This window comes from Bradyrhizobium cenepequi (assembly GCF_020329485.1).
GTDB classification, from domain to species: Bacteria; Pseudomonadota; Alphaproteobacteria; order Rhizobiales; family Xanthobacteraceae; genus Bradyrhizobium; species Bradyrhizobium cenepequi.
The window spans coordinates 1-57,671 of the sequence record NZ_JAGKJI010000024.1 but is presented as its reverse complement, the minus strand read 5'-3'; the positions used below and the strand labels follow the sequence as shown (position 1 = coordinate 57,671).

At 62.9% G+C, this 57,671-nt stretch carries 45 protein-coding genes and 1 pseudogene; 17 read left to right on the top strand and 29 right to left on the bottom strand.

Annotated elements, in window-relative coordinates; translation table 11 throughout:
- Positions 1–52 precede the first annotated feature (52 nt).
- A complete protein-coding gene (locus tag J6497_RS23610; RefSeq protein WP_225706678.1) occupies positions 53–727 on the top strand; it encodes a DUF2147 domain-containing protein in 675 nt (224 codons plus the stop codon).
- On the opposite strand, the gene hpnN is transcribed toward J6497_RS23610, so the two are convergent.
- Positions 668–3,286 carry a hopanoid transporter HpnN gene (hpnN, locus tag J6497_RS23605; RefSeq protein ID WP_225706677.1) on the bottom strand — a complete coding sequence of 873 codons (2,619 nt, stop codon included), beginning with the start codon at positions 3,284–3,286 and terminating at the stop codon, positions 668–670. The two genes, J6497_RS23610 and hpnN, sit on opposite strands and share 60 nt — an antisense overlap.
- Positions 3,287–3,722: 436 nt before the next feature.
- On the opposite strand from hpnN, the gene ispH reads away from it, so the two are divergent.
- Positions 3,723–4,649, top strand: a complete 927-nt coding sequence (gene ispH, locus J6497_RS23600; protein WP_225706676.1) for a 4-hydroxy-3-methylbut-2-enyl diphosphate reductase — start codon at positions 3,723–3,725, stop codon at positions 4,647–4,649.
- A gap of 39 nt (positions 4,650–4,688) precedes the next feature.
- Positions 4,689–5,849, top strand: coding sequence for an adenosyl-hopene transferase HpnH (hpnH, locus tag J6497_RS23595; RefSeq protein ID WP_225706675.1), 1,161 nt, complete (start codon positions 4,689–4,691; stop codon positions 5,847–5,849).
- Between the two features lie 240 nt (positions 5,850–6,089).
- Here the strand turns inward: hpnH and J6497_RS23590 are convergent, their stop codons facing one another.
- From J6497_RS23590 to J6497_RS23565, 6 genes are all read right to left on the bottom strand, one after another.
- Positions 6,090–6,842: a phosphorylase gene (locus J6497_RS23590; protein ID WP_225706674.1), complete on the bottom strand. Its 753-nt coding sequence runs from the start codon at positions 6,840–6,842 to the stop codon at positions 6,090–6,092.
- Entirely contained in the window at positions 6,839–8,800 is a 1,962-nt protein-coding gene (shc, locus tag J6497_RS23585; RefSeq protein WP_225706673.1) for a squalene--hopene cyclase, read from the bottom strand. Before shc ends, J6497_RS23590 begins: the two co-directional genes overlap by 4 nt.
- A 53-nt stretch (positions 8,801–8,853) precedes the next feature.
- Positions 8,854–10,113, bottom strand: coding sequence for a hydroxysqualene dehydroxylase HpnE (gene hpnE, locus J6497_RS23580; RefSeq protein ID WP_225706672.1), 1,260 nt, complete (start codon positions 10,111–10,113; stop codon positions 8,854–8,856).
- A 6-nt stretch (positions 10,114–10,119) separates the two neighbouring features.
- Positions 10,120–10,959, bottom strand: coding sequence for a presqualene diphosphate synthase HpnD (hpnD, locus tag J6497_RS23575; RefSeq protein ID WP_225706671.1), 840 nt, complete (start codon positions 10,957–10,959; stop codon positions 10,120–10,122).
- Positions 10,956–11,834 (bottom strand): squalene synthase HpnC, encoded by an 879-nt coding sequence (hpnC, locus tag J6497_RS23570; protein WP_225706670.1) that lies wholly within the window; start codon positions 11,832–11,834, stop codon positions 10,956–10,958. The genes hpnD and hpnC overlap by 4 nt, the downstream gene beginning before the upstream one ends.
- Before the next feature lie 195 nt (positions 11,835–12,029).
- Entirely contained in the window at positions 12,030–12,269 is a 240-nt protein-coding gene (locus J6497_RS23565) for a cysteine rich repeat-containing protein (RefSeq protein ID WP_225706669.1), read from the bottom strand.
- Between the two features lie 429 nt (positions 12,270–12,698).
- Here J6497_RS23565 and J6497_RS23560 point away from each other — a divergent pair, with 429 nt between their 5' ends.
- The gene (locus J6497_RS23560; protein WP_225706792.1) at positions 12,699–13,202 is read left to right on the top strand and encodes a hypothetical protein; all 504 of its coding nucleotides are present in this window, start codon (positions 12,699–12,701) and stop codon (positions 13,200–13,202) included.
- Between the two features lie 53 nt (positions 13,203–13,255).
- Here J6497_RS23560 and J6497_RS23555 read toward each other — a convergent pair whose 3' ends face one another.
- Both J6497_RS23555 and J6497_RS23550 read right to left on the bottom strand, forming a co-directional pair.
- The gene (locus J6497_RS23555; RefSeq protein WP_225706668.1) at positions 13,256–13,903 is read right to left on the bottom strand and encodes a DapH/DapD/GlmU-related protein; all 648 of its coding nucleotides are present in this window, start codon (positions 13,901–13,903) and stop codon (positions 13,256–13,258) included.
- 45 nt (positions 13,904–13,948) lie between these two features.
- Positions 13,949–14,836 (bottom strand): LysR family transcriptional regulator, encoded by an 888-nt coding sequence (locus tag J6497_RS23550; protein WP_225706667.1) that lies wholly within the window; start codon positions 14,834–14,836, stop codon positions 13,949–13,951.
- Between the two features lie 136 nt (positions 14,837–14,972).
- Between J6497_RS23550 and J6497_RS23545 the strand changes: the two genes are divergently transcribed.
- The 7 genes from J6497_RS23545 (at position 14,973) to J6497_RS23515 (ending at position 22,212) form a co-directional block, all read left to right on the top strand.
- Positions 14,973–16,112, top strand: a complete 1,140-nt coding sequence (locus J6497_RS23545) for a cobalamin-independent methionine synthase II family protein (RefSeq protein ID WP_225706666.1) — start codon at positions 14,973–14,975, stop codon at positions 16,110–16,112.
- Positions 16,113–16,274: 162 nt separating this feature from the next.
- Entirely contained in the window at positions 16,275–17,426 is a 1,152-nt protein-coding gene (locus tag J6497_RS23540; protein ID WP_225706665.1) for an ABC transporter ATP-binding protein, read from the top strand.
- Positions 17,419–18,360 carry a carbohydrate ABC transporter permease gene (locus J6497_RS23535; RefSeq protein ID WP_225706664.1) on the top strand — a complete coding sequence of 314 codons (942 nt, stop codon included), beginning with the start codon at positions 17,419–17,421 and terminating at the stop codon, positions 18,358–18,360. Before J6497_RS23540 ends, J6497_RS23535 begins: the two co-directional genes overlap by 8 nt.
- Positions 18,357–19,193 carry a carbohydrate ABC transporter permease gene (locus tag J6497_RS23530; RefSeq protein WP_225706663.1) on the top strand — a complete coding sequence of 279 codons (837 nt, stop codon included), beginning with the start codon at positions 18,357–18,359 and terminating at the stop codon, positions 19,191–19,193. The genes J6497_RS23535 and J6497_RS23530 overlap by 4 nt, the downstream gene beginning before the upstream one ends.
- Before the next feature lie 29 nt (positions 19,194–19,222).
- Positions 19,223–20,503, top strand: coding sequence for an ABC transporter substrate-binding protein (locus J6497_RS23525; protein ID WP_225706662.1), 1,281 nt, complete (start codon positions 19,223–19,225; stop codon positions 20,501–20,503).
- A gap of 63 nt (positions 20,504–20,566) precedes the next feature.
- The gene (locus J6497_RS23520; RefSeq protein WP_225706661.1) at positions 20,567–21,391 is read left to right on the top strand and encodes a phosphodiesterase; all 825 of its coding nucleotides are present in this window, start codon (positions 20,567–20,569) and stop codon (positions 21,389–21,391) included.
- Positions 21,388–22,212: a phosphodiesterase gene (locus tag J6497_RS23515; protein ID WP_225706660.1), complete on the top strand. Its 825-nt coding sequence runs from the start codon at positions 21,388–21,390 to the stop codon at positions 22,210–22,212. Before J6497_RS23520 ends, J6497_RS23515 begins: the two co-directional genes overlap by 4 nt.
- Before the next feature lie 141 nt (positions 22,213–22,353).
- Here J6497_RS23515 and J6497_RS23510 read toward each other — a convergent pair whose 3' ends face one another.
- Positions 22,354–22,806: a universal stress protein gene (locus J6497_RS23510; RefSeq protein WP_225706659.1), complete on the bottom strand. Its 453-nt coding sequence runs from the start codon at positions 22,804–22,806 to the stop codon at positions 22,354–22,356.
- Between the two features lie 370 nt (positions 22,807–23,176).
- Between J6497_RS23510 and J6497_RS42050 the strand changes: the two are divergent.
- Positions 23,177–23,434 (top strand): annotated as a pseudogene (locus J6497_RS42050) (hypothetical protein); the annotation flags it as partial.
- A 755-nt stretch (positions 23,435–24,189) separates the two neighbouring features.
- Here the strand turns inward: J6497_RS42050 and J6497_RS23500 are convergent.
- Both J6497_RS23500 and J6497_RS23495 read right to left on the bottom strand, forming a co-directional pair.
- Positions 24,190–25,350 carry an oxidoreductase gene (locus tag J6497_RS23500; RefSeq protein ID WP_225706658.1) on the bottom strand — a complete coding sequence of 387 codons (1,161 nt, stop codon included), beginning with the start codon at positions 25,348–25,350 and terminating at the stop codon, positions 24,190–24,192.
- Position 25,351: 1 nt separating this feature from the next.
- A complete protein-coding gene (locus J6497_RS23495; protein ID WP_225706657.1) occupies positions 25,352–25,747 on the bottom strand; it encodes a RidA family protein in 396 nt (131 codons plus the stop codon).
- A gap of 121 nt (positions 25,748–25,868) precedes the next feature.
- Between J6497_RS23495 and J6497_RS23490 the strand changes: the two genes are divergently transcribed.
- Entirely contained in the window at positions 25,869–26,753 is an 885-nt protein-coding gene (locus J6497_RS23490; protein ID WP_225706656.1) for a LysR substrate-binding domain-containing protein, read from the top strand.
- Positions 26,754–27,204: 451 nt separating this feature from the next.
- On the opposite strand, the gene J6497_RS23485 is transcribed toward J6497_RS23490, so the two are convergent.
- The 4 genes from J6497_RS23485 to J6497_RS23470 all read right to left on the bottom strand — a co-directional run bounded on the left by J6497_RS23485 (position 27,205) and on the right by J6497_RS23470 (position 33,795).
- Positions 27,205–29,592, bottom strand: coding sequence for an efflux RND transporter permease subunit (locus J6497_RS23485; protein WP_225706655.1), 2,388 nt, complete (start codon positions 29,590–29,592; stop codon positions 27,205–27,207).
- A gap of 318 nt (positions 29,593–29,910) precedes the next feature.
- Positions 29,911–30,675 (bottom strand): ethanolamine ammonia-lyase subunit EutC, encoded by a 765-nt coding sequence (gene eutC / locus J6497_RS23480; RefSeq protein WP_225706654.1) that lies wholly within the window; start codon positions 30,673–30,675, stop codon positions 29,911–29,913.
- Positions 30,676–30,681: 6 nt separating this feature from the next.
- A complete protein-coding gene (locus J6497_RS23475; RefSeq protein ID WP_225706653.1) occupies positions 30,682–32,268 on the bottom strand; it encodes a B12-binding domain-containing radical SAM protein in 1,587 nt (528 codons plus the stop codon).
- A 144-nt stretch (positions 32,269–32,412) separates the two neighbouring features.
- A complete protein-coding gene (locus tag J6497_RS23470) occupies positions 32,413–33,795 on the bottom strand; it encodes an ethanolamine ammonia-lyase subunit EutB (RefSeq protein WP_225706652.1) in 1,383 nt (460 codons plus the stop codon).
- Between the two features lie 204 nt (positions 33,796–33,999).
- On the opposite strand from J6497_RS23470, the gene J6497_RS23465 reads away from it, so the two are divergent.
- Positions 34,000–35,748, top strand: coding sequence for a methyl-accepting chemotaxis protein (locus J6497_RS23465; RefSeq protein WP_225706651.1), 1,749 nt, complete (start codon positions 34,000–34,002; stop codon positions 35,746–35,748).
- Here J6497_RS23465 and J6497_RS23460 read toward each other — a convergent pair whose 3' ends face one another.
- Both J6497_RS23460 and J6497_RS23455 read right to left on the bottom strand, forming a co-directional pair.
- Positions 35,749–37,017 (bottom strand): sensor histidine kinase, encoded by a 1,269-nt coding sequence (locus J6497_RS23460; RefSeq protein ID WP_225706650.1) that lies wholly within the window; start codon positions 37,015–37,017, stop codon positions 35,749–35,751.
- A 123-nt stretch (positions 37,018–37,140) separates the two neighbouring features.
- Complete coding sequence (locus J6497_RS23455) at positions 37,141–38,130, bottom strand: formylglycine-generating enzyme family protein (RefSeq protein ID WP_225706649.1); 990 nt, start codon at positions 38,128–38,130, stop codon at positions 37,141–37,143.
- 451 nt (positions 38,131–38,581) lie between these two features.
- Between J6497_RS23455 and J6497_RS23450 the strand changes: the two genes are divergently transcribed.
- Entirely contained in the window at positions 38,582–39,571 is a 990-nt protein-coding gene (locus tag J6497_RS23450; RefSeq protein ID WP_225706648.1) for a helix-turn-helix domain-containing protein, read from the top strand.
- Positions 39,572–39,589: 18 nt separating this feature from the next.
- On the opposite strand, the gene J6497_RS23445 is transcribed toward J6497_RS23450, so the two are convergent.
- The 11 genes from J6497_RS23445 to hpaR form a co-directional block, all read right to left on the bottom strand.
- Positions 39,590–40,468, bottom strand: coding sequence for a transglutaminase family protein (locus J6497_RS23445; protein ID WP_225706647.1), 879 nt, complete (start codon positions 40,466–40,468; stop codon positions 39,590–39,592).
- Complete coding sequence (locus tag J6497_RS23440; protein ID WP_225706646.1) at positions 40,465–42,987, bottom strand: circularly permuted type 2 ATP-grasp protein; 2,523 nt, start codon at positions 42,985–42,987, stop codon at positions 40,465–40,467. Before J6497_RS23440 ends, J6497_RS23445 begins: the two co-directional genes overlap by 4 nt.
- 28 nt (positions 42,988–43,015) lie before the next feature.
- A complete protein-coding gene (locus tag J6497_RS23435) occupies positions 43,016–46,279 on the bottom strand; it encodes a transglutaminase family protein (RefSeq protein ID WP_225706645.1) in 3,264 nt (1,087 codons plus the stop codon).
- A gap of 192 nt (positions 46,280–46,471) precedes the next feature.
- Positions 46,472–47,995 carry a D-arabinonate dehydratase gene (locus tag J6497_RS23430; RefSeq protein ID WP_225706644.1) on the bottom strand — a complete coding sequence of 508 codons (1,524 nt, stop codon included), beginning with the start codon at positions 47,993–47,995 and terminating at the stop codon, positions 46,472–46,474.
- A 101-nt stretch (positions 47,996–48,096) separates the two neighbouring features.
- Positions 48,097–48,876 carry an HpcH/HpaI aldolase family protein gene (locus J6497_RS23425; protein ID WP_225706643.1) on the bottom strand — a complete coding sequence of 260 codons (780 nt, stop codon included), beginning with the start codon at positions 48,874–48,876 and terminating at the stop codon, positions 48,097–48,099.
- Positions 48,877–49,002: 126 nt separating this feature from the next.
- On the bottom strand, positions 49,003–50,088 hold the full coding sequence (locus J6497_RS23420; protein WP_225706642.1) for a malate/lactate/ureidoglycolate dehydrogenase: 1,086 nt from the start codon (positions 50,086–50,088) through the stop codon (positions 49,003–49,005).
- A 70-nt stretch (positions 50,089–50,158) separates the two neighbouring features.
- Positions 50,159–50,887, bottom strand: a complete 729-nt coding sequence (locus J6497_RS23415) for an ABC transporter ATP-binding protein (RefSeq protein ID WP_225706641.1) — start codon at positions 50,885–50,887, stop codon at positions 50,159–50,161.
- Positions 50,887–52,665: a branched-chain amino acid ABC transporter ATP-binding protein/permease gene (locus J6497_RS23410; RefSeq protein WP_225706640.1), complete on the bottom strand. Its 1,779-nt coding sequence runs from the start codon at positions 52,663–52,665 to the stop codon at positions 50,887–50,889. The genes J6497_RS23415 and J6497_RS23410 overlap by 1 nt, the downstream gene beginning before the upstream one ends.
- The gene (locus J6497_RS23405; RefSeq protein WP_225706639.1) at positions 52,662–53,537 is read right to left on the bottom strand and encodes a branched-chain amino acid ABC transporter permease; all 876 of its coding nucleotides are present in this window, start codon (positions 53,535–53,537) and stop codon (positions 52,662–52,664) included. Before J6497_RS23405 ends, J6497_RS23410 begins: the two co-directional genes overlap by 4 nt.
- 84 nt (positions 53,538–53,621) lie before the next feature.
- Entirely contained in the window at positions 53,622–54,767 is a 1,146-nt protein-coding gene (locus J6497_RS23400; protein ID WP_225706638.1) for an ABC transporter substrate-binding protein, read from the bottom strand.
- A gap of 297 nt (positions 54,768–55,064) precedes the next feature.
- A complete protein-coding gene (gene hpaR / locus J6497_RS23395) occupies positions 55,065–55,601 on the bottom strand; it encodes a homoprotocatechuate degradation operon regulator HpaR (RefSeq protein WP_225706637.1) in 537 nt (178 codons plus the stop codon).
- Between the two features lie 92 nt (positions 55,602–55,693).
- Between hpaR and J6497_RS23390 the strand changes: the two genes are divergently transcribed.
- Positions 55,694–56,092 carry a 5-carboxymethyl-2-hydroxymuconate Delta-isomerase gene (locus J6497_RS23390; protein ID WP_225706636.1) on the top strand — a complete coding sequence of 133 codons (399 nt, stop codon included), beginning with the start codon at positions 55,694–55,696 and terminating at the stop codon, positions 56,090–56,092.
- Positions 56,085–57,626 carry a 5-carboxymethyl-2-hydroxymuconate semialdehyde dehydrogenase gene (hpaE, locus tag J6497_RS23385; RefSeq protein ID WP_225706635.1) on the top strand — a complete coding sequence of 514 codons (1,542 nt, stop codon included), beginning with the start codon at positions 56,085–56,087 and terminating at the stop codon, positions 57,624–57,626. Before J6497_RS23390 ends, hpaE begins: the two co-directional genes overlap by 8 nt.
- Positions 57,627–57,671: the final 45 nt, after the last annotated feature.

Here is a 57,671-nt window from a genome sequence, read left to right as displayed (position 1 = left end):
GTGGCGTTTTGCCCCCAAGCTTTGACTCTTCTACTTAAGCACAGGTAAGACAATGTTGCACTGCCCACCCAAGCTCGCGCGCACCATAGCATATTCGGGATTCGTTTTGGCGAGCGCATTGGTCCCTGCTTTGGCTGCGGACCCGACCGGCGACTGGCGGGTGGCTGACGGTGTCGCCCATGTCAGGATCGCACAATGCAACGGCAACATGTGGGGCGCAGTTGCCTGGGAGAAGACGCCCGGCGGCAAGGACAAGCATAATCCGGACCCCGCAAAGCAAAGCCGGCCCACGCTCGGCATGCCGATCCTGATCGACATGAAGAAGAAGGCGGGCACGGATGCGTGGGAGGGCCAAGTCTATAATGCCAAGGACGGTCAGCTCTACAGCTCTACGATCAAGCCAATTGGCTCTGACAAGCTCGAGATTCAAGGCTGCGTGCTGGGCTTTCTCTGCGACGGCGAGACCTGGACCCGCGTTGGGCCTCCGATTCCCGCCAGCGCCACCAACAGCATGGCCAAGGGCACAGCGCCCAAAGGTGCACCGCCGTCCACGTCGCAGGCGGCCCCTCAAACCCCCAAGACCACGGGCTCGGCGAGCCCTGCTCCTGCCGCACCAGCCCCATCATCCAAACAACAGAGCGGCCAGAAGCAGGCAGCTACCAGCCAATCAGGTGACGTCGTCGGCGATATCTGTCTCCTTCCGGACGTCGCGCGGTTTACCCATTAGCGCCGGCTGAAAGAGCAGCACCGCGGCGAGAGTGGTGATCAGCGACAGCGCGAGCAGTTTGCCCATGCTCGCGGTCCCCGGATGACTTGAGAGCCACAGGCTGCCGAATGCGGTCCCCGTGGTCAACGCGCTGAAAAAGATCGCCCGCGTCAGGCTTGACTGCAGCAGATTCGTTCTGCCCTGGCGCCAGGCAACGACATAGTAGATCTTGAAAGCGACGCCGACGCCGAGCAGCAGCGGGAATGCGACGATATTGGCGAAGTTGAGCGGCAGCCCGATCAGGACGCAAATCTCCAGCGTCACGGCGCCGGCGACCAAGAGCGGCACGATCGTGAGCAACACGTCGGTAACGCGTCGCAAGGTCAGCCAGAGCAAGAAGCTGATCACAATCAGCGCCCAGATGCCGGCATGGATGAAGGCCTTCACCACCGTGTCGCCGGACTTCAGGATCGACACCGGGCCGCCGATCGCGGTCGGCTCGGCCGCCAGCACGGCGGCCGCGAACTTGCGCAGCGTGTCGTTGTCGTTCGGATCGCCCTTCGGCAGGACTTCGACCCGCATCAGCCCGTCCTTCGCCTTCCATTGACGTACCAGCTCCTCCGGCAGCGACTGCAGCGTGACGGTCTGGGCCTGCAGCATGTTCCTGAGCTGCTCGAACACCACCTTCAGCGGTGAAACGAACACGTCCTGCGCCTTGTCGCGCGTCGCCTGATTCGAATCGGCAAGCTTGGTCAGCGCATCGGCGAGCCGGCGTGCGGCCACCGCGCCGGCATTCTTGGCGTCGCCCGCCGTCTTGCGGAGATTGTCGGCTGAGCTCTTCAGGGATTCGACATTCTCCTGGTCGCTCGGCGGCGCATCGATCGAATCAGGATTGAGCGCCGGATTGAGCATCTTTGCCGCCTGCGCGATTAGCTTCAGCTTGGCCGGCTGATCGGCCGGCACGAAGCTGTCGAGCGCGCGGACGCTCAACACTTCCGGCAGCTTTTCCAGCCTCTCCTCGATCTTCCTGGCGTCGGCTTCCGAACGCGTCATCACGTTGATGGCGTTGGCGCCGGTGTTCGGGTCGCGCCTCAGATCGAGGAACGTCGCGATCGATTCGACCTTCGAGTTGCGCAGATTGATCGGGTTGAAGTCGAACTTCATGTAGTAAAGCAGCGGCAGGCCGGCGATCACGAGCGCGAGCGTGCCGACGATGATGACGACGCGATGCTTCTCCAGGAAGTGATCGACGGGCGCGAGGAACGCGTAGCCGACCGGCTCCCTCTCGCCGGGCGGATTGAGCAGGTCGAGGAGCGCCGGCAGCGTGGTGATGCTGCTGAGGAACGCGATGAGCATGCCGGCGCCGGCGATCTTGCCGAGCTCGGAAATGCCCTTGTAGTCGGTCGGCAGGAAGCACAGGAAGCCCGCCGCGGTCGCCATCGCCGCAAGCGAGAGCGGCACCGCCGAGCGCCGCGCCGCGTTCTCCAGCGCCAGCATCAGGTTGTCGTTCTTGAAGCGCTCGGAACGGTAGCGGACGCTGAACTGGATGCCGAAATCGACCCCCAGGCCGACGAACAGCACCGCGAAGGCGATCGACAACAGGTTGAGCGAGCCGACCATCATCAGGCCGACGGCGGTGGTGATCGAAAGCCCGATGAACAGGTTCACGAACACGGCGAAGATGATCTTGGCCGAATGCAGCGCAAGCCACAGGATCACCAGCACGATCAGCACGGTGCCGATGCCGTTGACGACGGCGCCGTCCTGGACGGTGGAATATTCCTCGTTGGCGATCGGCACCGGTCCGGTAAGGCGGACGCGGGCACCATATTCGCTGTCGAATTTCAGGTCGGCGGCCGCCTGCCTAATCGCATCGGTGGCGGCCTTGCCGGGCTCCAGCGCCTGATAGTCGAGCACCGGCTTGAACTCGATGAAGGCGCGCTTGTCCGAATCGATCAGCGGCTTGTCGCTGGTGAGCTCGCGCCAGGAGAAGGTCGGACTGGCCTTGTTGTTGAGGACATCCTCCACCGTCTGCGAGATCAGGTTGAAGGGACGCGCGGCGTTTTCGATCTTGGCCTGCCCCCGCTTGATGCCGGCAAGACCGGTCTCCAGCGCGCCGGTGAGGCCGCGGATCGAGGGGTCGCCCGCCATGATCTCGACCAGGGGCGCGGCGGATTCGAGCTCCCCGGTGACCTGGGCGACCTCCTCGGTCGGCAGGAACAGAAGCCCGTTCTTCTCGAAAAATTCGCCGGAGCCGAGCGGAGTGACCGATTCGAAATGCTTGGTGTCACCGGTGAGCTTGTCGGCCAGCGCCCTGGTGGCAAGGCCCGTGAGTTCCGGCGTCGGCGCCTCCACCACGGCAAGAATCAGGCGCTCGCGGTCGAAGGCTTCCTCGAACTGGATGTCGCGCTGGCGCCAGTCGAGGTTGGGCGAGATCAGGGTGTTGATGTCGGTATTGATGGCGAAGTTGCCGGCCGCGTAATAGCCCGCCGCCACCGCGAGAATCAGCGAGAGGACGACAACAGGGATGGCAAACCGCGTGCACGACTTAACAATCGAGACAACAATACGTGTCAGCACTTCATTTCTTTCTGATCTTCCAGGAAGCACGCCGGAAACGCCCGCTATCTAGCGGAGTTCCCGGGGCCGATCTAATGTTGTTTTGACCGCCCGGCCGCTGGTTCACGAGGAAGCGTCGAAACTGGCCAGAACGGCGTTGGGCGCGGTATATCCCGCCCCGCCGGGCAATAAAGTGACGAACAAGTGAGATGGGGTGGGCATTAATGCCGCAGTTTTAGGTATTTTATTACCTCGTGATAGGTAATCATTCCGTAATCCGGCTTTTCTAGACGCTCATTTTTTGACACAAAGCGCTCTTCTTCCGTGCGCTTGGGGGCGACTTAAGTGCAGGAACTGGCGGTGTGGATATTGCAGCAGGCCGGACGTGCCGGCTGCAGGACGTCCGACCGCACGGGTTTTCGGATGAGAGTGGTGCAATTTGCTTAACAGACGTCCTATGGAGGTTTTTCTAGCGCAGCCGCGCGGCTTTTGCGCGGGCGTGGTGCGCGCCATCGAGATCGTCGAGCGTGCACTCGAGAAGTACGGCCCGCCCGTCTATGTGCGACATGAGATCGTGCATAACAAATACGTCGTCGAAAGCCTGAAGAGCAAGGGCGCGATCTTCGTCGAGGACCTTTCCGAGGTTCCGGCGAACGCGGTCACCGTGTTCAGCGCCCATGGTGTGGCGCGCAGCGTCGAGGAAGAGGCGGCCGCGCGTGGCCTGCCGGTGCTGAACGCCACCTGTCCGCTCGTCACCAAGGTCCACAATCAGGGCAAGCGCTACATGTCGAAGGGCCGGTCATTGATCCTGATCGGGCACGCCGGCCACCCAGAGGTAGAGGGAACCATGGGCCAGGTTCCAGGTCCAGTGCTCCTGGTCCAGAGCGTCGATGACGTCAACGCCCTGACGCTGCCGGCCGATGCGCCGGTCGCCTACATCACCCAGACCACACTGAGCGTGGATGACACACGCGACATCATTCTGGCGCTCCAGGCCCGTTTTACAGACATTCAAGGCCCCGATACCCGGGATATCTGCTATGCGACACAGAACCGCCAATCTGCGGTAAGGGATTTGAGCAAATTGGTGGATGTCATCCTGGTGGTGGGGGCCGCCAACAGTTCCAATTCCAATCGATTGCGCGAGATCGGCACCGAGGCCGGCGTCGCCAGTTACCTCATTGCCGATGGCAGCGAACTCAACCCGGAATGGCTGAAGAATGCAAAGGCCGTCGGCATCACAGCGGGTGCCTCGGCGCCCGAAGTACTGGTCGACGACGTGATCGAGGCGTTGCGGCGCATCGGACCGCTCAAGGTGTCGGTCCTGTCGGGCCGGGAAGAGAACATCGAATTCCGCCTGCCGGCCGAACTGACCGCGGGCTGACCAAACCTTCGTCGTAAGAGTCGAGAGAGAAAGCTTGTAATGGCAATACCCTTCTTCAAGGAACTGCGCATCGGCGGCTATCTGCTCAAGCAGAGGATGCTCGGCCGCAAGCGCTATCCGCTCGTGCTGATGCTGGAGCCGCTGTTTCGCTGCAATCTCGCCTGCGCCGGCTGCGGCAAGATCGACTATCCTGATGCGATCCTCAATCGTCGCATGACCGCCCAGGAATGCTGGGACGCGGCCGACGAGTGCGGCGCGCCGATGGTCGCAATTCCAGGCGGTGAGCCGCTGATCCACAAGGAGATTGGCGAGATCGTGCGCGGGCTGGTCGAACGCAAGAAGTTCGTCTCGCTCTGCACCAACGCGCTCTTGCTGGAAAAGAAGCTCGACCTGTTCGAGCCGTCGCCGTACCTGTTCTTCTCGGTGCATCTCGACGGCCTGAAGGATCACCACGACAAGTCGGTGTCGCAGAAGGGCGTATTCGACCGCGCCGTGTCCGCGATCAAGGCAGCCAAGGCGCGCGGCTTCACCGTCAACGTCAACGCCACCATCTTCGACAACCACCCGGCCGAGGAGATCGCAAAATTCCTCGACTTCTGCGTTGAGCTCGGCGTCGGCGTGTCGATGTCGCCAGGCTACGCCTATGAGCGCGCGCCGGACCAGGAGCATTTTCTCAACCGCACCAAGACCAAGAAGCTGTTCCGCGACGTCTTTGCGCTCGGCAAGGGCAAGAAGTGGAATTTCATGCATTCCGGCCTGTTCCTCGACTTCCTGGCCGGCAACCAGGAATACGAGTGCACGCCCTGGGGCATGCCGGCGCGCAACATCTTCGGCTGGCAGAAGCCCTGCTATCTGCTCGGCGAAGGCTACGCCAAGACCTTCAAGGAGCTGATGGAGACCACGGACTGGGATTCCTACGGCACCGGCAAGTATGAGAAGTGTGCCGACTGCATGGCGCATTGCGGCTACGAGCCGACCGCGGCGATCGCGGCGCTCAACAATCCGCTGAAGGCCATGTGGGTGTCGATGCGCGGCATCCGCACCAAGGGCCCGATGGCCCCCGAGATCGATCTCACCAAGCAGCGCCCGGCGCAGTACATCTTCTCGGAGCAGGTCCAGAAGAAGCTCTCGGAGATCCGCCGCGACGAAGCGGTCGCCGCCCAGCAGAAGGCCGCCCAGAAAGCCTCGACCGCCGCGTAAGACGCGAGCGATGTCGGATAAGCAAAAGGCCCGACCGTCGATGACGGTCGGGCCTTTTGCTTTTTACCTCTCCCGCTTGCGGGGGAGGTCGGCGCGAAGCGCCGGGTGGGGGCTCTCTCCCCACGATCGGACGGCACGATTCGCGGAGATACCCCCACCCCAGCCCTCCCCCGCAAGCGGGAGAGGGAGCGCAGCTTCATCGCGGCTGTATCTCAACCTAATCGGCTCATGCTCTCGCGGTCATGCCGCTGAGCGAATCATTGGCTCCGCGGGGACGAGGCTCTCACCGCCCAGCAGGAAGCCGCGGCAACCGCGCAGGGAGCGCAGCGCGCGGTTGAAGTCGATTCCAGTCGAGACCAGCGAGCGCAGCGTCAGCGGATTGCGCGCCACGCCGCGCAAGACCTTGCGCAGGTCGATATCGCCGTTCGGCTTGACCGCGGTCTTCGCCAATTCCGGCAGCGCGCGGTGGGCGGGATCGCTGATCACCCGCAGCGCCGCGAACGGAATGCCCGCCCTGGCCGCATAAGCCGCTGCGATGTGGCTCTCCATGTCGACGGCGGAAGCACCGGTTTCCGAGCGTAGCGCCGCCTTGCAGGCCCTGGCTGCAATCACCTGTTCAACGCCCGCAAGCCCGCCTCTGACGATCTTGCGGCGCCTCAGCGTGGCGCTGGCAACCATCTCCTCGTTCAGGGCCATGTCGGCCAGGAATCGGGTGTCGCCAGAAAGCACCTCCGTCGCCACCACGACGTCACCCGATCGCAACGCCGGGTCGAGCCCGCCGGCCACGCCGAACGAGATCACGCCGCGGAACGATGACGAATCGAGTGTCGCCAATAGCGCGCGAAGCTGCTGCGGATCGCTGGAACTACAAATGACGATCATGCCCGGCCCGGCTGCGATGCGAGCCTCTTGCACTAATCCCGTCACAATCAAGACCGGCCGCGGATCCAGCATTTTCCCCACAGTCGCGGCGGCCCCCGCCCCCAGATTCACATTCCGACCCCTACCACCCTGCTGTTCGTGTTTCGCAAATTCCGATACCGCGCTAGCGCCCAGAGCGGGAAGAACTTGGAGTAGCCATGATAACGCAAGTAAAACACACGCGGAAAGCCCGTAGCCGTGAAGCGCTGCTCCTCCCAGAGTCCTTTTTCCGTCTGTGTGGTTTTTAGGTACTCAATCCCCCGTTGAACCGCGGGGTTTTCGACCTCTCCGGCCGCCATGAGCGCAAGCAAAGCCCATGCCGTTTGCGAGGAAGTGGACGGCGCGACCTCATAGCCCCGATAGTCGAGCCGATAGCTGACGGCATCCTCGCCCCAGCCGCCGTCCTGATTCTGGATCGACACCAGCCAATCGACTGCCTTTCGAATCATCGGATCCTGATGGTCGATGCGGACGGCGTTGAGCGCGCACAGCACCGACCAGGTGCCGTAGATGTAGTTCAGCCCCCAGCGGCCATACCAGGAACCTTCGGCAAGCTGGGTAAGGCGCAGATAGGCAACGCCATCGGCGACCGCCTTGCTGGTCCTTTCGGTCTCGCCGAGCTGCGCCAGCATCGAGACGCAGCGCGCCGTGACATCCTCGGTCGGCGGATCGAGCAGCGCGCCATGGTCGGAGAACGGGATGTTGTTGAGGTAGTATTCGAGGTTGTTGACATCGAAGGCGGCCCAGCCGCCGTCGCGGCTCTGCAGCCCCTCGATCCATTCGCGACCGCGGGCAATCGCCGCATCGTACTCCTTGGTGCTGCTATAGCGGCGCGCCCGGTCCATCGCCATGACCACCACGGCGGTGTCATCGAGATCAGGATAATGGTCGTTGTTGTACTGGAACGCCCAGCCGCCCGGCCGGACGTTGGGCGCCTTCACCGCCCAGTCGCCCTTGAGATCGAGCACTTGCCGCGGCGTCAACCAGTCGAGCCCCTGCTTCGCCTTGGCAAGGGTGTCCTCGCTGCCGGCCTCCTGCAGCGCATGGCAGGCTAGCGCAGTGTCCCACACCGGCGATACGCAGGGCTGGCAATAGGCCTCGTGCTCGCGAATCACCAAGAGCTTCTCGAGGCCGCGCCGCGTGGTGGCACGCGGCGGATAGTTCTCGTCCTTGCCGAGCGCGTCATACATCATCACGATGTTGGCCATCGGCGGATAGATTGCGCCCATGCCGTCCTCGCCGTTCAACCGCTCTTCGGTGAAGGCGAGCGCGGCATCGATCGCGCGCTGGCGCAGCCTTTTCGTAAATAGCGGCTCGACCACGCGCAGCACGCTGTCGAGCCCGCGGAAGAGCAGGAACCAGCCCCAGCTCTGATGCGGCGCTTTCGGGGGCATGCCGACCGATTTGGGATCCTGCAGGAACAGTTCGTCGACGCCGACGCCCTTTGGGTTCTTCGCCCGCGGCTTCAGCGCGGCCAACACCATTAGCGGTACCATCGTGGTGCGCGCCCAGTAGGAAATCTTGTTGATGTGGAACGGCGACCACATCGGCAGCAGCATGATCTCGACCGGCAGCACCGGCGTCGCGCGCCAGGTCACGACGCCAAACAGTGCCAGCAGGAAGCGGGTGAAGACGTTGGCGGTCGCGGCTCCGCCACGCGAACGGATCGCCTCGCGCGCTTTCGCCATATGCGGCGCATCGACGGAATCGCCGATCATCTTCAGCGCGAAATAGGCCTTCACGCTCGCACTCATGTCGAACGGACCGTCATGCACCAGCGGCCAGCCGTGATGGGCGCCCTGCACGCGGCGGAGATAGTTGGCGATCTTCGCCTCCAGCACGCTGTCGACGGGCTCGCCGAGATAGTGGCACAGCAGCACATATTCCGCCGGGATCGTGCTGTCGGCCTCGAGTTCGAACACCCAATGTCCGTCGGATTGCCGATGGCCAAGCAGCGCCTCGGTCGCCGCGGAGATGCTCTTCTCCAGCGCGACCGGATCGATGGTGGCGGTATCGTTGACGGAATCCATTTTGTTCGATTTCTCCTTCTCTCGAGGACGCTTCTACCGCTTGCAGGGGTATGTCAGTGCCTCGCCAGGATCAGATCGGCGGCACGGTCGCCGGACCGAACCGACCCCTCTATCGTTGCCGGCAACCCCGTATCAGTCCAATCGCCGGCGAGAAACAGGTTTTTATAGGCCGTTACCGCGCCGGGCCGCAGGGCGTGCTGTTCCGGCGTGGCCTCGAAAGTAGCACGGCGCTCGCGCACGATCTGCCAAGGGGGCAATGGAGGGGACAATTCGCCGGAAACGCCGGCGGCCTTGCAGACATCGCGCCAGATCGCCTGCGCCAGTTCCTCGCGCGGCATGTCGACCAGACGATCACCATTGCTGATGGTGACCGAGAGCCGCTGCGGGAACGCGAACAACCACTCCACGAGGCCGCCGATGACGCCGAGGATCGGCGCGGCATTGGGCGGCGGATCAAAGCGGAAATGCGCGTTCACGATGGCGCGGAATTTGGTCGGCGTCTTCAGGCCCGGCACCAGCGAGGCCGCCGCGCGCGGCGGGACCGCGAGCACCACGGCGTCAGTGGGCGCAAGATCGATCATGTCGTCGCCGAATTTCAGCTCGCTGACATGATCCGACACCGTGCCGAACTGGCGCAGCTCGTGGCTGAAGCGCACGCTCGAGCCCCTCTCCTGCAGCAGCTTCACCGCGGGCTCGATCAAGACCGAGCTCAAACCGTCGCGTGCAATCAGCGGACGGCAGGCTTCGCCGCCGGCAAGCAGCGTCTCGCGTACGATCGCACCGGCTAGTCCCGCCGAGCCCTCAGGCGGGTCGACATTGAGCGCGGCGAGCAACAGCGGCTGCACCAGACGATCGTACAGCGTGCCTTTGCAGGTGATGGTATCGCCGACCCGCTTGTCGGTGCCGGCCCAAGCGAGCGGCGCCAGCGCGAGGTAGTCGCCCAGGCCCGTATCGGGGACGCGGCGCGCCTCGTCGAACACCCAGAGCGGCAAACGGGAAGAGCCGAGATCGAGCTCCCAGCGCTTGCCGGCTGCGAGATCGACAAAGGGAAACTTCGCCCGTTCCGGCCCGACCAACCCGGCCTCGGTGCCGATCGATCTGGCATAGGCCAGCGCATGGCGGTTGCCGGACAAGAGCAGGTGATTGCCGTTGTCGATGGTGAGATCGGTCGCGGCGTCGAAATAGGAACGGCAGCGGCCGCCGGCCTGCTGCGTCGCCTCGTGGACGTGCACCGTGTAGTTCGCGTTGGACAGGCGAATGGCCGCCGAGAGGCCGGAAATGCCGGCGCCGATGATATGAACGGTCTTTTGCATCAGATCTCAGATGAACGCGTAACGAAGAAGGATACCGATCTTTTGCCATTTGCCGACGCGAACGGGCTCGCGCGGCGCTGCAAAGCCGCGGACGATCAGGAGATCAAGGATTGCGCGATAGTATTTCGACATGATCCGCGGCGCGCGGACCGCGCGCCGGGAGTTGCGCTTCATGATTTCATCCGCCTGCTCGAAATGCTTTTTCGCCCGCTCGGCGAGCGGCAGGCACACCTTCGGCAAGTTGCGCTCGGCGATCACCCGCTGGGGATCGTCAGATGTAATGGCGGCGTGCAACAGCATCTCGCGCGGCAGATAAAGCCGGCCGAGACCGGCATCCTCATCGACGTCGCGCAGGATGTTGGTGAGCTGCAGCGCGCGGCCGAGATGATGCGCAAGCAGGACGCCGTCCTCCTCGGGCAGGCCGAACACCCGCACCGAGAGCCGCCCGACAGCGCTCGCCACGCGATCGCAATAGAGATCGAGCGTCGCCATGTCGGGCGCGCGGATGTCCTGCGGCACATCCATCTCCATGCCGTCGACGATGGCGAGAAAATCCTCCCGCTTCAGGCCGAAGGTCTTGACCGAGGCGGCATAGTCCTTGAGCCGCGGCGGCGGATTGCCCTGGTACAGCGCATCAATGTCGTCGCGCCATTGCTGCAGCGCCGCCAGCCGCTCCTCGCGTGGGCCGTCGGAATCGGCGATGTCATCGACCTGCCGGCAAAAGCTGTAGATCTGGAACATCGCCTCGCGCTGCACGCGCGGCAGGATGCGCATCGCGGCGTAGAACGAACTGCCGGACGCGGTGGTGCTGTAGTCTGCGTTGGCCGCCGCCGTCTCAACGCTCATGCGCCGGTCGCCGTTTTTGACACGGGCCGGCGCCCGATGGCGCGGCGGGCCAATTCGCCGGCGACGCCACTGAGGCTGTGACCAAGCAGTTCGAGAGGGCTCAAATGCACCCGCTCGCTTAGGGGATCGCGCACCTTCAGCATGTTCACGATCTTGTCGGCGAACGCCTGGATCACCGATATCTCCAGGCCCAACCGCAAATCCTTCACCTCGGCGGCAAGCGACTTGCTCTCGGCAAGCAGCGTCTCGGTGCGCACCGCCAGCGCTTGCAGGCATTGCAACAGCGGCGGTGGAGACTTCGCCTCCCCGAGCATTTCGACGGTAGCGCCGGATGCGGCCAGCGCATCGCGCGGGAGGTAGACGCGGTTGAGATTCCTGTAGTCCTTGGCGCAATCCTGCAGGTGGTTGTTGATCTGCAAGCCCGCGCACAGCGCGTCGGACGCGGCCCAGGTGGACGTGCTCTCGCCGTGGACATCGAGCATGAAGCGGCCGACCGGCATCGCCGAATAGCGGCAGTAATGGATCACCTCGTCCCAGTTCTCGTACCGCAGCTTTGTCACGTCCATGCGGAACGCGATCAGCACGTCGAGCGCGTGGCGCGGTGGCATCGCGCGCTCGGCGAGCGCACGCCGCAGATTGACGGCTTCCTTTTGGGTATCGCCTTCACCCAGCAATTCCTTCTCGAGCAGGTCGAGATAGCGGAGCTTTTCGTCGGCCGGCAGCGTGGCATGGTCGGCGATGTCGTCGGCGGTGCGGACGAAATTGTAGAAGGCAAGAATCAGGGCGCGGTGACGCGGATGAATGATCCACGACGCGACCGGAAAATTCTCGTCGCGGTGGGTCTTTCCGGATCGCAGTTCGCTCGCGCTTGTCATCAGGAACCGGCCACATTCGCCCTGGCTAAGGCGCATGCGCCCGAAGTTGCGCGCATGCGGTGGATTGCGTGCCCCATATAGGGGAATACGCGACCAAAACCAATGCTGTATGGGCAACACACGCAGCCCCTGTGCCCGATATCACACAGTGGGCACAGGCTCTGTCGCGGCAATTTTCGAGTGCAAGACGCGGTGTTACTGCCCGTGGCTCTTCAATACCTGGTCGCAGGCCGCGCTGATCTTGGTGCGGTGCTCCTTCAGGCAGGCGAGGATGGTGAAATCGCCCTGGTCGATCACCGCGCGGCAGTGCTTCTGAACGTCGCGGGTGCAGGCCTTTTGTTCCTCCGGCGTGCCGCTGCGCGATTGCTGCTGGGCGAAGGCGTCAGATGAAAGGGGGATCGACAACAACACGAGGGCCAATAGAACTTTACGCATCGTATTCCTTCATTTTCGACAGCAAGAAATCCTGTTCCGGAAGTTGCGTTTCGGCAGGGCCGGCACGGATTTGTTGGGATTTGCGCCGCCGCGTAGCAAAGCGACGAACAAAGGACAAGCACCGTCAAATGCGGCCAAATTTGCGGCGCTGTAAAGCGGTCATCTAATAGGTTGAAAAAACAAGAAATTTTTTCCAATCACGGTTCGCTACAGACTGTTGCAGCCTGGATGCCGATATCGGATAGACAGAAGCGAAGGGAGATGCTTCTTGATTCTGTCGAACAAAAATGGCGTGGTTTCCGCGATTCCGCCGGCTATGACATGCTAGGCGGGGCGTTTGAACCTGTGGGATTGCGGTCAACACTAAGTGTTCAATGCGGCGAGGCGTATCTTGAAGAAGATCGTCCATTTTTGATGGGAAAACTCACAATGAAGCGGTTTGGTTTGGGCTTGTTCGGTCGCGCGATCACAGCTGCCGGCATTGGCGCGGCGGTCATGTTGTTGGCCGGCACGGGCAACGCCCAATCGTCGGGACCATTTGCGGGTTTTGACGGATCGTGGAGCGGTTCGGGCACCGTTGCGCTCTCCAACGGCACGACCGAGCGGATCCGCTGCAAGGCCAGCTACAAGGTCAACTCCACCGGGCTTGGCCTGAAGCAGAGCCTGAATTGCGCCAGCGACAGCTACAAGTTCAACCTTTCCAGCGATGTGACGAGCCAGGGTGATCGCGTCTCCGGCAACTGGAGCGAGAAGAGCCGCAACATCTTCGGCAATCTGCAGGGTACCGCTGGCGGCGGCCAGATCGAGGTGTTCGTCGAGGCGTCCGGCTTCGCTGCCACGCTGAATCTGCGGACTCACGGCAGCAAGCAGGTCGTGCAGATCGATTCCAAGGGCGAGATCCGCGGCGTCAACATCACCCTGACGAAGGGCTAACGCCTTTTGGCGAGACCGCCCGCCCTGCGATCGCGAGGCGGTCTTGCCCTCACCTAACTACCTGTCTCAGCACCGCCCCGGCGCGCGCAGAAGGCCTCGATGTCGGTCGACTGGAATTCGGGGAGGCGCGCCATGATCGTTTCGAACGGCCAGTCCCACCAGGCGATCCGCGCAAGCTGCGCCGCGATGTCGCGATTGAACCGCTCCCGGATCTGGCGGGCGGGCACGCCGCCGACGATGGTGTAAGGCGCCACATCGCGCGTCACCACGGCGCCCGCGGCCAGCACCGCGCCGTCCCCCACCCTGACACCGGGCAAGACGATGGCAGCGTGGCCAATCCACACATCGTTGCCGATCACCACCCGATCGCCCCGCCGCTCGGCGAAGAACTCGCGGTCACGCTTGGCCGTCTCAGAGTAATATTCGGGGCAATAGGTGAAGCGGTGCAGCGACGGTCGGTCGATCGGATGGTTCGGTGCACCGATCCGCACCTGCGCTGCGATCGCACAGAATCGGCCGATCTGCGCGTCCCCGACCATGCAGCCGGGGCCGAGATAGGAGAAATCGCCGAGCTCCGAATACTCGACGGAGGTATCGCCGAGGATCTCGCAGCACTTACCGATCGTGCTCTCGCGCAGCTTGACGGTCGGCTCGATGACGGTCTCGGCGATCTTCGGGCGCGGACGAGGCGCTTCATTCATTTTGCTATTTTCCTGTTTGGTGAGACCGGCACCTGGTCCCGCTCATCAACCTTCATTTCCGATATCCAGCACCTCGCGGGCGACGTCAATGAAGCTTCGCACGAAGCGCAACTCGCGCTTGTCGACCGGCGCAAGAAGATAGTTCGCGTAAGTCTCGCTCATGTCGGAGATCTCGATGCCGATCAGTTCACTCGATGCCGACATGCTGTCATCAAGCAGCAGGCCGACGCCGATCCCGTGCAGCACCGCCTCCTTCACGACGGGAAATGTGGTGGTCTTCACAAGGCGCGTCAGGGTGATGCCGAGTTCATCGCATTTGCGATGCAGAAGGCGCTGCGTCAGAGATCCGTCCTCGGGCACGATCACGGCCTCCTCCGCGAGGTCGCGCAACGAGAGCTTCTTGTGGCGTGCAAATCGATGGTCCCGACGCACATAGGCGCGGTAGCGTGTCCTCGCCAACGGCAGGCTATAGAGCTGCTCGTCGATTACCGGCTCGGTGACGATGGCGACATCGACGGCGCGTTCATGCAAACGTTGCATCGCCACAGTCCAGCTCACAAGCGTGAACTCGATCTGAACGCGCGGGAAAAGGGTCGCATAGCGGGCGATCACTGGCATCGCCGGGCGCGGCGCGTTGGCAACCACGCTCAAATGCCCGGCAGCAATCTCGCTGTAGTTGGCGACTTTCTCCTCGATCAATTGCTCCAGATTGCGCAGCCTGTCCGAGACGGCAAATAGCTCGCGACCGGCGCGCGTCAGCTCGAGTCCGTCGCGGCGACGTACGAAGAGCTTGGTTCCCATGGTGCGTTCGAGGTTTGCGACGTGCTGGGTCACCGACGATTGGGTCACGCCAAGCTTTTCCGCGGCGCGGGTGAAATTCCCTTCCCGTGCCGAATGGGTGAAGGCGCTGATCTGATAAGGATTTGCCCGCATCGGGCCAAACTCGCCACCACGGTCGAACAACCTGCGCTGCCCTCGTCATTAGCATGGCTAATATGACGTCACGGTGACGTTAATCTGGCTGGTTACTACAAGCTGCATTCGAGATCGGACCTGCAGGAGAATCGACATGCAGCTGAGCGCTTCCAGGATTCTGACCACCCACGTCGGCAGCCTGCCGCGTCCGCCTGCACTCGAAGCGATGCTTCTGCGCCGGGAGAAGAACGAACTGGACGCCGGCGGCCTGGAGCAACTGCCCGGCGCCATCGTGGATGCCGTGAAGTCGGTCGTGCGTCGCCAGGCCGAGCTTGGCATCGACATCGTTTGCGATGGCGAGATGAGCAAATATGCCTACGCGACCTATGCACGCGAACGGATGACCGGCTTGGAAGGTGAGGACCAGCCACTCGCATTGTCCGAACTGTCGGAATTTCCGAACTTCGCGCAACGGATCAAGCTCGACATCAAGACGCCGGCTTGCATCGGACCGGTGAGCTACTCCGGCGGGGATGCGCTGGCGACAGACATCAACAACCTGAAGGCTTCCCTCAGTGCCGTTAGCGTCGAGGGTGCGTTCATGAGCGCATCGTCACCGGGCATCATGGCGCACTACATGCCCAATCGGCACTACCAGTCGCAGGACGCCTACCTGGAAGCCCTCGCGGAGGCGATGAAGCGCGAATACGACGCCATCGTGGCCGCCGGTCTGCTCCTGCAGATCGATTGCCCGGACCTCGCGCTTGGCAGGCACTTTCGCGCCGCTCCGGCCACGGTTGCCGATTTCCGCAATGAGATCGCCAGGCTGATCGAAATTCTCAACCACGCGCTGCGGGATATTCCGCCGGAACGCATGCGCTTGCATCTGTGCTGGGGCAATTATGAGTCTCCCCATCACCACGACATCGAACTTTCGGAGATCCTCGACCTCATCTTGAAGGTGCGGCCGGCCGCGCTGCTGATCGAGGCTGCCAATCCGCGTCATGCGCATGAATGGTCGGTATTCACCGAGATTCCCCTGCCCGATGACAAAGTCCTGGTGCCAGGGGTGATCGACACCTGCACCAACTACATCGAACATCCGGAAGTGGTTGCGCAGCACATCGAACGCTACGCCGCCGTGGTGGGACGCGAACGCGTGATCGCAGGCACCGACTGCGGCTTCGCCAGCTTCGCGACGCTCCACACGGTCGATCCCGACATCGCCTGGCGCAAGCTGGAAGCGCTGGCGCAAGGCGCGGAGATCGCATCACGGCGGCTTTGGAAGAACTGAGAAAGGCTCTTCGGCTTCGCGTCGTCAATGATCGACGTCGGAGACGATTTGCCGCGCGCAGCGCCTGCCTTCAGGCCGCCAAAACATCCTGACCGTCACGCGAGTGTCAGACGGGTTCCTTAACGCTGCAGGACAGCGAAAAAGCCTGAGGAATAGATCGAAATGGCGAGCATTGAACTTTCGGCCATCAGGAAATCCTTTGACGGCACGGAGATCCTCAGGGGCGTCGATCTCCGGATCGAGGATGGCGAGTTCATCTCGCTGGTCGGTCCGTCCGGTTGCGGCAAATCCACACTGCTGCGCGTGATCGCGGGCCTCGAGCCGCAGAGCGCCGGCGAGGTCAGGATCGATGGCGTCTCAGCCGACGGCATCCGGCCGAGCGCGCGCAACCTCGCGATGGTGTTCCAGTCCTACGCGCTCTATCCGCACTTGAGCGCGTTCGACAATATCGCGGTGCCCCTGCGCATGCGGCGCCTCTCGGCGATCGAGCGCCTGCCGCTCGTAGGCGCGCTGCTGCCGAGCCGGCGCCGCAAGGAGCGCTGTATCCGCGATGATGTCGCAAGAGTTGCCGACCAGCTCGAGATCGCGCACCTGATCGGCCGCAAGCCGGCGCAACTGTCCGGCGGGCAGCGGCAGCGCATCGCGGTCGGACGCGCCATCGTGCGCCAGCCGGTGGCCTTCCTGTTCGACGAGCCGCTGTCCAATCTCGACGCCAAGCTGCGCGTCCATATGCGCGCCGAGCTCGCGCAACTGCACCGGCGGCTGAACACCACCTTCGTCTACGTCACCCACGACCAGGCCGAGGCGATGACGATGTCGAGCCGGATCGCCGTGATGATCGGCGGCGAGCTGGTTCAGGTCGGCACGCCGACCGACATCTACGACAACCCGCGCGATATCCGCGTCGCCGAATTCGTCGGCAGCCCGAAGATCAACATCCTGCCCGGGCAGATCTGCGACGATGGCCGCATCGAGGCGCTTGGCGTCTTGCTGCGACTGACGAGTTCGGCGGCTTCCGGCGCCTGCCGGATTGGCGTGCGCCCGGAGCGGATCGATCTCGGCAGCGGGCCGTTCACCGGCTACGTCGTTCACGCCGAGAATATGGGCTCGGAAGCGTTCCTGCATCTTGCCGTCGACGGCAGCGACGCGCGCTTGGTGGCGCGCATCGATGACCCGAGACGGCTGCCGCCGATCGCAACGCCGGTCTCGTTCGGCTTCGCGATGGACGCGGTGCGCGCCTTCAACGCCGAGGGCAAGCGGATCGAGGTCGATAGCGAGCACATCGAACGCGTACGGGAGCGAGCCATTGTCTGACGCCGCAACCATCGATGCCGCCGCGGTCGCCACGCCGGCGGCGCGACCTGCCCTGCGAAAACGCGACCAGCGTGCGCTGACGGCCTATGGCCTGGTCGCACCGGCATTTGTGCTGATGCTGCTCATGCTGCTCGGCCCGCTCGCGAGCGTGATCGCGCTCTCCTTTACTGACTATCAGCTCGGCGCGCCGGCCTTGTCCTGGATCGGCCTTGCCAACTACCAGGACATGTTCGCCGACCGGGTGTTCTGGATCTCGCTGCGCAACACGCTGACCTACGTGGTGATCGTGGTGCCCGGTGCGGTGACGCTCGGGCTCGGCATCGCGCTTCTGATCCAGAGCGGCACCAGCCTGCGCAGTCTCTACCGCACCATCTACTTCCTGCCTGTGATGGCGACGCTGATCGCGATGGCTGTGGTCTGGGAATTCATGCTGCATCCGCAGTTCGGCCTGGTGAACGGGCTGTTGCGCGGCGCCGGTCTGCCGGCGTTCAGCTGGCTGCAGGACCGCGGCACCGCGCTCTATGCGCTCTGCGCCATCGGCATCTGGCAGGCGGTCGGCTTCAACATGGTGCTGTTCCTTGCCGGCCTCGTCTCGATCCCAAAGCAGCTTTACGAAGCCGCCGAGATGGATGGCACCGCGAGCGCCTGGGCGCGGTTTCGCCTGGTGACCTGGCCAATGCTTGGCCCCGTGACGACGTTCGTGATCGTGATCAGCGGCATCCGCTCGTTCCAGGTGTTCGACACCGTGCACATCCTCACCAAGGGCGGACCGTCGAAATCCACGGAGGTGCTGATCCACACCATGTACACCGAGGGATTCGAGTTCTTCCGCTCGGGCTACGGTGCCGCACTCACGGTCGTGTTCCTGGTCTTCGTCCTCCTGCTCACCTTGATCAAAGCGAGGCTCGCCGACCGCGGCGTGCAAACCGCATGAAGCCTCTCCGCACGATTCCGCTCTGGCCCGCCGTCCGCCATTTGCTGCTGATCGCGGGCGCCGTGGTGCTGCTGGCCCCGTTCATCTGGATGATCTCGACGGCCTCGAAGCCGCCGGAGGAAGTGTTCTCCAGCGAGCTGCACCTGATTCCGCATCATTTCGCGCTGTGGGACAATCTGAAGATCGCATTTGCCAAGGCCAATCTCTGGCGCTTCCTGCTCAACGGCGTGATCGTCACCGTCTCGATCTTCGTGCTGCAGGTGCTGATCGCGCTGCCCGCCGCCTATGCGCTGGCGAAGCTGCGCTTCCTCGGCCGCGACGCGCTGTTCGCGCTGATTCTGTTCGGCATCCTGATTCCGCCGCAGGCCACCGCGATCCCGGTGTTCCTGCTGCTGCACAAGCTCGACCTGCTCGACAGCTACGCCGCCCTCGTGCTGCCCTTTACGATTTCTGTCTTCGGCATCTTCCTGATGCGCCAATTCTTCAAGTCGGTGCCCGACGATCTCGTGGACGCGGCCCGCATGGACGGCATCTCCGAATTCGGCATCGTCTGGCGGGTGATGTTGCCCGCCGCCATCCCCGCGGTCACCGCCTTCGGCATCTTCTCCGTGGTGGCGCACTGGAACGACTATTTCTGGCCGCTGATCGTGCTCAACAGCGAGCAGTTGCGCACGCCACCGCTGGCGGTGGCGCATTTCCGCAACAACGAGGCCGGCACCAATTACGGCCCGCTGATGGCTGCGGCGATGGTGATCATCGCGCCGCTGCTGATCGCCTTCCTGCTCGCGCAGCGCCGCTTCATCGAAGGCATCACGCTGACCGGAATCAAGTAACACGTCACCTCAAACAGGGAGCCTGTCCTATGCTGAAATCGTGGATCGCCGGAGCCGTGCTGTCGCTTGCCGCCAGCGCGTCGCTGGCACAGACGCAGACCGAGATCGTGCTGCAGTATCCGTATCCGGAACTGTTCACTGAGACCCACAAGCGCATCGCCGAAGAGTTCGCCAAGGAGCGGCCGGACATCAAGATCACGATGCGTGCACCTTACGAATCCTATGAGGACGGCACCCAGAAGGTGCTGCGCGAAGCCGTCACGAACCAGATGCCCGACGTCACCTTCCAGGGCCTGAACCGCATCCGCGTGCTCGTGGACAAGAACATCCCGGCCCAGCTCGACGACTACATCGCCGCCGAGAAGGACTTCGACCGCCAGGGCTTCCACCAGGCGATGTTCGACATCGGCACCGCAAGCGGCAAGATCTATGCCCTGCCCTTCGCGATCTCGCTGCCGATCGTCTACGTCAATCTCGACCTGTTGAAGCAGGCCGGCGGCGATCCCAACAATCTGCCGAAGACCTGGGACGAGCTGATCGCGATAGCGAAGAAGATTAGGGCAATCGGCCCTGATATCAACGGCGTGACCTATGTCTGGGACATCACCGGCAACTGGCTGTGGCAGGCGCCGGTGTTCGCGCGCGGCGGGAGCATGCTGAATGCGGACGAGACGAAAGTGGCCTTCAACGGACCCGAAGGGCAATTCGCAATCAAGATGCTCGCCCGCCTCGTCAACGAAGCCGGCATGCCCAACCTCGACCAGCCAGCGATGCGCGCGGCCTTTGCTGCGGGCAAGACCGGCTTCCACATCACCTCGACCTCCGACCTGAACAAGGTCACGCAGATGATCGGCGGCAAGTTCGAGCTGAAGACCCACACCTTCCCCGACGTCGTGACGCCGAACGGGCGTCTGCCAGCGGGCGGCAATGTGGTGATGATCCTGTCCAAGGACAAAGCCAAGCGCGACGCCGCCTGGGAAGTGGTGAAGTTCTGGGCCGGACCGAAGGGCGCCGCGATCATGGCCGAGACCACCGGCTACATGCCGGCCAACAAGGTCGCCAATGAGGTCTATCTGAAGGACTTCTACCTGAAGAACCCGAACAACTATACCGCGGTGAGCCAGATGGCTCTGCTCACCAAGTGGTACGCCTTCCCGGGCGACAACGGCCTGAAGATCACCGACGTGATCAAGGACCACATGAACTCGATCGTCAGCGGCGCACGCGCCAAGGAGCCCGATGCCGTGCTCGCCGACATGACGGCCGACGTCCAGAAGCTGCTGCCGAAGACCACGGGCGCGACGCGCTAGGCCTTTCGAAACCCGCTGCGGGGCGTATCATGCGCCCCGCAGCTCATTTGCGGGACGCTACCCATGAAACTGATCCATATGAGCGATATCCACCTGACGGCGCCGGGTGCGACCATCGGTGGCCGCGATCCGCGGAAGAACTTTGAGCGGGCACTGACCCACATCCTCCGGGATCATCATGACGCCGACCTCTTGGCGATCACCGGCGACCTCTCGGATTGGGGCGACCGCGACGACTATCAATGGCTGAAGCAACGCCTTGAATCGTTCCCGATCCCGGTGCGGCTGTGCATCGGCAACCATGACAACCGCGCCAACTTCCTCAGCGTATTTCCCGACCTCGCCGGGCAAGGCGGCTTCGTGCAGGGTGTCTATGACCTGCCCGCCGCACGCTGCCTGTTCCTCGACACCGCGCATCTCGAAACGCACGCCGGCCGCTATTGCGACGAACGGCTCGGCTGGCTTGAAGCAAAGCTCGCCGAACACGACGGACCGTTCCTGCTGTTCATGCATCACAATCCGATGCCGATGCACATCGCGCCGCTCGATCAGATCCGCCTGCTCGACGACGCCGCCTTTCGGAAGTTGGTCGCGCGGCATCGCGATCAGATCCGGCACATCTTCTTCGGCCATTGCCACCTGCCGCTCGCGGGATCGGTCGCCGGCGTCCCCGTCTCCTCGCTCCGCGGCACCAACCATGCGGGCTATCCGCTGTTCTCCGAGACAGAACTCCTGAGCGCGTCGGATCTGCCGGAATCCTACGGCGTTGTGTTCTTCGGCGAGGATTACGTGACCGTGCACATGGTGGAATTTGGCTACGACGGTCCGATCCGCATCGAAGGTTCGCCCGACTATCAGACCTGGAACCGGGAGACCATGGTCCGATGAAATTCGTCGTCCTGACCGACACCCACTTCGTCGCCCGCGGCCGCAGGATATACGGCCTCGATCCGGCGGAGCATCTAGCCGCCGCGATCGCCTGCATCAACCGTGACCATCCCGACCTCGCCTTCGTCATTGTCACCGGCGACCTCGCCCATTGGGGCGAGGACACGGCTTATGAACATCTTGCCGATGTGCTGGCCCGCCTGAACGCACCGACCATCCTGATGATGGGCAATCACGACCGCCGCGATGCCTTTGGCCGCTATTTTCCGGGTGTTATCAGGGACGCAGGCGGCTTTGTCCAATCCATGCAGGTGTTTGACACCGCGACCATCGTCACCCTCGACACGCTGAACGAGGCGGCGCCGAACCACGAGGGCCTGCTTTGCGAACGCCGCCTCGCGTTCCTTGAACATGCACTGAACTCAGCGCCGACGGACCGCCCACTGCTGCTGTTCCAGCACCACCCGCCGTTCGACACTGGCCTGCGCTACATGGACACCATCCGCCTCGCCAATCCCGACGCCGAGTGGGAGGTGATCGCACGCACGCGCCGGCCGGATTACCTATTCATGGGCCATCTGCACCGGCCGATCGCGGGCTCATGGAACGGCATCCCCTTCCACATCCAGCGCGCACTGGCGCACCAGGTCGCGTTCGACCTTGAGACCGAGGGCCACATCCCGGGCTCACACGAAGCGCCGGATTATTCGCATGTCGCGGTGAACGGTGAACAGATCGTGATTCACCAATGCTCGTTCATGTATGCCGGGCCGCGGTTTTCGCTGCACGACCAGGCGGCGCTCAACGGCGCGCTGGGGTAGAGCCTGGATTCTGATTGAACCAGACCTGTGCGCTACTGCGCTCAGAATGACCTTGGGCTCTAGCGCGCCATGATCTCCGGCGAACGATGTTCACCCATCCGCCACACAGTCACCAAGCCCCTGCACTATCATTTATGTCCGCTAGTACACTACCAACACCGGCACGCTTCCATCCACCAGGACTTCCGATGTTTGACTCCCCAATAATAGCTTCCTGAGGCCGCGACGCCCATGAGAGGCCATGACGATCAAGTCGCAGCCTCTGGACTTTGCGGTTTCGATAATCGCAGTGGCTGGATGCGCATTCGGAACATGCAAGAGCTCTGCAGATATCCCGATCTGCTCCGCCATCGCTCGAACTTCATCGAGCACTTTACCCGCACCTTCCTTGCAGGCTGCGTCAAAGCGATCAAATTCTGCCTGCGAGGGAATCCATCCCATGGCGTGTCCGTTCCCATAGTAGACCGGGAGCGGTTCCGTTACGGTGACGACTGTCACTTTAGCATTCAAGGCCTTTGCTAAAGCAATCCCATGCTTAACGCCTTTTCTCGCGACATCCGATCCATCCGTGCACAAGAGAATATTGGCGTACATTTGGGGCTCCCTTGCTCGTCGAACATTTTCCCTAAAAAAGTGATGCTTACTTATCTGGCCCGACGTTGCCGTCCGTCTACGCGCCAATTTCGAAGCTCATTCGTGGACCAACAAGCGTCTAGTGATGGCCCCGCTTGCGCTTCAACTCTCACCACGTCGGCTATTGGAAGTAAGGCCGGCCCCGCGTTTGCCTTAGTCGCCGCTTAGAGACAGTACTGCAACCCTCGTCGGCAGGATAGTCGGCTGATGGCCGTTCGCTGACTGACAAGGTTGATCTGGCAAGGTCCGCTTACGAGCCGCAACTTCCAGTTGCTTACAGGCTTAGGTAGTGATTGACTATCGACTCTAGCGACGATCAAAGAGAGAGAGAGAGAGAGAGAGAGAGAGAGAGAGAGAGAGAGAGAGAGAGAGAGAGAGAGAGAGAGAGAGAGAGAGAGAGACGGAAGTCATGGTGTGGATCGGCAAGGGACCGCTACTGAGAGCGGTGGCACCTCTCCGAGACGACTACTATCGGCGATTTCTGGTCGGGTACGCCACCACCATGAAAGCGATCTTCGGTCGTGCGGCTCGCCGCGATGGCGAGCCGTGTCCGGCACCGGACCGAAAAGTAGGATGCTCTCCGCACTGAGCGACGCGCTGCGACAAGGATCGGCAACGCGCTTGGCGAGTCCCTGTACTCAAACCGGAATTCTCCAAGCTCGATTTCAGGGCAATTGGTATATTGCGGCACGCTTTTCGATCTCGCGCAGTCGCGTTCTTGTTCTTTGATGAAGTTCGGATTGTGACAGGACGCACCAGGGAAAGCCCGCCATGCTCGCAAGGTTCATCGGTACCGTCCTAGCTGTTATGACTGCCTGTGTGACCACATGGGATGGAAATGCATATGCCGAGATATTGATCACGACTGCCACCATATCGCGGGGCGAGTTAGTAATCGTAGGAAGGGTTAGGCGACCGCGCGAGCCCAGCGTGGAGATTAAGATTAGCCCAAACAAAACGGTGCAGGTCGAGAGCACTTCGACTGGAGGGTTTAGGTGGATTGGACCAGAGTTTCCCTCCACTTGCATTGTGAAGATCACCTCGGGGCCGGATACGAGAGACGTGGTGATACAAAACTGTGGCCTTCCCGGTCCTGCGGGACCGCCCGGGCCGGCGGGTCCTCCAGGCCCCGCAGGACCGATGGGCCCGCCCGGCCCCAAGGGAAATTAAAGGGCAACCGGGGTAGCAACGCTTACCACGGTAAAGAAAGAAAACGGTGGCAGGTTGTCGATACCGTCGGCCGATCTGGTCTATACCCAAGCGATCGGCCGAGGCACAACGCAGCCGATCAGGAGTTTGTAAGCCGACAAGGCGTCCATCTTATCCGGATCGAATGTGGTGATCTCAGACGCCAGCTACCGACTGCGCCGCGAGGATCTCTTCACGCAGCCGATCTGCATTCTCGAGGTCGGCGAGAGGTGCAAGGATTCTTCGATCGAACTCGGCGATGGACGTGCCGCTCAAAACGCGAAGCGGCCAGTCGGCGTGAGTCAATGCACCGCGCCCAAGCGACACCAAATCAGCCTCGCCACGTTCGATCAGGCCAGCGGCCGCCAGCGGATCGTGCAGAGAGCCGTTGGCGATCACCGGCCTTCCGGAATGCGCCTTCGCATAGGAAGCGAGGCTCGCTCCGTCTCCGAAGGCCGATTTCCAAGCCTCGAACTCGGTGGTGTGGATATAATCGAGCGGAAGCCGTCCGAGCGCCGAGAAGATTTCCGCTGCTTCCTCCGGACCACGCCATTTGTGGAAGCAGTCGTTGACTTTGCCCTGCGAGATGCGGACGCCGATGACCATGTCGTTGCCGACGGCATAGCGAACGGCCTGCACGATCTCCTTCGTCAGGCGCAGCCTGTTCTCGACGGCACCGCCATAGCGGTCGTCACGTCCATTGATCCTTTCACTCAAGAATTGATCGAGCAGGTATCCGTTTGCACCATGAATTTCGATACCGTCGAACCCGGCGTCACGGGCGTAACGCGCGGCCTGCACGAAGCCGTCCTTTGCCTCGGCGATGTCCGGCGCGGTTATTGCCCTTGGCACTGCATACTCGCCACTGCCGCGATAGAATTCCATCTGTTGCCCCTTCGGGCGCACGGCCGAAGGTCCCACGGTGCCCTCACGATGCGGGTTGCCTTGCGACAAGGCGCCCGCATGCATCAATTGAGCGAGGATACGTCCGCCGCGCTCATGCACCGCGTCCACGACGGCACGCCAAGCATCGCTCTGACGAGCATCGGTGAGACCTGGCTGGAACAAATAGCCCTGCGAGAACGCCTTGTCGGTGTAGATTCCTTCAGTGACGATGAGACCGAAGCCGCCTGCGGCGAATGATGAGTAGTAGCCCACCATACGCGGCGTCGCGCGGCCATCGGCCTCGGCACTGACGCGAGTCATGGGTGCAACGGCCAACCGGTTCGGCAGTTCAAGGCTGCCGATGGCGAGTGGCGAGAACAGTTGCGGAAAAGCAGTTCGATCCGATCGCGGAACAGAAGCGGACGAGTTCATCTCACTTCTCCCCGGCGGGACGGATGGCCGCAATCGCCTCTATCTCGATCATCGCGGCAGGATCGTACAGCGTCTTGATCTCCGCGATCGTGTCTGCCGGATACGGCGCCGAGAAGAATTTGCGGCGCAGGGCAACGACGTCGGCAAAGTGGCTCATATCGGTGACGAAAATCGTCACCTTGATGACGTCTTGCAGGCTCGATCCGCCTGCTTCCAGCGCCCTCTGAAGATTTGCGAAGGCCTGCTCACCCTGCGCGAGGAAGCCGCCGCTGACGATCTTGCCGTCGTCGGCGGCCCCGGCCTGGCCGGAGATGAACAGCAGGTTGCCGAACTTGATGCCTTGGGAGAGCAAAAACGGCTCGTAATTGTCGGGCCGGGTGACGACACGTTCCAACATCTCAAATCTCCCGATTGGGATGAGGTATCCTCATCAATACGGGAAGACTTAGGCGGGACAAATTCTCTCGACAAACTCGGAATTGTCAGGCATCAGATGAGATAAATTCACCTTATCGACTATGCGACGTTTACCGCCCTTATCCGCACTCCGCGCCTTCGAGTCCGCCGCCCGGCATGGAAGTTTCAAACTCGCAGCCGGTGAACTCGCGGTCACCCCAACGGCGATCAGCCACCAGATACGTTCGCTAGAGGAGCACATTGGGCTGCCCGTCTTCGAACGGCAGGTGCGCAAGGTCGTCCTCACCGAGGCAGGTGCGCAACTCTATCCCGTCCTTCGAAATGGCTTCGACGCCTTGGAAACGGTGCTCGAACGCTTGATGCCGAAGACGAAGCGCGCGCAGGTGACCATCTCGGCCACCACTGCGTTCACGGCGAGATTGTTGGTCCCGCGCGTGTCCGGCTTCCAAACGCTCCACCCGGATATCGACCTGCAACTCCATGCTTCGGATAACGCTGTCGATCTGACGGAGAACGGAATTGATCTCGCGATCCGTTACGGGCGCGGGCCTTATCCGGGAATGACGTCGGAAGTCATGTTTGCCGACACGTTCGCGCCTGTGGTGAACCCGAACCTCGGCGTCGTCTCTCAGCAGGATTTGCCAAGATTTCCGCTCATTCACTTCCAATGGCAGCGTGTCGATCCGCTGAACCCGACTTGGGAGAGCTGGTTTGCCGCTTCCGGATTGCCGTGGGGGCCCTCACGCCCGCAACTTCGATTTTCCGACGAAAGCCATGCAATCCAGGCTGCGGTTGCTGGCCAAGGCATCGCGTTGCTCAGTCTGGCTTTGATCAGGGATGAACTCGCTGCCGGACGATTGGTACAAGCGTTCGGCCCAACGGTTCCCGGCCACACCTACCACTTGATCAGGCGATCGGATCGTGCGCCGCGCGCACCCACCGTCGCCGTAATGGACTGGCTTCGGTCGGAAGCCTCGGCGCATTAGAGCATGATCCGGAAAAGTGGAAACCGGTTTTCCGAAAAGATCATGCTCAAACAATGTAACCTAAAGCGCGATGATTCATCCTCATCTCATCGCGCTTTAGTTCGCCGAAGCGAGGCCTTCCTTGCTGGATTATAGCAGGCTGCTATTCACCCTTTCGCAGCTAGCGTGATGTCTGACTTGAGTCAGTGATGCGCTCAAAAGCGGAAGTTCACCAGCCGCTGCCGATCACTCGATCGGACGACAAGCCCGACGTCAGAGGCGATTACAGATGTAAGAGTTCGCAGTCTTATTCTGAGTGTCGCGCCACTCGCCTCTGCAAACCCTGCCTTCGTCAACTCATAACCCTTCGAGTGCGTCGCACGACAGCGCAATCGATTGGCATTTGTCTTGATGCGTTTCGTTAACGCGAACCGGTGCCTACTTCGTCCGAAAACGATCTGACCGAGCGCGCTCACTCCGCCGCCTTGGCTTGAGGTGGCGGAGTGGCCCTCCCGCGCAGTTTTTCCGACAGGTTGATCAGGAACATCGCAGTCGGACGGAGGATGAAGAGGTCGGCGACGAGGGCTGCGATCATCGAGAAGGCTGAGAGCCAGCCGAACAGGCGCAGCGACGGCAGGTCGGAGAACACGGTCACCACCAGGCCGCAGGCCAGCACCACCGTGGTCAGGATCAGCGCAGGTCCCACCAGCACGGTTGCGCGCTCCACCGCGAGCGCCGCACTGATGCCCGGCTTGCGCTCCAGCCTCAAGCGGTTGAGGAAGTGGATAGTCGCGGACAGGCCGAGGCCGAACGATACCGTCAGCGCCACGACGCTCGCAAATTGCAGGCCCTCGCCGAGCAGCCACAAGACCGTGCCTGAGAGCACCACCGGGAAGATGCCCGGCAGGATGCAGGAGAACATCACGACGACAGAGCGGAAGGCGAGCCCGATGAAGATCGCGACGAAGGCGAACTCGAGCGTCAGCCCGTGGTTCAGCTTCTCGATCATGCTGGCGCTGTTGCGCGCGGCGATCGCGGACAGTCCGGTGACGGCGATTTCGTAGCCGGGATGCTCGGCGCGCACCTTGTCGAGCGAATGGTCGAGCTTTTCGACAATAGGCAGGATCTGGCTTGAATCGAGATCCGGCACACGGCCGGAGACGACGACGGCATCCTGCTCCGCCGAGATGAAGCGTCGCACCAGATGCTCGGGAATGACGCTGACATATTGCTTCAGCGTCTCGACATCGGTAGTGCCGGCCTTCTGGGCGAGCCAGCGGCGCAGCGTCTCCAACGACCAGACATTGCCGACGCCGGCCACACCTTCAACCGTCGAATGCACCTCGGCAATCACCTTCAAGGTCTCGGGCGCGTAGAGCGAAGCGCCCTTCGGGAATTCGATCAGGACGTCGATCGGATTGGCGCCGGTAAGCTTGGCGTCAAGCCGATTGCTGGCCTCAACCGCCTGCCGCTTGTCCGGCACCTGGTCGGCAAGCCGATAGCGCGGCTCGAGATTGGCATAGATGATGCCGAGCCCGCCGACGAAGAGCAACGCGACCAAGCTGAACAGCCCGGGCCGGCTGACCATGCGCACCGCGATCCAGTAGCAGAAATTGCGCAGCGCCTGCACGCCGGCATCCGCGCTCTGGAACTTGACCGCGAAGATGCGCTCATTGCGCACGAACAGCACGCCAAATACCGGCACCAGCGACAACACCGCGAGCAGCGCGATGATGGTAGCGGCAAGGCCCGCCTCGCCGAATTTGCGGATCAGGTCGGAATCGGAGAACTGCAGCGCGATGAAGGAAATGCCGGCGGTCGCGTGCGTCAGCACGCAGGCCGGTCCCACCACCCGGACGGCATTGGTGAACGCGCTCAGTTTGTCCTGCCCCGCGATCAGCCGGTCGCGCGCCGCAAAGGTGAGCTGCATCGAGTCCGAGAAGCTGATCACCATGATGAGCGGCGTCATCACGTTCAAGAACATGTTGAGATTGAAGTTAGCCCAGCCGAGGCCGCCGAGCGCGAGCAGGATCGCGATCATCGGCGGGAACGCCGCCACCACCATGAACGATATCTTCCGGAAGAAGATGATCGCGATGATGCAGCCCGCAAGGATACCGAGGATATTATAGGTCAGTCCGTCACGCTCGACCGCGTTGCGGATCTCGAGCTGCATCACCGGCACGCCGGAGAGCTGGGCGTTGAGGCCGCTGTCGGAAAGGTCGTCAGCCATGACCTTGCGGATTTCGCCGATCACGGTGCTCAGCTTGTTGCTCGAGACCACCTCGGGATCAAGCGACAGCACGACCAGCGCCAGCGTGCCGTCCTCCGACAACAGCTTGCCGCGAATGATCTCGTTGGATTTCACCGTCTCGACGAACTTGTCGTAGGCTGCGCCTTCCGGCAGGTCGTTGGGGAATAGCGCCGCCGGCAGTTTGCCGGGCTCCGGCGCCTGCCGCGCCGAGAACAGCGAGACCAGGCCGCGCACGCCCTCGACGAGCTGCAGGTCGGTGACCATGTCGCGCAATTTCTCAAGGTTGTCGCGCGCCAGCAGCGTCTTGCCCTCGACCACGACCAGCACGTCGAACTCGGTCGCCGGGAAGCGCTTCGTCACCTCCTCGTATTGCTTGTAGTCCTTGGTGTTGGAACGGAACAGCTGCGACAGCGAATCATCGATCTTGATCCGCTGGACGCCGAACACGGCCGCGATCATCAGCGCGATCAGCACGATCAGCGAGACGATCGGCGCCTTGACCGCGATCAGCCCGATGCGCTCCAGCCCGAAAGCGATGCTGAGTCCCTGCGGCGGCTCCTCGACCTTTCCCACGTGGACCTGACTTTCGGAGTTCTTTTCGGGCATGCCCTGTCCAGTTCTGAAATCGGCGCGAATTGTCTAGCTTGGGTTTTCCGGGCGTGAACGACGCTCTATGGCCACTTCCAATTGGCGCTAGCCCTTGAAAACACGGAAGTATTGACCGCCGCCGGTTTTACAGGCCCCTCCCCCACCTCGCAAGCACGACGGAGAGGTCAAATCGGCGTGTGCAGTACAAAAATCGCCATTAAGTATCGGATTTGTCACAGGGCACGAGCGGATCGGGCTGAAGCAGATCCTGCTCTCATCTCTTTGTTCGAACGTGATCTTTTCGGAAGGCCGGTCCTGCCTTCCCGGATCATGAGCTCAGGGTGCGCCCAACTGCGGCGGAATGCCTCCGCTCTCGTCCTTCAGCGCAACGCCAGTGACCTCTCGGGTCAATCCCTCGCGGACCAGCCAGGCGATTCGGTATGCCGCCTCCGCGTAGCTAAGGCCTGCGCGATGAATGTTGGAGATGCAGTTTCGTTCCGCATCGGTGCGGCCGATCCGCGGCGCGAAGGTCAGGTAAGCCCCGAGGCTGTCGGGCGCGGACAGGCCGGGCCGCTCGCCGATCAACATCAGGACCATGCGTGCCCCGACAAGCGCGCCGATCTCGTCGCCCAGCGCAACGCGGGCGCCGGAGGCGATCACAGTCGCGCCGACATCGATCAGGCCGGCCGCAAGCTGCAGGCGGCGAACCAGTTCGACCGCATGGATATTGACCGCAGTCGGCGACAGCCCATCGCCGATTACAAGGGCCAGTTGGCCGGACGCCTTGCCATGGCTCTCCAACGCGCGGCGCGATTCGGGATCGAGCATCCGTCCGAGATCGGGACGCCTGAGGTAGTCGCGGCGATCGCGCACCTGGCTCGACACCTGGAGCGGCTGCAGGCCGAGATCGTTCAATCCCGTCATCAGCGCCCCAACATCGAAGTCGGCATGAACCGCATCGCGCGCACGGGCATGGTCGAGCGTGAAGCCCAACAGCGCCGCGGTGGGCAGGCTCGCGCCTGAACGGCCGAGCCCGACGCGCGCCGGCGTCAATTCCCGCAGGCGCGTCAGCGAAAGGGGCGGCGGCGCCGGTGGCTTCATCTTCAGCTACTCGGCAGGCACCGAGGCCTCGCGCAGCCGGATCGAGTAGTTCGACGCGTTCTGCTGCCCGCTCGAGGCCGCGCGCGCGAACGTGATCAGGTGATGCGAGATCATCGAAGATGCGATCAATCCCTCGATGTCGCCGCGGCGAAGCCGCCCGAGCGCGAACTTCCAGAATGTCCGCCTGTAGTCGCCGAGCACGCCGACCTGCCAGAAGATGTTGCGCAGCATGATCAGCCCGCGCCTGATATTGGCCCAGCTCTTCTTTTCCGGGCTGACCGGCACCTTGACGCGGTTGGCGTAGGTGTAATCGCATTGGTGCTGGTAACGCGCGAACAGCTTTTCGGGCTCGTAGGCCATCTCCATGCACCGCTTCCAGGAGCTGATCACCTGATCATAGGGCAAGAGAAACTCGACATTGGAGTCGCGGCTGTCGTCCTCGACCAGGCGTCCCTCGCGTTCGAGCCGGTCCCAGAGCGGCGTCTTCGGCAGCGCCTGCAACAGGTTGATCGTCAGCAATGGAATCCGGGACTGATCGACGAAAGTGAGCAGCGCATCCGCGGTCTCCGGCTTGTCGGTATCCAGGCCCATGATGATGCCGGAGACGACCTCCATGCCGTAGGAATTGATGGTCTGGATGCCTTCCAGGATCGGGACCATCATGTTGTGATCCTTGTGCATCGCCTTCAGCGCGTCGGGATCGGGGGTCTCGATACCGCAGAAGATGGTGACGAAGAAGGCTTCGCGCATCTTCTCGAGAATCTCCGGCCGCTTGGCGATATTCAGCGTCGCCTCACAGGCGAATCGCATCGCATAACCATTCTTCTTCTGCCATTCGATCAGATGCGGCATCAATTCGAGTGCCGCCTTGCGGTTGCCGATGAAATTGTCGTCGACGAAATAGATTGTGTCGGTCATGCCGCATTCGCGCAGGCGATCGATCTCGGCGATGATCTGTTGCGGCGTCTTCAGGCGCGGGTTGCGGCCGTAGAGACCGGGGATGTCGCAGAATTCGCACTGATAGGGGCAGCCGCTGGAGAACTGGATGCTGCCGAGGAAATAGCGTTTGGTCTCCGCAAGCTCATAGGCCGGGATCGGAAACTCCGTCATCGGCACACGGTCTGCGGTCTTCAGGACCACCTGCTCGGGCGGGCGCGACGTATCGCGCGCAAGCCGCGCGATCAGCTCATTGGTCGCGTCGCCGAGTTCGCCAACATGGAGATAGTCGAAGGATGGATAGTAGTCGGGGCAGGCGCTGACTGAGGGGCCGCCAAGGGCAACCGGAAGATCGAAGGCATGCGCACGGCGGCAGATGTCGTTCATCTGCTGGCGCTGGATGTGCATGCCGCTGACGAATACCGCCTCGGCCCATTCGAAATCTTCCTTGCGGGCGGGACGGATGTTCTCGTCGATGAAGCGGACGTGCCAGTTTTCCGGCAGATAGGCGGCGATCAGCAACAGCCCTTGCGGCGGCATGAAGGCCTTGACGCCGTCGGTCAGGGGATAGGCGTATTCGAACGTGCCGAACGCCGACGTGTAGCGCGGGAAGACGCAAAGGATGCGTCGTACCGTCTCGATGCCCTCAGCTCTCATCCAAACTTCCTTAAGACGATCCCAAAGCAAATATAAGCACGGCATCAAACGCTGGGCCAGAAATCCTTCAAGATTGTGGCGGTGCAACGCCGTAGGGAACTGATGGTTGCCAAAGCGCAAACGCGAAGGCGCGAAGCGGGATTTTCAGGCGATCAGGCGCGAGGCAAATTCAGGCAGCAGTCCTGCACCGTCGGCAAGCCGGAAGTCCTTTCCCGCGAGGCCCGCGCGCAGCAGCCAATCGTCGAATTCGGGCGCCCGCTTAAGGCCGAAGACATCCCGGACATAGAGTGCGTCGTGGAACGACGTCGACTGGTAATTCAACATGACGTCATCGGCGCCGGGCACCCCCATCATGAAGGTGACGCCGGCGGCTGCCAGCAGGGTCAGGAGATTGTCCATGTCGTCCTGGTCGGCTTCGGCGTGGTTGGTATAGCAGACGTCGACGCCGAGCGGCAGGCCGAGCAGTTTGCCGCAGAAATGATCCTCGAGGCCGGCGCGGATGATTTCCTTGCCGTCGTAGAGATATTCCGGGCCGATGAAGCCGACCACGCTGTTGACCAGCAGAGGATTGAAGGCGCGGGCGACCGCATAGGCTCTAGCCTCACAGGTCTGCTGGTCGACGCCATGATGGGCGCCAGCCGACAGCGCCGAGCCCTGCCCGGTCTCGAAATACATGACGTTGTCACCGACCGTGCCGCGGCGGAGCGACAGCCCAGCCTGGCGCGCTTCGCCGAGCAGCGCCAGATCGACGCCAAAGCTGCGGTTGGCGGCTTCCGTTCCTGCAATCGACTGGAATACCAGATCAACCGGCAGGCCCTGCCCCATCAGTCCCAGCGTCGTCGTCACATGGGTCAGCACGCAGCCCTGGGTCGGGATCGCAAGGCGCGTGATGATGTCGTCGAGCAGCCGCACGAGGCCGCCAAGGACGTTGGGATCGTCGCTTGCCGGATTGATGCCGATGCAGGCGTCGCCGGATCCGAGCAGGAGCCCGTCGAGGATCGAGGCGGTGATGCCCGTGACGTCGTCGAAGGGATGGTTGGGCTGCAGCCGCGTGCTCATCCGGCCGCGCAGCCCGATAGTGTTGCGGAAGCGGGTCGTCACCTCGCATTTCTTCGCAACCAGGATCAGGTCCTGGTTGCGCATCAGTTTTGACACCGCGGCCGCCATTTCCGGCGTGATGCCGCGGGACAGCTTCCGCAGTGCGTCGGTGGTCGCGGCATCCGACAATAGCCAGTCGCGAAAGCCGCCGACGGTCAATGACGAGATGGCGGAAAAAGCTGCGGCATCGTGGGTGTCGAGGATCAGCCGCGTGACCTCGTCATCCTCGTAAGGGATGACCGCCTCGTTCAGGAACTGCTTCAGCGGCAGATCGGCGAGCGCGATCCGCGCCGCGATCGTCTCCTCGGCGCTGCCGGCGGCGATCCCCGCAAGGCGGTCGCCGGAGCGCGGCGGCGTGGCCTTGGCGAGCAGGTCGCGCAGATCGCCGAACACGTAAGAAATGGCACCGATGACGTGGCGATAGACCATGAGGGGTTCCCGCGCTGGCGGCGCTTCATTGGATCAACAGCCTATCACCATGCAAGAACCGGTGCCGATAGGTTGTCCGGCCCGGTCTGCGTCGGGGCCGTTGGTTGCAATGCGGAAAAACTTCGCGAATTAAGAATTTCTCCACTAAAATTCTACATGATTTTACCGCCGTCGGTGCTCACCGGCCTATCTGGAGTGCCGCGAATGGCTGAAATCACGACATCCTCCCGTCCCCTCCCTGTCCGTGCCATGGCGTCCCGGCTTTCGCTTGCTGCCAAGCTGTACGCGATCTTTGCGCTGTTTGCAGTGCTGACCGCGGCCATCACCTTCCTGTCCGAGTACAACAGCCGTCGGAACGCCGAGCTCACGGAGGCCGTGGAGACGGCGAGCCGCGCGGCGCTAAATGTCGAGCGGGTCAATTCGCTCGTCTATGCGGTGGTAATGGAATCCCGCGGCATCTACATGTCGACGGATCCGGCCACGGTGAAGAAATACGGCGACGGGCTGCTCAAGTTCAACGAGCGCATCCTCGCCCTGGTCAAGAACTGGGAGCAGATCGTCCAGGCCGACGATGCCGAGCAGTTCGCAAATTTCAAGAAACGCATCGAGCAGTTCGTCGATTTCCGCAAGGAGCTCGTGCGCCGCGGCGTCGAGATCGGCGCCGCCGCGGGGCGCGAATGGGGCGACAACGACGCCAACCGCAACGTGCGCACGGCGCTGAACAAGGACCTGGAGGCGCTGTCGAAGGTCTATGCCGAGCGCAGCAAGAAGCTGGCACAGGAGACCGACGCCAATCGCACCATGGCCCTCGTCCTGACCGGCCTCGGTGGCCTGGCGCTGGTTCTGGTGGTGCTCGGCGTCTTGATCATCTCGCGCTCGGTCGCCCGCCCGCTGTCGGCGATCACCACCACCATCAGGCAGGTCGCGGAAGGCGAGGAGAACGTCGCGGTTCCCTACACCCGCCGCGACGACGAGATCGGGGCGCTGGCGCGCGCGATCGAGATCTTCCGGGAAGCGATGCAACGCAACCGCAACCTCAATTCGCAGGTGCTGCAGGAATCGAAGGCGCGCGACGAGCGCACCAGGCACATCGAAGCCTCGGTGGACGCGTTCCGCGAGGCGATCGGCGCGGTGCTGCGTGCGGTCAACGACAACGCGGCCTCAATGCGCGATACGGCGCAGGCCATTGCCAGCGTCGCTTCCGATGCCAGCGATCGTGCGGTGACGGCCGCCGGCGCCACCACTCAGGCCGCCGACAATGTCTCCGCCGTCGCCAGCGCCGCCGAAGAACTTTCAGCCTCGGTGCAGGAGATCGGCCGTCAGGTGAGGCAGTCCGCCGGCGCGGTCGAGCAGGCCGGCCAGCGCACCGAAAGATCAGTCGCCGAAATCGAAGGGCTTGCCGCCGCGACCCAGCGCATCGACGGCGTGCTCACGCTGATCCGGGCGATCGCCGAGCAGACCAACCTGCTCGCGCTTAACGCCACCATCGAAGCCGCGCGCGCCGGTGATGCCGGCCGCGGCTTTGCGGTCGTCGCCCATGAGGTCAAGGCGCTGGCGGAGCAGACCGCGAAAGCAACCGTCGAGATCGGCGAGAATGTCGGCACGATCCAGGCTTCGACGCGCAATTCGGTCGAAGCGGTGCGTGAGATCGGCAATGCGGTGCGCGAGATCAACGCGGTGACCTCGAATATCGCGAGCGCCGTCGGCGAGCAGGATGCCGCGACGCGCGAGATATCGATCAATGCGCAGGCCGCCGCGCAAGGCAACGACACGCTGGTGGTCAATATCGGCTCGCTCAGCGAAGCCATGGGCAAGACATCGGTCGCGGCGGAATCCGTGCTGGCCACGTCCAGTGAATTGACCGCGACGGCGGAGACGCTGTCGCGCGAGGTCGAGAAATTCTTCCGTAATTTGCGTGCCGATCCGGTCGAGGGCGCGCGGAAGAGCGCGTGATCAGTCCATGCTCCCGGGTGCGGTCTGCTGGCCCACGATCCGTGGCAACAGCAGTTGAACGCGCGTGCCGCTGCCCACCTCGCTATCGAGCCTGATCCGTCCTCCCAGACGCTCGGTCACGATGTTATGGACGATGTGCAGGCCAAGGCCGGTTGCGCCTTCGTGGCGGCGGGTCGTGAAAAAGGGATCGAACGCCCGACGCCTGGTCTCGGCGCTCATCCCTGAACCGTTGTCGGCAAACACCACCTCGACGTGATCGGGCCCTGCGGCGCGCGCGGTCAGGTCGACGGCACCTCGGCGACCGTCGGGAAACGCATGCGCGATGACGTTGAACACCAGATTGGTCAGAACCTGCCCGTAGGGGCCAGGATAACTGTTCATCCGAAGATTTGGCTCGCACCATGTATTCAAGATAATACGGCGCTCTTGAAGCCCGGGACGCAGGTTCAGGAGGATCCGTCCGGTCAATTCGCCAACATCGAACTCGCGTCGCTCGCCCTGATCGTCGTCGGCCGCAACCTGCTTGAACGCGCTCACCAGTTCGGCCGCGCGATTGAGGTTGGTCACAAGCTGGTTTGATGCATCGTTGATCGCGCCGATGAACTCGGTCAGCGCCGAACGGCGGAGGTCGCCGCGCGCCGCCTCAGCAGCAAAGCGCTCGGTCCTGCGCTGAAGTGATGAGGCAACCGTCAGGCTAATGCCGACGGGACTGTTGACTTCATGGGCGACACCCGCAACCATCCGGCCAAGTGCGGCAAGCTTCTCGGCTTCAACCAGCGAATCCTGGGCCTCGCGCAGATCCTGCAGCGCAGCCTCGGCCGTGTCGCGGGCCTGGCGAAGCGCCTGCTCGTTGCGCTTCCGTTCGGTTATCTCCTCCGCGGCAACATTGATGGCGACGATCTGGCCGCTTAGCGCACGCAACGGGTGCCAATACGTCATCCACAAGCGCTCGCCGACCTGATCGGCCCGTTGACCAGCCACTTCGACGCCGATCACCGGTTCGCCAGTCTCCATGATCGACCGCACGATCTGCTCGACCGAGTCGGCCAGTGCCGGCACGCAATCCCTGACGCAGCGTCCGAGATGGTACTCGACGGAGAGCCCGCATATCTCGGTAAGACGTTGATTGATCTGCAGATACCGGCAGTCTGGCGAAAGGCATGCAAGCCCGATCGGCGCTGTGTCATAGACCAGTTGCAGCGCCGGCTGCGGGAACAACATGACGGCCGCTGGTTCGTCCCCGGGCCTTGCATTCGCAGTATTCGACACCACGCCTCCCCTGCTGCCCAGTATGCTAACTGCCGAAGGTTCGGACTCGTTCCCACCATCGGAACCGCTTCAACGGCTCTTCCTGACTTCGTGGCGCGCTCCAGCGGCGCCGGAGAACCGCGCTCAAGGACGGCGAGATGCGGAAACGGGTGAGCGCAACACGCATCGGAAGCCGATATGGCTCGTGGAAGCATCGACCGCCTCGGCGTGCCGCGCGGCGGGACGATAGCGGCGGCTATAGTTCGGCGCGGAGAGATGCGAGCCGCCCTTGAGCACCTTGCGCGGGATACGGGCGTGCGGGCTCGCCGGATTGTAGCTGGCCTCCTTGCGGCCGCCGATCGGATTGCGAGAAACACCGTGCTGCGCGGCCGCCTCGTGGTGTGCCGACCACCAGTCGGTGGTCCACTCCCAGACGTTGCCGATCATATCATGGACGCCATAGCCGTTCGGTGGGAACGCCGTCACTGGCGAGGTGCGGTCATAGCCGTCCTCGCACAAATTCTGGACCGGGAAATTACCCTGCCAGGTGTTGGCCATGTGGACGCCACCGGGCATCAAGGCGTTGCCCCAGGCGTATTCCTCATCCTCGAGCCCGCCACGCGCGGCAAATTCCCACTCCGCTTCCGTCGGCAATTCCTTTCGGACCCATTTCGCGTAAGCCAGGGCATCGGCATAGGCGATGTGCACGACCGGATGACTGCCGAGCACGTTGATGTTGGTCTTCGGGCCATATGGATGGCGCCAGTTGGCGCCCGGCGTGAACGTCCACCACTGGCTGGTGTCGCGCAAATCGCGCACCCGCCGCGGCGCCATGAAGACAAGTGAGCCGGGTTGGCGCATGTCCGGCGGCGCGCCCGGATCGTTCGCGGAGCTGGGCGGGATCTCCGCCGCGGTGATGTAGCCGGTGGCGAGCACGAACTCGCGGAACTGCCAATTGGTGACCGGTGTACGGTCGATCCAGAAACCGTCGACCGTCACGCGATGCGATGGCGCTTCTTCGGGGTAATGGTGGTCCGATCCCATCCGGAACGTGCCGCCGGGAATCCAGACCATGTCCTCGGTCCGCAGATCGTTCGGCTGGTAATTACTGCACTCGCTCTCCGCCCGAAACATGGCGTCAACTTTGCGCGGTGTCGCGCCCTTCCGGTTCAAGCGCCGCCAGCCCAGCGGCAACAGGTGAGCCCCTTTTCTTGTCGTAAAGCCAGAGCTGCCGTCAGCGCAGCCATTCTCGTGGCGCGTGATGCCGTCCAAGCCACCGCATCACGTGCTTGCTCTGGTTGAGGATAGAACGATAGACCAACTCGGCATGCCTGTGATGTGCAGATTGTGCCATTTTTCGGCAACCTTGCTTGCAGCCGTCACACGAATCCGCCGGACGCAGCCGTTCCCTCCCTGCGGCTGCGAAGGCTTTGACGAAAAATCAGCGAAAATTGCTGCCGCACCTGCGCCATCACGAAACCCGAATCGCCATGGCAAATCGGTGTCGTGGTGCGGCAGGAACTTCGCCGTGTCCGGCTTGTTGTCGGGACCGGCACTGCCCCACCGCGCGTGGGGGAAGCGAAAGATGGCGCAACGCCTTTCGATCAACATCTCCAACCTTGATGGCTTCGAAGGCATGCATCGGGCCGTCAAGGGCAGCCATGTCGACATCATGCAGCTCGGACGCGGCAAGCTGCGCGGCAGCCTGTCTCATGTCGGTATCGGAGATTTCTCGCTGAGCATCGGCTCGTTCAATCTTGGCCTGCGCACACAGCGTATTTCGACCGATGACCGGCTGATCGTTGGAATGCTGCTTGATGCAGAAGACCGTGTCACCCACTGGTCATTCGACATGCGTCCATCCGACGTGTTGGTCATCCCGCCGCTGGTCGAGCATGACGGGATCTTCCACGGCGCGTCCACCTATGCGGCGCTCCGGTTCGATCTTGCTCACCTCGGCACCGTCTTCGGCGGCGATGCGCGGCTCAGCGATCCCACCCACTGGCTGGCAAAGAATCACTATCGCGCAGATGCTGCGACCGGCATGGTCGCCACCCGCCGCCTGCCCGAGATCATTTCAAGTCTCGCCCGGCATGAGCCGGTGCTTTCGGATGACGCGGCCGAATTCTGGAAGCGCGCCATCGTCGACTGCATGACAGGCACCATCGTCAATTCGCTGCCGCCGGATGACCGCGGATCACTGCCCTCGGCGATGAAGCTCGTTCGCCGCGTCGAGGACTACCTCGATGCATTGGGCTCGAGGCCGGTGCATATCTCCGAGATCTGCGCCGAGTTCAGGCTGTCGCGGCGCGGGCTCCACCGCGCCTTTCACGAGGTGTTCGGCATCGGCCCCGTGACATTCCTGCGCCACAAGCGCCTTTGCGCCATCCATTCCATGCTGAGGGAAAGCGCGCCTGGAAAGGTCACGGTCGGCGAAGTCGCGATGCAGCAGGGCTTCATCGAGCTCGGACGGTTCGCCCAATATTACAGAAACCTGTTCGGCGAGTACCCGTCCGAGACGCTGCGCGGCAAGCGCGCGGTCGGACTGTCGTCGTCCGCCGCCGCATTTCGCTGAGCTACTGCGCCAGTAGTGTCACTCCACCAGCAGCACGTCGACGGCGACGTTCAGCTTCTGCTTGCGCGAGCCGCCTATGATGCCGTCGACGGGGGAGACATCGGAGAAATCGCGGCCGATGGAGAGGATGATGTGGTCGTTCTCGACCAGGAGATCGTTGGTCGGATCAAAGCCGATCCATCCGAGTTCGGCGCCGCACCACACCGAGACCCAGGCGTGGGTCGCATCAGCCCCTTGCAGGCGCGGCTGTCCCGGCGGCGGGATGGTGCGCAAATAGCCGCTGACATAGGCCGCAGGCAGGCCGAGGCCGCGCAGCCCTGCAATCATCAAATGGGCAAAGTCCTGGCAGACGCCGTGGCGTTTCTCGAAGACTTCCGTGAGCGGCGTCGAGATCACAGTGGCTTTGGAATCGTACCTGAAGTCGCCGCGGATGCGGCGCATCAGGTCGGCGGCCCCGGCGAGGATGCCGCCTCCGCGCGGAAAGCTCGCGGACGCATAGGCCGTTAGCGGCGCCAGCACCGGCACCAGCGTACTCGCAAAGATATAGCCGACCGGCGAGGATGGTCCGAGGCTCGTCGCCTCGAACGCGATATCGCGCACGCTCTCCCAAGCCGGGCCCGGCGCGGTGCGACCGGGCGCATGGCGCGAGACCGAAACGCGTGAGCGCGAGTCGACGCGCAGATTACGATGCGCGGTCTCGATCAGAATGCTTTCGGTCAGGGTGCCGAAGAAATCGCGCCGCGTCGTTCGCTTCGCAGGCCTCGGCTTGATCTCGACGCTGTGGGAGATCAGTTCTTGCCCGTTGCCGCTTTGCGGCTCGAGCCGCAGCGAGCAGCGCGCAAAACTCACCGGGCTTTCGTACGAGTAGGTGGTGACATGCCTGATGTCGTAGATCACGCGAGGCCCGTCAGTTTCTCCGGCCGGCTCGCATTGGGTCCGTGCGGGAAATAATGCAGGCCGATGGCGTCGGCGAGATTGAGCAGGTCCTGCTCCAGCGAGAACAGCGTCTTCACGTCAAGGCTCGCCGCTTCCGCAGTTGTCAGCGTCGCCTGCAGCGCAACCGCAAGCCGCTGCGGACGCTCGATCATCCCGTATTCCTTCAAGCTCGGCAGTGCCGCGATATGCTCGTTGAGGCAAACAACCTGGAACGCCACCGAGCGCGGGTTGTAGGGATCGAGCACCGCGAGATCGCGCACCGGCGCAAGGATCGGCGCCACCAGGTAGCGGGAGCGGTAGGTGATCTGGCAATCGACCAGCGTCAGCAGAATGTCGAGGTCGTCGTCATCAGCCTCATCATAGGCGAACTGGCGCGCAAAGCGGGTGGTGTTGATGGCGCGCTCGGCGCGGCGGCCGATGTCGAGGAAGCGCCAGCCCGCGGCGCGATTCATGTTCTCCTGCGCGAGCCCCGCAAAGCTCGCCAGTTCCTGCAACGTCAGCTCGGCCGCGCTGATGACGCCATCGTCATCCTCGACCTCCTCACCGAGCCGGTCCACCATCTCGGTGATGACCTGCCAGGCGTCGGGCGACAGCCGCTCGCGCAGCGAAGTGGCAGTGCGCTGCGCCGAGCGCACCAGCGACAGCGCCGAGCCGAAACGCTCCTCGCTCTGCAAGGCTTCGGCGGCGACCTTTGCGGGGTTCGCCGGCGCGGTCTGCGAGGTCGCGCCCCAAGCCACCAGCATGCGCTGGATGAGCTCGACCGAATGAATATTTGATGGGCCGGTCGAGCTCGCCTTGTTGGAGTCGCGCATCGGCGAGCCGAGCGCGCGGATCAATCGCAGCGTCGCTTCGGCGCGCTCGAGATAGCGGCCGAGCCAGAACAGATTGTCGGCGGCGCGGCTCGGCAACACGCCGGCGATGCGGCGGATGCGCACGGTATCGCTCGCAGGCAAGAGACTCGCGGTCGAGATCGCTTTTTCCGACACCACCCAGACATCCGCGGCGCGGGCGCCGTCGCCCATCGACACTGCGCGGGCATCAGCCTGCTCGGCGATCCGGCAGAAGCCGCCAGGCAGGATCGTCCAGCCGTTCGGCGTCGCCGCAGCGAAGACGCGCAGCACGAAGGGACGCGGCGTGAGCTGCCCGTTCTCCCACACCGGCGTGGTCGACAGCCGCACCAGTTCCTGGCCGACAAAGTCGATGCCGCGTTCGGTGATAGCGTTCTTCAGCCGTTCGCGTTCGCTCGGCGATAGCTCACCCGCAAGCACGGGACCATGGCTGGCGAAACCCGGGACACCCCTGCCATAGGCGCTTTCGATCGCGAGCTCGTCGAGCCGCGACAGCACCTGTTCGCGCGCGGCCTTCTGGCCGCACCACCAGGTCGCGATATGCGGCATTTCCAGTTCTTCGCCGAGCAAGCGGCGGCAGAGGCTCGGCAGGAAACCGAGCAGCGCCCGTGACTCGAGCACGCCCGAGCCTGGCATGTTGGCGACGACAACACCGCCCTTGCGCAACACCTCGATCAGGCCGGGCACGCCGAGATGCGAGGAGGCGTTGAGCTCGAGCGGATCGAGCCAGTTTGAATCGACCCGGCGCAACAGCACGTCGAGCCGCTTCAGCCCCGCGACGGTGCGGATGTGGACACGGTCGCCGCTGACGGCGAGATCGTCGCCCTCGACCAGCAGGAAACCGAGATAGCGCGCCAGCGTCGCGTGTTCGAAATAGGTCTCGTTGAACGAGCCCGGCGTCAACAGACCGATGCGCGGCTCGTCGCGGTCGGCGCTGGCGCGTAGGCCGTCGCGAAATGCTTCGAAGAACGGCGCGACGCGTTCGACGTTCATCGATTTGTAGAGGCCGGAGAAAGCGCGCGAGAGAACCAAGCGGTTTTCCAGCGCGTAGCCCGCGCCCGACGGCGCCTGCGTACGGTCGCCGAGCACCCACCAGCGCCCATCAGGCCCGCGGCCAACATCGGCGGCATAAAGGTGGAGGTAGCGCCCGCCCGGCGACTTGATGCCGCCGGCGGCGCGCAGGTATTCGCTGCTGCCGGCAATCGCGGCGGCCGGGATCGCGCCATCCGCGACCAGGCGTCCCTCGCCATAGATGTCGCGCAGGATCATTTCGAGCAGTTGCGCGCGCTGCGTGATGCCGGAGACTAATTGCTGCCAGTCGGCGTCGTCGATGATCAGCGGCAGATGGCTCAGCGGCCACAGGCGATCGGACGGGTCGCCGGGCGCGCGATAGGTGACACCGGCGTCATGAAGGTGCCGGTCGGCGGCGGCGAAGCGGCGTTCGATCTCTGCCGGCGAAAGCGCGGCGAAGGCATCGAAGAAGCGGGTCCAGACCGGGCGCGGGGTGCCGTCCGGGCCGATATACTCATCGGGAATGCCGGGCAGCCGCGCATAGTCGCGCGACCACTGCGCCATACGGCGCTGGCCCGGACGGGCGTTGTTCTCCTGACTGTGTTCCGGGCCGGTCGCCATTCCGCTTCTCGAAAACGGTGTGCATAAATCAATGCAGGAGCGGCGTCCGCAAGTCGAGGGTCAACGGGAATTCAATTGTGCGTTCTTCCGGCGGCGGCTCGATCCTGCCGGGGGTGTGGCCATGGTCCTGGAAGCGGGTGAGCCGCCGCGCCTCCGCCTCGTAGGAATTGACCGGCTTGGCCTCGTAATTGCGGCCGCCGGGGTGGGCGACATGGTAGACACAGCCGCCGAGCGAGCGGCCGTTCCAGGCGTCGATCAGGTCAAAGGTCAGCGGCGCATGCACCGGGATGGTCGGATGCAGGCCGGATGCCGGCTGCCAGGCCTTGAAGCGGACACCCGCAACCGCCTCCCCCGAGCGCCCGGTCCCCGTCATCGGCATCCGCCGTCCGTTGCAAGTGACGACGTGGCGGCCCTCGACAAAGCCTGATGCCTTGACCTGCAACCGCTCGACCGAGGAATCGACATAGCGGACGGTGCCGCCGGCAGACCCCTCCTCGCCCAGCACATGCCACGGTTCGAGCGCCTGCCGCAGTTCCAGCGCGACGCCACCGTGGTGGACACGACCGAACATGGGGAAACGGAATTCGAGCTGCGCCGTGTACCATTCCGGTGAGAAATCGTAGCCTGATCGCCCGAGGTCGGCGAGCACGTCCAAGAAGTCTTCCCAGAGGAAATGCGGCAGCATGAAACGGTCATGCAGCGTCGTACCCCAGCGCACGAATTTGCCCTGCTGCGGCTCGCGCCAGAGCTTTGCGATCAATGCACGGATCAGGAGCTGCTGCGCCAGCGACATCCTGGGATCGGGTGGCATTTCGAGTGCGCGGAATTCGACGAGGCCGAGCCGGCCGGTCGGGCCATCAGGCGAATAGAGCTTGTCGATGCAGATTTCGGCGCGGTGGGTGTTGCCGGTGATGTCGACCAGGATGTGCCGGAACAGCCGGTCCGCCAGCCACAGCGGCGCTTCGACACCTGCCGGCGGCACATGGGCCAGCGCGATCTCGAGTTCATAGAGCCCATCATGGCGCGCCTCATCGATGCGCGGCGCCTGGCTGGTCGGGCCGATGAACATGCCGGAGAACAGATAGGACAGCGAGGGATGCCGCTGCCAATACAGCACGAGGCTCTTCAACAGATCGGGCCGGCGCAGGAACGGCGAGTCCTGCGGGTTGCTGCCGCCGACCACGACATGGTTGCCGCCGCCGGTGCCGGTGTGGCGGCCATCGATCAGGAAACGGTTGGCGCCGAGCCGCACCTTCGCGGCGTCCTCATAGAGGCCGAAGGTGATATCGACCGCCTCGCGCCAGCTTTGCGCCGGCTGGATGTTGATCTCGATCACGCCGGGATCGGGCGTGACCTTGATGACCTCGATGCGCGAGTCGAAGGGCGGCGCATAGCCCTCGAGATGCACGGGCATATGCAATTCTTCGGCGGTGGCCTCGATCGCTGTGACCAGTTCGAGATAGTCCTCGACCTTCTCGACCGGCGGCATGAAGGCGCACAACGTGCCGTCGCGGATTTCAATCGACATCGCCGTACGTACCGGCGGCGGCTCCGGGAGGTCCTCGAGCAAGCGCTTCAGTTCCTCGTCGAAATCCGCCAGATCCTCGCGTGATGCCATCGGATCGATTTCGATGATGTAGGGATAATCTTCCGGGGGAACGTGCTCGAGCGAAGCGATCGGCAGCCTCAAGCCGAGCGGAGAATCGCCCGTCGACAGGAACAAATGGCTGCGCCGGAGCTTCCAGTGCTCGCTGCGCCAACGCGCGCGGGCGCCGGCGAGAGGACTGAAACGCTGGATCGGCAGCACATAGCCCTGTGGCGTCGTCAGCCCGTGGTCGAACACCCGAGCGAGACGCGAACGCTCTTCCGGATCGGTCAGCTTTGAATTGTCAGGGCTGACATTGGCGGGAAGCGACGCTTCTCGCTGGAGCCAATACGCTGGGTCCTCGAAGGCAGGCACGACATGGTCGGCGGCAAGCCCGAGCTTTTGCGCGGTGGTTTCGGCGAAGCGCTTGGCGTCCGCAATCTCAGCCTTGCGCGGGTTCTCGATCTTCGCCATCAGGTCGGAGTTCTTCCAGATCGGCACGCCGTCCTTGCGCCAGTAAAGCCCGAAGGCCCAGCGCGGCAGGCTTTCGCCCGGATACCATTTGCCCTGGCCGTAGTGCAGCAAACCACCGGGCGCGAAACGATCGCGCAGGCGGCGGATCAGATCATCGGCGAGTGCGCGCTTGGTCGGACCGACCGCGGCGATATTCCATTCGGACGCTTCGAGATCATCGACCGAGACGAAGGTCGGCTCGCCACCCATGGTGAGCCGCACGTCTTCCTTCGTCAGATCGGTGTCGACCTGCTCGCCGAGCGCATCGAGCCGCGCCCAGGATTTATCCGAGAACGGCTTTGTGATGCGCGGCGCCTCACGGATGCGCTTCACGCTCATCTCGAAGGCGAAATCGACATTGGCAAAACCAGCGGTGCCGGAGACCGGCGCGGCCGAGCGGTAATGCGGCGTGGCGGCAACGGGGATATGCCCCTCGCCCGTCAGCATGCCCGAGGTGACGTCGAAGCCGATCCACCCCGCACCCGGCAGATAGACTTCGGCCCATGCATGGAGGTCGGTAAAGTCGTTCTCCACTTCGCACGGCCCCTCGACCGGATCGATGTCGGGACGAAGCTGGATCAGATAGCCGGAGACGAAGCGTGCGGCGAAACCGAGATGGCGCAGGATCTGGATCAACAGCCATGCCGAGTCACGACAGGAGCCCGCGCCGGCGGCAAGTGTCTCCTCCGGCGCCTGCACGCCGGGCTGCATGCGGATGACGTAGCGGATTTTCTGCTGCAGCTTCGCGTTGAGGTCGACGAGGAAATTGACTGTGCTGTCAGCCTCGCGCGGAATCTCTTTCAGGTAAGCCGCAAACAGCGGCCCGGGCTCGATCGTTGCGAGATAAGGCGCGAGTTCGCTCTTAAGATCGCTGGTGTATTGGAATGGGTAAGAGGCAGCGTAGGACTCGACGAAGAAGTCGAATGGATTGATCACGGTCATCTGCGCCGTGAAATCGACCTCGATCTTGAGCTCGGTCGCCTTGTCCGGAAAAACCAGACGCGCGAGCCAATTGCCCTGCGGATCCTGCTGCCAGTTCACGAAGTGATTGGATGGCGTGACCTTGAGCGAATAGCTCAGGATCGGCGTGCGCGTATGCGGCGCCGGACGCAGGCGAACGGTCTGGGGCCCGAGGTCGATCGGTCGGTCGTACTTGTAATGCGTGACGTGGTGTAGTGCGACGAAGATCGACACGGATCGCGGACTCCAGCAGCTTTTTTAAGCAGAACACTGGTTCCGGCCGACAGCAAGCACTAACAACGGGCACGGGTGCCTATGGGAGATGCGGCTTTTCGCTGTCATTCCGGGATGGTCCGAAGGACCAGACCCGGAATCTCGAGATTCCGGGTTCGATGCTTCGCATCGCCCCGAAATAACGGCGCCCTCTCACATCGTCGCCCCTAATACCCACGGCGCGAACTCGGCGCCGCCGAAATCGAAGCTCTCGCTCTTGGTGGGCTGGCCCGATGCCGTCTTCAGCATCAGATCAAAAATGCGCTGGCCGCATTCCTGCACGCTCTCCTCGCCGTCGAGGATGGTGCCGCAATTGACGTCCATGTCGTCTTCCATGCGCTTGTACATGGGCGTGTTGGTGGCGAGCTTGATCGACGGCGCGGGCTTGCAGCCGAACACGCTGCCGCGTCCGGTGGTGAAGCAGACCAGGTTGGCGCCGCCTGCCACCTGCCCGGTCGCCGCGACCGGGTCGTAGCCGGGCGTGTCCATGAACACGAAGCCTCGCTTGGTCACCGGCTCGGCGTAGTGCAGCACATCGACCAGATTGGTGCTGCCGGCCTTCGCCATCGCACCGAGTGACTTCTCCAGGATCGTGGTGAGGCCGCCGGCCTTGTTGCCGGGACTCGGATTGGCGTTCATCTCGGCGCCTTCGCGCTGCGTATATTCTTCCCACCAACGCATCAGGCCGACCAGCTTCTCGCCGACCTCGCGGCTGACGGCGCGGCGTGTCAGAAGATGCTCGGCCCCGTAGGTCTCCGGCGTTTCCGAGAGGATCACGGTGCCGCCATGCCGCACCAAGAGATCGCTAGCCGCGCCCAGCGCCGGGTTGGCGGAGACACCCGAGTAACCATCAGAGCCGCCGCATTGCAGCGCCACCGTGAGCTCGCTCGCGGCGACCTTCTCGCGCTTGACCTTATTAGCGTCGGCGAGCGCCTCTCGCACGAAGGCAACACCGGCTTCTACCGTCTTGCGGGTGCCGCCGACTTCCTGGATGTCCATCGCGCGCAGCCGCCCCGCCAGCTTCTGCTCCTGCATCAGGCCGCCGATCTGGTTCACTTCGCAGCCGAGGCCGAGCACAATCACGGCGGAGAAATTCGCGTGCCGTGCATAGCCGCCGAGCGTGCGGCGAAGCAGCGCCAGCGGTTCATCCTGCGTCATGCCGCAGCCGGTTTTGTGGGTGAGTGCCACGACGCCGTCGACATTCGGGAAATCGGCCAGCGGGTTATCGCCGGTGAACGGATTTTTCTTGAAGACATCTGCAACAAGGCCCGCGACATGGGCGCTGCAATTCACCGACGTCAGGATGCCGATATAGTTGCGCGTCGCGATGCGTCCGTCGGGACGGCGAATACCGTCGAAGGTCGCGGGCAGATCGAAATTCGGCGCCGGCTTCACGTCGACGCCATAGGCATAGTCCTTGGCGAAATCCCCCATGCCGCAATTCTGGGTGTGGACGTGCTGGCCCGGCGCGATCGGCGCGGTGGCGAAGCCGATGATCTGGCCATAGCGCTTGATCGGCTCGCCCGCCGCGATCGGCTTGATCGCGACCTTGTGGCCGGCCGGAATGCGGTCAACAGTGGTGACGCCGCTAGCGACCTCCAGTCCCGGCGGCAGGCTCGCGCGCGCGATCAGCACGCTGTCCTCGGGATGCAGGCGGATCACGGGTGCCGGGGCCATGGGGTTCTCCTTGTAATTGGCGAATAGCGAATGGCGAGTAGCGAATAGTGCTACTTCGATTGCCATCCCCTATTCGCCATTCCCTACTCGCTATTCGCTTCTCACGCTTTGCCGCCGGACTCTTTGCGGGTCTGGTTCACCTGCATCTTGGCGTAGGTCATCATCAATCCGCTCTCGTTCGAGAGCGTCACGAGCTTGAAGCCCATGTTGATCGCGCGCACCGCGCCTTCGGCGCCGCTGCAGTGGATGCCCGGATTGAGGCCGCGCTTGCTGCATTCCTTGACGATCTTCTCGTAGATCTTGAGGATCTCCGGCTCGTCGCGGTCGAGCTTCGGCACAAGGCCATACGAGAAGCCGAGATCGGAGGGACCGATATAGACGCCATCGATGCCTTCGACGTCGAGGATCGCTTCCATGTTCTCGACCGCGGTCCTGGTTTCCATCATCGGCAGCAGCACGATCTCGTCATTGGCGGTCTGCTGGTAAGTGCCGGCCGAGCCGTACATGCCGGAGCGGATCGGGCCGTTGGAGCGCGTACCCTTCGGCGGATATTTCGCATAGGAGACGAGGTTCTTGGCTTCCTGGGGCGTGTTGACCATCGGGCAGATCACGCCATAGGCGCCGCCGTCGAGCACCTTGCCGATGATCCCGGGCTCGTTCCAGGGCACGCGCACCATCGGCGTCACCGGGTGGGCATTCATCGCCTGGAAGCATTGCACCATCGAGAGATAGTCCTGCACGCCGTGCTGCATATCGACCGTGACGCTGTCGAACCCGCATTGCGCGATCACTTCGGCCGAAAAGCCCGACGGAATCGCCAGCCACGCGTTCACCACCGCCTTGCCCGACGCCCAGATTTGCTTGACCTTGTTATTTGCCACTTCGCTTTCCTTCCCTTGTTCTCACCGTCATGGCCATGCCGTCATTGCGAGGAGTGTAGCGACGAAGCAATCCAAGTTTCAGCAAGCGGCGCTATGGATTGCTTCGCTCCGCTCGCAATGACGGAGTTAGCTCGTCGCCCGCTGGATACTGACTTCGCTGACGCCGACTTCGCGCGCGGTGTTCACTATCGCCGCCCAGGTGTCGTCAGGCAAGGGGATGCCGTTCTTGGTGCGCTCGGCGCGGGTCTTCTTTTCGGGGTCGCCGGGGATGAGCACACTGTCGGTGCCGGCAATCGGCTTGGTCTCGCGGATGAAGTCGACATAGCGCGAGATTTCGCCGTCGAAGAAATTGGCGGGATCGACCACCTTGGGATCGACGTAGAACGCCAGCATGCCATTGGCGAAGCGCCGGTCCGGCGCGGTCGCGCCCGTTCCGGTCAGTGCGCCGCCAAGCAGTTCGCAGATGACCGCCAGGCCTGAGCCTTTGTGCTCGCCGAACGCGCGGATCGCGCCGGTGCCCTTGGTGTGATCGCGCGGACCATCCGGGGTGTAGGGCCCGTACAGCACGTGCGGATCTTCGCTTAAGGTGCCGTCGGAATCGACCAGCGCGCCGACAGGCAGTTTCTTGCCGCCGCGGCTTGCGACCAGGACCTTGCCTTCAGCGACGATCGAGGTGGCGAAATCAAGCACGATCGGGTCCTGGCCCTGGCGCGGAATGCCGACGCAATAGGGCGCGGTCGAGAGCCGCTTCTCGACACCGCCGAACGGCGCGACCAGGAGCGAGCCCGCAGCATTGACGAAGTGCACCGACACCAGCCCTGCGGCAGCAGCCATCTCCGCCCAGTCACCGACGCGGCCGATATGGCCGGCGTTGCGCAGCGCAACCGCCGCAAGTCCTGCCTTCTTGCACTTTTCGATGCCGACCTTGACCGCGACCGGCGCAACCGTCTGCCCATAACCGAACTTGCCGTCGACGACGGCGAGCGAAGGCGTATCGACCACGACCTCGGCGGTCTGGTTTGGGACCACCGAGCCCATCTTCTTCCAGCGGATATAGACGGGCACGCGGATCACGCCGTGGCTGTCGTGCCCGGTGAGATTGGCGGTCGTCAGATATGTTGCAATGCGACGGGCTTCTTCGGGCGAAGATTCGGCGTGGGAAAAGACTTCAGCGACAAAATTGATGAGATTATCGACCTTGATCGTCACCATGGATATGTCACTCGCTCCTTGGTTTGGAGCATGATCCTTCCGGAAAACCGGCACCTCCGGATCATGCTTCTTAAGCGCTGGCCTTGGCGTGACCGCCGAGATAGGCCGCGGCGATGGCCTCATTGCCCCACAATTCGTCGGGCTTGCCACCAAGCACGATCCGCCCCGTTTCCAGGACAAAGCCGTGATCGGCGACTGAAAGTCCCATGCGCGCATTTTGCTCAACAAGCAAGACCGTGGTGTCTTTCCTGATCTGCGAAATGATGCGGAACACCGCCTGCACGATGACGGGCGCAAGTCCGAGCGACGGCTCGTCCAAGAGCAACAGCCGCGGCTTCGCCATCAAGCCGCGGGCGACAGCGACCATCTGCAACTGGCCGCCGGACAGCGTCCAGCCGAGCGCATCGGCGAAGGCGCGGATGTCCGGGAACAGGTCGAACATCGCATCCGCCTCGCGCGAGATCTGCGCCGACGAAGCCTTTCGGTTCGACGCGCCGAGCATGATGTTTTCCTTGACCGTGAGGCCTGGGAATACTCGCCTCCCCTCCGGCACATGCGAGATGCCGAGCCGGACGATCGCTTCCGGCCCGAGACCGGCGATCGATTGACCGTCGAACAGGATTTCGCCGGAGGTGGGCTTGGCGAGGCCCGAGATGGCGCGGAGCGTAGTGGATTTGCCGGCGCCGTTGGCGCCAAGCAAAGTCACCACCTGCCCCGCCTCGACGGCGATGGTGATGCCGCGCAGCGCTTCGATCTCGCCGTAGCGGACCACGAGATTGCGGATTTCGAGCAGCGGCATCATTCGCTCCCGAGATAGGCGGAGACGACATCAGGGTGACGCAGCACCGCCATGGATTCGCCGTCCGCGATGCGGCGACCAAAATTGAGCACGGTAATGTGCTGGGCGGCTTCGGAGACGAGCGTCATGTCATGGTCGATGATCAGGATGGTCAGCCCTTGGGCTGCGATGCGCTTGAGCAGCTCATGCAGCTCAAGCTTCTCGGTAGAATTCAACCCGGCTGCCGGCTCATCCAGCAGCAACAGCGTCGGATTGGCGGCGAGCGCGCGGGCAATCTCGATCAGGCGCTGGTGGCCGTAGGAGAAGCTCGAGATCAGTTCATTGGCGCGGTTGCCGAGACCAACGAAGGTCAGCGCCTCCATCGCGCGTTCGGTCAGCGCGTCATCGCCTTTGCCGATCATCGTGTTGCCGGGCCGCTCGGCGCCAAGCTCAACGTTCTCGAGCGCCGTCATCGAACGGAACAGGCGGATGTTCTGGAACGTGCGCCCGAGACCCGCAGCCGTGCGCTGATGCGGCGGCATGTGGGTGATATCGGTGCCGTCGAGCACGATCTTGCCCGAAGTCGCCTCGTAGAGGCCGGACAGCACGTTGAGCGTCGTGGTCTTGCCGGAGCCATTCGGCCCGATCAGCGCGTGGACACCGCCACGCTTCACCGCGATGTCGACGCCATCGACGGCTTTCAGGCCGCCGAAATGTTTTGACAGGCCGGTGACCTCGAGCACGAACTCGCCGCCGACGGTCGCGGGCCGCAGCTGCAAGGGAGCCGCCACAGGCGGCGCCTTGGTGTGCGCACGCCAGCGGTTGAAGGCATCGGAGACGAAGCCCCAGATGCCGTCAGGCATGAAGCGGATGATCAGGATCACGAACAGGCCATAGATGGCGAGGTAAAGTCCGGGCACGCTCTTGAGGAAGCGCAGCCATTCCGGGATCAGGATCAACAGCCCGGTGCCGATCGCCGAGCCGATCGGCGAAGCGACGCCGCCAAGCAGCGACATCGTCAGGAACACGATCGATTCCGCAAACGAGAATTGATCGGGGCTGACATAGGCGAAGCCGCCGGCAAACAGGCCGCCCGCCAAGCCGCCGAGCAGCGCACAAAGCGCGAAGGCGTAGATCTTGGTGCGGAACACGTCGATGCCGTTGACGCCGGCCGCGAGTTCGTTGTCGCGCACGGCCCGCATCGCGCGGCCGAGCTTGGTGTCGGAGAGATGCCAGACCAAATAGCCGACGATCGCGAGCATGGCGACGCAGAAGGCGAGATAGCTCTGCGAGGTCTGGAACAGCTCGGGACGACGGATATTGGAGACACCGTCGGGTCCGTGCGTCAACCAGATCGCGTTGATCATGACCAGCGTGACGATCTGCTGGAACGAGATCGTCACCATCGCAAGATAGTGCCCGCCGAGCCGCAAGGTCGACATGCCCAGGAACGCGCCAGCAACCAGCGCGATCACGCAGCCGCCGACAAGGCACAGCCAGAAGCTGAGATGCAAATCGGTCGTGCCGAGGCCGACCGCATAGGCGCCGAGCCCGAAGAACGCGGCCTGCGCCAGGTTGATCTGGCCGCACAGGCCGAGCACGACCGACAGACCGAACACCGCGATCGAGAACGTCGTCGCCTGCAGCAGGATGTTGAGGACGTAGCCGTCTAACCGCAAGCCCGCGGCAAGCGCCACCAGGATCGCCGCGCCGATGAAGTACGGCGAATGGCGGACCAAAAGCGGTTTCGACCGGACGGCGGGCGCCGGGATCGGCATGTTGTCGCTGGGGGCGCTCATGCTTTCTCCGCCACGCGTTCGCCGAAGATGCCCTGCGGCCGGAAGATCAGGAAGGCGACCAGGACCAGGAAAGCGAAGCCATCCTTGTAGGGAACCGAGATGTACGCCGCACCGAAGGTTTCGATCACGCCGAGCGCGAGCCCGCCGATGATGGCGCCTGCGACGTCGCCGAAGCCGCCGATGATGGTGGCCGCGAATGCCTTCAGCGCGATCGTCGAGCCCATCTGGATCGAAACGAACAGCACTGGCGCGACCAGAAGGCCGGCCAGCCCGCCGAGCACAGCCGAATAGATGAAGGTGATCATGATCATGGTGGAGACGGAAATGCCGAGCAGCGAAGCCATTTCCTTGTCCTGCGAGGTCGCCTGCAGCTTCTTGCCGAGCAGCGTCTTCTCGAAGAACCAGTAATTAAAGAACACGAGCGCGATCGTCACCGCGATGATCAAGAGATATTGACTGTCGAGATAAACAGGGCCGAGCTGGATGCCGGGCGTATCGAACCATCCCTGCAGCACCTGCGGCTGCGGGCCATAAATCGCCAGCACCGAATTGGAGAGCAGGATCGAGGCGCCGATGGTGGCGATGATGACAGGCAGGAACGTACGGTGGCGCAGCGGATAATAGACGCCGAGATTGAAGATGACGCCGAGCAGCGCCATGCCGCCGAGCGCGATCAGGAACGACAGCCAGTAGGGCCAGCCGAGATCGACGGAGAACACCACCATCAGATAGGCCGCGACCATGGAGAATTCGCCTTGGGCGAAATTCACCACATTGGTGGCGCGGAAGATCAGCACGAAACCGAGCGCGACCAGCGCGTAGACAGCGCCGATGCCGATGCCGGTAAACAGCAGTTGAAGGACGAGATCCATGACAAGCTTCGGTTAGGAGGAACCAGAGAATTCGCCAAAAGGCTTTCGGCCTCTTCGTGGAGAACGAAGAGGCCGAAAACGTGGTCAATCGTTGAATTCAATGTGCTTGTCGAAAACGATTTTGCCCTTGTCGTTTTTCACGATGTTATAGCCGTGCAAACCGTCGCCGTTCTGGTCGAAATTATACTCGCCTTCGGCGCCGGGGAATTTCTTGATCAACAGGATCGCCTCACGGATTTTTGCAGGATCGGTCGAGCCGGCCTTGTTGATCGCCGCCGCCAGCACCGTGACCGCGTCATAGGGCCAGGAGCTCTGGTTATCCGGCGCGACCTTGACCGCATCACGATAGAGCTTGCCGAACGCCTTGGAAGCTTCGCTGGAATCTTCCGCGTAATCAGCGACACCATAGGTGTTGTACAGCGCAGGCCCGGCGAGTTTTAGCGCGGTGATATTGACGATCGAGGGCGAGCCGACCCAGGGAATGTTGACGCCGAGCTGGCGCAACTGCCGGGCAAAGATGCCGAGGTCGTTTTCGAAGGTGAAGTAGGAACCGAGGATGTCGGCGCCGGACTGCTTGATCGCGAGCACGACAGGCGTGAAATCCTGGCTCTGGTTGGCATAACCCTGGTCGAGCACGGACGGACAGCCGAGCTTTTCCAACGCAGCGGTCAGGGCCTTGCCACCTGCAGTGCCAAAAGCGTCGGTCGAATGCAGCACGGCCCATTTCTTCTTGCCGAGCGTGTTGACGCCATACTCGGCGATGACGCGCCCGGAATAGCTGTCATTCGGACGGAAACGAAACAGCCACTGATTGCCCATGTGAGTGAGGTTCGGATCGGTTCCTCCGATCATCACGGGCTTGCCGAGCTTGAGCACGTCGGGCGCCATGGCGTGCACCTGAGTTGACCGGATCGAGCCGAGGAAGCCGACAATGTCGGACTGCGAGGCGAGCTTGGAGAACGCCAGCACGATGCCGGGATTGGTGGTCTGATCGTCCTCGATGATCAGCTCGGCCTGTTTGCCCAGGATGCCGCCGGCCTTGTTGACGGCTTCGAGTGCGAGCTTCGCACCCTGGATGGCGTAGCGGCCGGATTCAGCGGCGGGGCCGGTCACCGGCGCGCACATGCCGATCTTGATGGTGGCGCCCTGCGCTCTTGCGCTGGTGATGACGTGGGGGGCGGCAAGGCCGGCGACGATACCGGCCGCGAAATCGCGTCTCGTCAGTTTCATCAGTTTCTCCCTGAGGCCGGGCGTCTTCGTCGGCCCTTCTTGCTGTTGGCGATCCCGCGCGGGACGCGAACCGGCAGCGTACTTACGGACTCTCCGTCTCGGAGTAAATTGATATTGCGGTGTTTTCGACTAACGATGGAGATGCATCGTTATGCGCGCGCATGAAGAATGATTAATGCGGACGAGATCGTGATTATTCCGGCAGATTCCGCAGACTTGCCGATTCCTTTGTGCTCAAACGATGTGCAGGCGAGACGAGCTATGCATCCCGACGCATATCATCATGCAAATTTGCGTTTACTCGTCGGCCTCGACCATTCCCTCTTCCGGGCCTGACAAGCCGACAAGACTTTCTTCGAGCGCGCCCAGCATGGCCTGCAATTCAGCTAGCTTGCGCGGGCCGTAACGCCTCGTAATAGCGGCGTAGATCGCTTCCGACGTCGGTGCGACCGCTTCAATCAGCTTCAATCCCTTCAGCGAGATCGACACCACGGCCCGCCGCAGGTCCGCCTCCGCCGAACGGCGCTCGATCAATCCACGCGCCTCGAGGTCGCGCAGGATGCGCGACAGGCTCGGCCCGAGCAGGAAGGCGAGCCGCGCAAGCTCGGTGACCTCGATCGCCTCGACCGAGGTCAGCGCGCGCAGGATGCGCCATTGCTGTTCGGTCAGGCCGTGATGACGCAGGGATGGACGAAACTGCCGCATCACGGCCTCGCGAGCGCGCAAGAGCGACATCGGAAGCGAACGCGAGAATTCGCGCATCGGCCCGCGCCGCCCCGTCTCTGCCGCCGCGCCTGTGCGCGAGCCGTTCAATGATGATTTCTTCCGTGCCATATCCAATCTTTTGCGGCGCAACAAAGCGCAAATCAATTTACGCCGATACACTTAACATGTTAATCATTCCCGCGCATCAGGAGTGATCCGCCATGCCGCATTTCACCATCGAATATTCGGCCAACCTGGATTCCCGCCTCGACATGAGCGGAGTCGTCGAGCTCGTGCGCAAAGCGGCGGTCGAGACCGGCATCTTCCCGCTCGGCGGCATCCGCGTTCGCGCCATCAGATGCGAGCACTACGCGATCGCAGACGACCGAAACGATTACGGCTTCCTCGACATGGTGCTGCGGCTTGGCGAAGGCCGCGATCTTCCAACCCGCAAGAAGGCGGGAGAACATATCTTCAGGGTGCTGTCGGCGCATCTCGACCCGGTATTCGCGAGTAGCAAATTCGCGCTGTCGTTTGACATGCAGATCAACGACAAGGAGACGAGCTGGAAGCGCAACAACATCCACGATGCGCTGAAGGTGGAGACTATCCATGGATAAAGCGACGCCAAAATCGGCCGAACTGTTCCAGGTCAACCGCGACCGCGCCGCGCCGCTGCTGGCAAAGCTGAAGGCGGACGGAATAGGCCACATGGTTGACGGCAAGACCGTGCCGTCGATCTCGGGGCGGACCTTCGAGACGAAATCGCCGATCGACGGTGCAGTGCTGGCAACCGTCGCTCGGGGTAATGCCGAGGACATCGATCGCGCCGCGACCGCGGCCGCCCTCGCCTTCAAATCCTGGCGCGATATGTCGGCTGCAATGCGACGCAAGCTGCTCAATCGCGTGGCCGACGCGATCGAGGATCGTGCCGACGATATTGCCGTGCTCGAATGCATCGACACCGGACAGGCGCATCGCTTCATGGCGAAAGCCGCGATCCGTGCAGCCGAGAATTTCCGCTTCTTCGCCGACAAATGCGCCGAGGCCAGAGACGGCCTCAACATGCCGAGCGAGGAGCACTGGAACATTTCCACGCGCGTGCCGATCGGCCCGGTCGGCGTGATCACGCCGTGGAACACGCCGTTCATGCTGTCAACCTGGAAGATCGCCCCCGCGCTCGCCGCCGGCTGCACGGTGGTGCACAAGCCCGCCGAATGGTCGCCGGTGACGGCCGATCTGCTCGCAAAGCTGGTGAAGGAAGCGGGTGTGCCCGACGGCGTGCTCAACACCGTGCACGGTTTCGGCGAGGAAGCCGGCAAGGCGCTGACCGAGCATCCCGCGATCAAGGCGATCGGCTTTGTCGGCGAGAGCGCGACCGGGTCTGCGATCATGGCGCAGGGCGCGCCGACGCTGAAGCGCGTGCATTTCGAACTCGGCGGCAAGAACCCGGTGATCGTGTTCGAGGACGCCGATCTCGAGCGCGCGCTCGATGCGGTCGTCTTCATGATCTACTCGCTGAACGGCGAGCGCTGCACCTCCTCGAGCCGGCTCCTGGTGCAGCAGAGCATCGCGGAACGGTTCGTCGAGAAGCTCACCGCGCGGGTGAAGGCGCTGAAAGTCGGGCATCCCCTCGATCCCGCAACCGAGATCGGGCCGCTGATCCATGAGCGGCATCTGGCAAAGGTCTGCTCCTATTTCGACGTAGCGCGACAGGAAGGCGCGACGATCGCCGTCGGCGGCAAGCCGCATGACGGTCCCGGCGGTGGACATTATGTGCAGCCGACGCTCGTTACGGCTGCGCATTCGAAGATGCGGGTGGCGCAGGAAGAGGTGTTCGGACCGTTCCTCACCGTCATCCCGTTCCGCGACGAGACCGATGCGGTCGAGATCGCCAACGGCGTGCAGTACGGCCTCACCGGCTATGTCTGGACCGGCGACATGGGCCGCGCCCTGCGGGTGGCCGATGCGCTCGAAGCCGGCATGATCTGGCTCAATTCGGAGAACGTCCGCCATTTGCCGACGCCATTCGGGGGCATGAAATCGTCCGGCATCGGCCGCGACGGCGGCGACTATTCATTCGACTTCTACATGGAAACCAAACACGTCTCGCTGGCGCGCGGGACGCATAGGATACAGAGACTCGGCCTGTGATGCGTGTCGTCGCTCGATCAACAATCACGGTGCACTACCTCTCCC

Bases quoted from the DNA above. Each gene is read 5' to 3' on its own strand.
- J6497_RS23430 (WP_225706644.1), bottom strand. From the start codon at position 47,995: ATGGCCCCGGCACCCGTGATCCGCCTGCATCCCGAGGACAGCGTGCTG.
- hpaR (WP_225706637.1), bottom strand. From the start codon at position 55,601: ATGGCACGGAAGAAATCATCATTGAACGGCTCGCGCACAGGCGCGGCG.
- J6497_RS23530 (WP_225706663.1), top strand. From the start codon at position 18,357: ATGAAGCCTCTCCGCACGATTCCGCTCTGGCCCGCCGTCCGCCATTTG.
- J6497_RS23415 (WP_225706641.1), bottom strand. From the start codon at position 50,887: ATGCCGCTGCTCGAAATCCGCAATCTCGTGGTCCGCTACGGCGAGATC.
- J6497_RS23470 (WP_225706652.1), bottom strand. From the start codon at position 33,795: ATGGTCTATCGCCACGTCATCGGTGCCATTTCTTACGTGTTCGGCGAT.
- J6497_RS23455 (WP_225706649.1), bottom strand. From the start codon at position 38,130: ATGTTTCGGGCGGAGAGCGAGTGCAGTAATTACCAGCCGAACGATCTG.
- J6497_RS23550 (WP_225706667.1), bottom strand. From the start codon at position 14,836: ATGCGGGCAAATCCTTATCAGATCAGCGCCTTCACCCATTCGGCACGG.
- J6497_RS23490 (WP_225706656.1), top strand. From the start codon at position 25,869: ATGCGACGTTTACCGCCCTTATCCGCACTCCGCGCCTTCGAGTCCGCC.
- J6497_RS23405 (WP_225706639.1), bottom strand. From the start codon at position 53,537: ATGGATCTCGTCCTTCAACTGCTGTTTACCGGCATCGGCATCGGCGCT.
- J6497_RS23500 (WP_225706658.1), bottom strand. From the start codon at position 25,350: ATGAACTCGTCCGCTTCTGTTCCGCGATCGGATCGAACTGCTTTTCCG.
- J6497_RS23560 (WP_225706792.1), top strand. From the start codon at position 12,699: ATGAAGCGGTTTGGTTTGGGCTTGTTCGGTCGCGCGATCACAGCTGCC.
- eutC (WP_225706654.1), bottom strand. From the start codon at position 30,675: ATGAAGCCACCGGCGCCGCCGCCCCTTTCGCTGACGCGCCTGCGGGAA.
- J6497_RS23475 (WP_225706653.1), bottom strand. From the start codon at position 32,268: ATGAGAGCTGAGGGCATCGAGACGGTACGACGCATCCTTTGCGTCTTC.
- J6497_RS23610 (WP_225706678.1), top strand. From the start codon at position 53: ATGTTGCACTGCCCACCCAAGCTCGCGCGCACCATAGCATATTCGGGA.
- J6497_RS23495 (WP_225706657.1), bottom strand. From the start codon at position 25,747: ATGTTGGAACGTGTCGTCACCCGGCCCGACAATTACGAGCCGTTTTTG.
- J6497_RS23450 (WP_225706648.1), top strand. From the start codon at position 38,582: ATGGCGCAACGCCTTTCGATCAACATCTCCAACCTTGATGGCTTCGAA.
- J6497_RS23565 (WP_225706669.1), bottom strand. From the start codon at position 12,269: ATGCGTAAAGTTCTATTGGCCCTCGTGTTGTTGTCGATCCCCCTTTCA.
- shc (WP_225706673.1), bottom strand. From the start codon at position 8,800: ATGGATTCCGTCAACGATACCGCCACCATCGATCCGGTCGCGCTGGAG.
- J6497_RS23510 (WP_225706659.1), bottom strand. From the start codon at position 22,806: ATGTACGCCAATATTCTCTTGTGCACGGATGGATCGGATGTCGCGAGA.
- hpnE (WP_225706672.1), bottom strand. From the start codon at position 10,113: ATGCAAAAGACCGTTCATATCATCGGCGCCGGCATTTCCGGCCTCTCG.
- J6497_RS23465 (WP_225706651.1), top strand. From the start codon at position 34,000: ATGGCTGAAATCACGACATCCTCCCGTCCCCTCCCTGTCCGTGCCATG.
- J6497_RS23515 (WP_225706660.1), top strand. From the start codon at position 21,388: ATGAAATTCGTCGTCCTGACCGACACCCACTTCGTCGCCCGCGGCCGC.
- J6497_RS23525 (WP_225706662.1), top strand. From the start codon at position 19,223: ATGCTGAAATCGTGGATCGCCGGAGCCGTGCTGTCGCTTGCCGCCAGC.
- J6497_RS23440 (WP_225706646.1), bottom strand. From the start codon at position 42,987: ATGGCGACCGGCCCGGAACACAGTCAGGAGAACAACGCCCGTCCGGGC.
- J6497_RS23400 (WP_225706638.1), bottom strand. From the start codon at position 54,767: ATGAAACTGACGAGACGCGATTTCGCGGCCGGTATCGTCGCCGGCCTT.
- J6497_RS23390 (WP_225706636.1), top strand. From the start codon at position 55,694: ATGCCGCATTTCACCATCGAATATTCGGCCAACCTGGATTCCCGCCTC.
- J6497_RS23545 (WP_225706666.1), top strand. From the start codon at position 14,973: ATGCAGCTGAGCGCTTCCAGGATTCTGACCACCCACGTCGGCAGCCTG.
- J6497_RS23540 (WP_225706665.1), top strand. From the start codon at position 16,275: ATGGCGAGCATTGAACTTTCGGCCATCAGGAAATCCTTTGACGGCACG.
- hpnC (WP_225706670.1), bottom strand. From the start codon at position 11,834: ATGACAAGCGCGAGCGAACTGCGATCCGGAAAGACCCACCGCGACGAG.
- J6497_RS23520 (WP_225706661.1), top strand. From the start codon at position 20,567: ATGAAACTGATCCATATGAGCGATATCCACCTGACGGCGCCGGGTGCG.
- hpaE (WP_225706635.1), top strand. From the start codon at position 56,085: ATGGATAAAGCGACGCCAAAATCGGCCGAACTGTTCCAGGTCAACCGC.
- ispH (WP_225706676.1), top strand. From the start codon at position 3,723: ATGGAGGTTTTTCTAGCGCAGCCGCGCGGCTTTTGCGCGGGCGTGGTG.
- hpnH (WP_225706675.1), top strand. From the start codon at position 4,689: ATGGCAATACCCTTCTTCAAGGAACTGCGCATCGGCGGCTATCTGCTC.
- J6497_RS23485 (WP_225706655.1), bottom strand. From the start codon at position 29,592: ATGCCCGAAAAGAACTCCGAAAGTCAGGTCCACGTGGGAAAGGTCGAG.
- J6497_RS23410 (WP_225706640.1), bottom strand. From the start codon at position 52,665: ATGAGCGCCCCCAGCGACAACATGCCGATCCCGGCGCCCGCCGTCCGG.
- hpnD (WP_225706671.1), bottom strand. From the start codon at position 10,959: ATGAGCGTTGAGACGGCGGCGGCCAACGCAGACTACAGCACCACCGCG.
- J6497_RS23555 (WP_225706668.1), bottom strand. From the start codon at position 13,903: ATGAATGAAGCGCCTCGTCCGCGCCCGAAGATCGCCGAGACCGTCATC.
- J6497_RS23420 (WP_225706642.1), bottom strand. From the start codon at position 50,088: ATGGTGACGATCAAGGTCGATAATCTCATCAATTTTGTCGCTGAAGTC.